59 protein-coding genes, 4 tRNA genes and 2 pseudogenes are annotated in these 55,842 nt (G+C 67.3%); 24 read left to right on the forward strand and 41 right to left on the reverse strand.

Annotated features, from left to right (window positions below; all coding sequences use genetic code 11):
* Both A5752_RS08035 and A5752_RS08040 read right to left on the reverse strand, forming a co-directional pair.
* The coding region (locus tag A5752_RS08035; RefSeq protein WP_353612296.1) for an IS30 family transposase at positions 1–860 on the reverse strand (860 nt) is incomplete at its 3' end.
* A gap of 110 nt (positions 861–970) precedes the next feature.
* Entirely contained in the window at positions 971–1,996 is a 1,026-nt protein-coding gene (locus A5752_RS08040) for an Rv2578c family radical SAM protein (protein ID WP_067084070.1), read from the reverse strand.
* 85 nt (positions 1,997–2,081) lie between these two features.
* Here A5752_RS08040 and helR point away from each other — a divergent pair, with 85 nt between their 5' ends.
* A complete protein-coding gene (gene helR / locus A5752_RS08045) occupies positions 2,082–4,256 on the forward strand; it encodes an RNA polymerase recycling motor ATPase HelR (RefSeq protein WP_197500569.1) in 2,175 nt (724 codons plus the stop codon).
* Between the two features lie 15 nt (positions 4,257–4,271).
* Here the strand turns inward: helR and A5752_RS08050 are convergent, their stop codons facing one another.
* A complete protein-coding gene (locus A5752_RS08050; RefSeq protein WP_231967462.1) occupies positions 4,272–4,691 on the reverse strand; it encodes an Rv2576c family protein in 420 nt (139 codons plus the stop codon).
* Positions 4,692–4,934: 243 nt separating this feature from the next.
* Between A5752_RS08050 and urtA the strand changes: the two genes are divergently transcribed.
* From urtA to A5752_RS27445, 7 genes are all read left to right on the forward strand, one after another.
* Complete coding sequence (urtA, locus tag A5752_RS08055) at positions 4,935–6,200, forward strand: urea ABC transporter substrate-binding protein (protein WP_067084072.1); 1,266 nt, start codon at positions 4,935–4,937, stop codon at positions 6,198–6,200.
* Positions 6,201–6,207: 7 nt separating this feature from the next.
* Positions 6,208–7,092, forward strand: coding sequence for an urea ABC transporter permease subunit UrtB (gene urtB / locus A5752_RS08060; RefSeq protein ID WP_067084073.1), 885 nt, complete (start codon positions 6,208–6,210; stop codon positions 7,090–7,092).
* Complete coding sequence (gene urtC, locus A5752_RS08065) at positions 7,089–8,207, forward strand: urea ABC transporter permease subunit UrtC (RefSeq protein ID WP_067084074.1); 1,119 nt, start codon at positions 7,089–7,091, stop codon at positions 8,205–8,207. The genes urtB and urtC overlap by 4 nt, the downstream gene beginning before the upstream one ends.
* On the forward strand, positions 8,204–9,019 hold the full coding sequence (urtD, locus tag A5752_RS08070) for an urea ABC transporter ATP-binding protein UrtD (RefSeq protein WP_067084076.1): 816 nt from the start codon (positions 8,204–8,206) through the stop codon (positions 9,017–9,019). The genes urtC and urtD overlap by 4 nt, the downstream gene beginning before the upstream one ends.
* Positions 9,020–9,712 (forward strand): urea ABC transporter ATP-binding subunit UrtE, encoded by a 693-nt coding sequence (urtE, locus tag A5752_RS08075; protein WP_067084077.1) that lies wholly within the window; start codon positions 9,020–9,022, stop codon positions 9,710–9,712.
* Between the two features lie 94 nt (positions 9,713–9,806).
* Positions 9,807–10,337 (forward strand): hypothetical protein, encoded by a 531-nt coding sequence (locus A5752_RS27715; protein WP_197500570.1) that lies wholly within the window; start codon positions 9,807–9,809, stop codon positions 10,335–10,337.
* A 199-nt stretch (positions 10,338–10,536) separates the two neighbouring features.
* Positions 10,537–10,704 (forward strand): hypothetical protein, encoded by a 168-nt coding sequence (locus A5752_RS27445; RefSeq protein ID WP_156613707.1) that lies wholly within the window; start codon positions 10,537–10,539, stop codon positions 10,702–10,704.
* 22 nt (positions 10,705–10,726) lie between these two features.
* Here the strand turns inward: A5752_RS27445 and hisS are convergent, their stop codons facing one another.
* Together hisS and A5752_RS08095 are read right to left on the reverse strand one after the other, a co-directional pair.
* Complete coding sequence (gene hisS / locus A5752_RS08090) at positions 10,727–11,992, reverse strand: histidine--tRNA ligase (protein ID WP_067084082.1); 1,266 nt, start codon at positions 11,990–11,992, stop codon at positions 10,727–10,729.
* Positions 11,993–12,001: 9 nt separating this feature from the next.
* Positions 12,002–12,688 (reverse strand): MBL fold metallo-hydrolase, encoded by a 687-nt coding sequence (locus A5752_RS08095; protein ID WP_067084185.1) that lies wholly within the window; start codon positions 12,686–12,688, stop codon positions 12,002–12,004.
* Positions 12,689–12,791: 103 nt separating this feature from the next.
* Between A5752_RS08095 and A5752_RS08100 the strand changes: the two genes are divergently transcribed.
* Complete coding sequence (locus tag A5752_RS08100) at positions 12,792–13,670, forward strand: peptidylprolyl isomerase (RefSeq protein ID WP_067084084.1); 879 nt, start codon at positions 12,792–12,794, stop codon at positions 13,668–13,670.
* 4 nt (positions 13,671–13,674) lie between these two features.
* Positions 13,675–14,667 carry a peptidylprolyl isomerase gene (locus A5752_RS08105; RefSeq protein WP_067084085.1) on the forward strand — a complete coding sequence of 331 codons (993 nt, stop codon included), beginning with the start codon at positions 13,675–13,677 and terminating at the stop codon, positions 14,665–14,667.
* Between the two features lie 4 nt (positions 14,668–14,671).
* Here A5752_RS08105 and A5752_RS08110 read toward each other — a convergent pair whose 3' ends face one another.
* From A5752_RS08110 to yajC, 8 genes and pseudogenes are all read right to left on the reverse strand, one after another.
* Complete coding sequence (locus tag A5752_RS08110; protein WP_067084086.1) at positions 14,672–14,965, reverse strand: DUF4333 domain-containing protein; 294 nt, start codon at positions 14,963–14,965, stop codon at positions 14,672–14,674.
* A gap of 63 nt (positions 14,966–15,028) precedes the next feature.
* Positions 15,029–17,380, reverse strand: coding sequence for a RelA/SpoT family protein (locus A5752_RS08115; protein ID WP_067084087.1), 2,352 nt, complete (start codon positions 17,378–17,380; stop codon positions 15,029–15,031).
* Positions 17,381–17,451: 71 nt separating this feature from the next.
* Positions 17,452–17,988 carry an adenine phosphoribosyltransferase gene (locus A5752_RS08120; RefSeq protein WP_286144642.1) on the reverse strand — a complete coding sequence of 179 codons (537 nt, stop codon included), beginning with the start codon at positions 17,986–17,988 and terminating at the stop codon, positions 17,452–17,454.
* Positions 17,985–19,676: an ABC transporter substrate-binding protein gene (locus A5752_RS08125; protein WP_082963802.1), complete on the reverse strand. Its 1,692-nt coding sequence runs from the start codon at positions 19,674–19,676 to the stop codon at positions 17,985–17,987. Before A5752_RS08125 ends, A5752_RS08120 begins: the two co-directional genes overlap by 4 nt.
* Before the next feature lie 3 nt (positions 19,677–19,679).
* Positions 19,680–20,948, reverse strand: coding sequence for a protein translocase subunit SecF (gene secF / locus A5752_RS08130; protein WP_067084089.1), 1,269 nt, complete (start codon positions 20,946–20,948; stop codon positions 19,680–19,682).
* 3 nt (positions 20,949–20,951) lie between these two features.
* Positions 20,952–22,598, reverse strand: coding sequence for a protein translocase subunit SecD (gene secD, locus A5752_RS08135; RefSeq protein WP_502686703.1), 1,647 nt, complete (start codon positions 22,596–22,598; stop codon positions 20,952–20,954).
* Positions 22,581–22,751, reverse strand: a pseudogene (locus A5752_RS28280) (hypothetical protein); the annotation flags it as partial. The pseudogene A5752_RS28280 and the gene secD, both read right to left, overlap by 18 nt.
* Before the next feature lie 84 nt (positions 22,752–22,835).
* Positions 22,836–23,171 (reverse strand): preprotein translocase subunit YajC, encoded by a 336-nt coding sequence (gene yajC, locus A5752_RS08140; RefSeq protein ID WP_067084093.1) that lies wholly within the window; start codon positions 23,169–23,171, stop codon positions 22,836–22,838.
* A 303-nt stretch (positions 23,172–23,474) separates the two neighbouring features.
* Here yajC and A5752_RS08145 point away from each other — a divergent pair, with 303 nt between their 5' ends.
* A complete protein-coding gene (locus tag A5752_RS08145; protein ID WP_067084094.1) occupies positions 23,475–24,908 on the forward strand; it encodes a gamma-aminobutyraldehyde dehydrogenase in 1,434 nt (477 codons plus the stop codon).
* A gap of 14 nt (positions 24,909–24,922) precedes the next feature.
* On the opposite strand, the gene A5752_RS08150 is transcribed toward A5752_RS08145, so the two are convergent.
* A complete protein-coding gene (locus tag A5752_RS08150; protein ID WP_067084096.1) occupies positions 24,923–25,231 on the reverse strand; it encodes a cytochrome P450 family protein in 309 nt (102 codons plus the stop codon).
* 247 nt (positions 25,232–25,478) lie between these two features.
* Positions 25,479–26,234 (reverse strand): hypothetical protein, encoded by a 756-nt coding sequence (locus A5752_RS08155; RefSeq protein ID WP_067084098.1) that lies wholly within the window; start codon positions 26,232–26,234, stop codon positions 25,479–25,481.
* A gap of 74 nt (positions 26,235–26,308) precedes the next feature.
* On the opposite strand from A5752_RS08155, the gene A5752_RS08160 reads away from it, so the two are divergent.
* Positions 26,309–26,935, forward strand: coding sequence for a maleylpyruvate isomerase N-terminal domain-containing protein (locus A5752_RS08160; RefSeq protein ID WP_067084099.1), 627 nt, complete (start codon positions 26,309–26,311; stop codon positions 26,933–26,935).
* 149 nt (positions 26,936–27,084) lie between these two features.
* Entirely contained in the window at positions 27,085–30,606 is a 3,522-nt protein-coding gene (gene car / locus A5752_RS08165; protein WP_067084102.1) for a carboxylic acid reductase, read from the forward strand.
* Positions 30,607–30,682: 76 nt separating this feature from the next.
* On the opposite strand, the gene A5752_RS08170 is transcribed toward car, so the two are convergent.
* The 6 genes from A5752_RS08170 to A5752_RS08195 all read right to left on the reverse strand — a co-directional run bounded on the left by A5752_RS08170 (position 30,683) and on the right by A5752_RS08195 (position 34,306).
* A complete protein-coding gene (locus A5752_RS08170; protein ID WP_067084104.1) occupies positions 30,683–31,063 on the reverse strand; it encodes a DUF1304 domain-containing protein in 381 nt (126 codons plus the stop codon).
* Entirely contained in the window at positions 31,063–31,701 is a 639-nt protein-coding gene (locus A5752_RS08175) for a hypothetical protein (RefSeq protein WP_067084106.1), read from the reverse strand. Before A5752_RS08175 ends, A5752_RS08170 begins: the two co-directional genes overlap by 1 nt.
* 10 nt (positions 31,702–31,711) lie before the next feature.
* Positions 31,712–32,776 carry a Holliday junction branch migration DNA helicase RuvB gene (gene ruvB / locus A5752_RS08180; protein ID WP_067084108.1) on the reverse strand — a complete coding sequence of 355 codons (1,065 nt, stop codon included), beginning with the start codon at positions 32,774–32,776 and terminating at the stop codon, positions 31,712–31,714.
* A complete protein-coding gene (gene ruvA / locus A5752_RS08185; RefSeq protein WP_067084110.1) occupies positions 32,773–33,360 on the reverse strand; it encodes a Holliday junction branch migration protein RuvA in 588 nt (195 codons plus the stop codon). The genes ruvB and ruvA overlap by 4 nt, the downstream gene beginning before the upstream one ends.
* Positions 33,357–33,923, reverse strand: a complete 567-nt coding sequence (gene ruvC / locus A5752_RS08190; protein ID WP_067084191.1) for a crossover junction endodeoxyribonuclease RuvC — start codon at positions 33,921–33,923, stop codon at positions 33,357–33,359. The genes ruvA and ruvC overlap by 4 nt, the downstream gene beginning before the upstream one ends.
* Before the next feature lie 74 nt (positions 33,924–33,997).
* Positions 33,998–34,306: a hypothetical protein gene (locus tag A5752_RS08195; protein ID WP_067084111.1), complete on the reverse strand. Its 309-nt coding sequence runs from the start codon at positions 34,304–34,306 to the stop codon at positions 33,998–34,000.
* A gap of 125 nt (positions 34,307–34,431) precedes the next feature.
* Here A5752_RS08195 and A5752_RS08200 point away from each other — a divergent pair, with 125 nt between their 5' ends.
* Positions 34,432–35,661, forward strand: coding sequence for a mechanosensitive ion channel family protein (locus A5752_RS08200; RefSeq protein ID WP_067084113.1), 1,230 nt, complete (start codon positions 34,432–34,434; stop codon positions 35,659–35,661).
* Positions 35,662–35,669: 8 nt separating this feature from the next.
* Here the strand turns inward: A5752_RS08200 and A5752_RS08205 are convergent, their stop codons facing one another.
* Complete coding sequence (locus tag A5752_RS08205) at positions 35,670–35,993, reverse strand: hypothetical protein (protein WP_067084114.1); 324 nt, start codon at positions 35,991–35,993, stop codon at positions 35,670–35,672.
* 43 nt (positions 35,994–36,036) lie between these two features.
* Between A5752_RS08205 and A5752_RS08210 the strand changes: the two genes are divergently transcribed.
* A complete protein-coding gene (locus A5752_RS08210; protein WP_067084116.1) occupies positions 36,037–36,438 on the forward strand; it encodes a YybH family protein in 402 nt (133 codons plus the stop codon).
* On the opposite strand, the gene A5752_RS08215 is transcribed toward A5752_RS08210, so the two are convergent.
* On the reverse strand, positions 36,435–37,193 hold the full coding sequence (locus A5752_RS08215) for a YebC/PmpR family DNA-binding transcriptional regulator (protein ID WP_067084119.1): 759 nt from the start codon (positions 37,191–37,193) through the stop codon (positions 36,435–36,437). The two genes, A5752_RS08210 and A5752_RS08215, sit on opposite strands and share 4 nt — an antisense overlap.
* 83 nt (positions 37,194–37,276) lie before the next feature.
* The gene (locus A5752_RS08220) at positions 37,277–37,711 is read right to left on the reverse strand and encodes a hypothetical protein (protein ID WP_067084121.1); all 435 of its coding nucleotides are present in this window, start codon (positions 37,709–37,711) and stop codon (positions 37,277–37,279) included.
* 79 nt (positions 37,712–37,790) lie between these two features.
* On the opposite strand from A5752_RS08220, the gene A5752_RS08225 reads away from it, so the two are divergent.
* A complete protein-coding gene (locus tag A5752_RS08225) occupies positions 37,791–39,002 on the forward strand; it encodes an acyl-CoA dehydrogenase family protein (RefSeq protein ID WP_067084123.1) in 1,212 nt (403 codons plus the stop codon).
* A 68-nt stretch (positions 39,003–39,070) separates the two neighbouring features.
* Here A5752_RS08225 and pdxT read toward each other — a convergent pair whose 3' ends face one another.
* The 12 genes and pseudogenes from pdxT to A5752_RS08285 form a co-directional block, all read right to left on the reverse strand.
* Positions 39,071–39,655 (reverse strand): pyridoxal 5'-phosphate synthase glutaminase subunit PdxT, encoded by a 585-nt coding sequence (pdxT, locus tag A5752_RS08230; RefSeq protein WP_067084125.1) that lies wholly within the window; start codon positions 39,653–39,655, stop codon positions 39,071–39,073.
* Positions 39,652–40,491, reverse strand: coding sequence for an acyl-CoA thioesterase II (tesB, locus tag A5752_RS08235; RefSeq protein WP_067084127.1), 840 nt, complete (start codon positions 40,489–40,491; stop codon positions 39,652–39,654). Before tesB ends, pdxT begins: the two co-directional genes overlap by 4 nt.
* Before the next feature lie 9 nt (positions 40,492–40,500).
* Entirely contained in the window at positions 40,501–41,409 is a 909-nt protein-coding gene (gene pdxS / locus A5752_RS08240; protein WP_067084130.1) for a pyridoxal 5'-phosphate synthase lyase subunit PdxS, read from the reverse strand.
* Between the two features lie 66 nt (positions 41,410–41,475).
* A pseudogene (locus A5752_RS08245) lies at positions 41,476–42,506 on the reverse strand (NUDIX hydrolase).
* Positions 42,503–43,687 carry a glycosyltransferase family 4 protein gene (locus tag A5752_RS08250; protein WP_067084132.1) on the reverse strand — a complete coding sequence of 395 codons (1,185 nt, stop codon included), beginning with the start codon at positions 43,685–43,687 and terminating at the stop codon, positions 42,503–42,505. Before A5752_RS08250 ends, A5752_RS08245 begins: the two are co-directional and overlap by 4 nt.
* Positions 43,684–44,622: a phosphatidylinositol mannoside acyltransferase gene (locus A5752_RS08255; RefSeq protein WP_067084134.1), complete on the reverse strand. Its 939-nt coding sequence runs from the start codon at positions 44,620–44,622 to the stop codon at positions 43,684–43,686. Before A5752_RS08255 ends, A5752_RS08250 begins: the two co-directional genes overlap by 4 nt.
* Entirely contained in the window at positions 44,619–45,296 is a 678-nt protein-coding gene (gene pgsA / locus A5752_RS08260; protein WP_067084193.1) for a phosphatidylinositol phosphate synthase, read from the reverse strand. The genes A5752_RS08255 and pgsA overlap by 4 nt, the downstream gene beginning before the upstream one ends.
* Positions 45,293–45,883, reverse strand: a complete 591-nt coding sequence (locus A5752_RS08265; RefSeq protein WP_067084136.1) for an ATP adenylyltransferase — start codon at positions 45,881–45,883, stop codon at positions 45,293–45,295. Before A5752_RS08265 ends, pgsA begins: the two co-directional genes overlap by 4 nt.
* Positions 45,880–47,934: a threonine--tRNA ligase gene (gene thrS, locus A5752_RS08270; protein ID WP_067084138.1), complete on the reverse strand. Its 2,055-nt coding sequence runs from the start codon at positions 47,932–47,934 to the stop codon at positions 45,880–45,882. The genes A5752_RS08265 and thrS overlap by 4 nt, the downstream gene beginning before the upstream one ends.
* 77 nt (positions 47,935–48,011) lie before the next feature.
* The gene (locus tag A5752_RS08275; RefSeq protein WP_067084140.1) at positions 48,012–48,431 is read right to left on the reverse strand and encodes a TIGR02611 family protein; all 420 of its coding nucleotides are present in this window, start codon (positions 48,429–48,431) and stop codon (positions 48,012–48,014) included.
* Positions 48,428–49,045, reverse strand: coding sequence for a PaaI family thioesterase (locus tag A5752_RS08280; protein WP_067084142.1), 618 nt, complete (start codon positions 49,043–49,045; stop codon positions 48,428–48,430). Before A5752_RS08280 ends, A5752_RS08275 begins: the two co-directional genes overlap by 4 nt.
* Positions 49,046–49,066: 21 nt before the next feature.
* The gene (locus tag A5752_RS08285) at positions 49,067–49,933 is read right to left on the reverse strand and encodes an aldo/keto reductase (RefSeq protein ID WP_067084144.1); all 867 of its coding nucleotides are present in this window, start codon (positions 49,931–49,933) and stop codon (positions 49,067–49,069) included.
* Between the two features lie 37 nt (positions 49,934–49,970).
* Here A5752_RS08285 and A5752_RS08290 point away from each other — a divergent pair, with 37 nt between their 5' ends.
* Both A5752_RS08290 and A5752_RS08295 read left to right on the forward strand, forming a co-directional pair.
* Positions 49,971–50,468, forward strand: a complete 498-nt coding sequence (locus tag A5752_RS08290) for a DUF1990 domain-containing protein (protein ID WP_067084195.1) — start codon at positions 49,971–49,973, stop codon at positions 50,466–50,468.
* A 125-nt stretch (positions 50,469–50,593) separates the two neighbouring features.
* Positions 50,594–51,295, forward strand: a complete 702-nt coding sequence (locus A5752_RS08295; protein ID WP_067084198.1) for a GAF and ANTAR domain-containing protein — start codon at positions 50,594–50,596, stop codon at positions 51,293–51,295.
* A 2-nt stretch (positions 51,296–51,297) separates the two neighbouring features.
* Here A5752_RS08295 and A5752_RS08300 read toward each other — a convergent pair whose 3' ends face one another.
* Together A5752_RS08300 and A5752_RS08305 are read right to left on the reverse strand one after the other, a co-directional pair.
* Positions 51,298–52,164, reverse strand: a complete 867-nt coding sequence (locus A5752_RS08300) for a L,D-transpeptidase (protein ID WP_067084145.1) — start codon at positions 52,162–52,164, stop codon at positions 51,298–51,300.
* Positions 52,165–52,381: 217 nt separating this feature from the next.
* On the reverse strand, positions 52,382–52,861 hold the full coding sequence (locus tag A5752_RS08305) for a hypothetical protein (protein ID WP_067084147.1): 480 nt from the start codon (positions 52,859–52,861) through the stop codon (positions 52,382–52,384).
* Positions 52,862–53,213: 352 nt separating this feature from the next.
* Here A5752_RS08305 and A5752_RS08310 point away from each other — a divergent pair, with 352 nt between their 5' ends.
* Both A5752_RS08310 and A5752_RS08315 read left to right on the forward strand, forming a co-directional pair.
* Positions 53,214–53,615 carry a phage holin family protein gene (locus A5752_RS08310; protein WP_197500572.1) on the forward strand — a complete coding sequence of 134 codons (402 nt, stop codon included), beginning with the start codon at positions 53,214–53,216 and terminating at the stop codon, positions 53,613–53,615.
* Positions 53,612–53,941 (forward strand): DUF3618 domain-containing protein, encoded by a 330-nt coding sequence (locus tag A5752_RS08315; protein ID WP_067084152.1) that lies wholly within the window; start codon positions 53,612–53,614, stop codon positions 53,939–53,941. The genes A5752_RS08310 and A5752_RS08315 overlap by 4 nt, the downstream gene beginning before the upstream one ends.
* On the opposite strand, the gene A5752_RS08320 is transcribed toward A5752_RS08315, so the two are convergent.
* Positions 53,938–54,354: a pyridoxamine 5'-phosphate oxidase family protein gene (locus tag A5752_RS08320; protein WP_067084154.1), complete on the reverse strand. Its 417-nt coding sequence runs from the start codon at positions 54,352–54,354 to the stop codon at positions 53,938–53,940. The genes A5752_RS08315 and A5752_RS08320 overlap by 4 nt on opposite strands.
* Positions 54,355–54,438: 84 nt before the next feature.
* Positions 54,439–54,510 (reverse strand) — tRNA-Val (locus A5752_RS08325).
* Between the two features lie 277 nt (positions 54,511–54,787).
* Here A5752_RS08325 and A5752_RS08330 point away from each other — a divergent pair.
* The 3 genes from A5752_RS08330 to A5752_RS08340 all read left to right on the forward strand — a co-directional run bounded on the left by A5752_RS08330 (position 54,788) and on the right by A5752_RS08340 (position 55,046).
* A tRNA-Gly gene (locus tag A5752_RS08330) sits at positions 54,788–54,860 on the forward strand.
* 27 nt (positions 54,861–54,887) lie between these two features.
* Positions 54,888–54,958: transfer RNA gene (locus A5752_RS08335), tRNA-Cys, on the forward strand.
* 13 nt (positions 54,959–54,971) lie between these two features.
* Positions 54,972–55,046: transfer RNA gene (locus A5752_RS08340), tRNA-Val, on the forward strand.
* 137 nt (positions 55,047–55,183) lie between these two features.
* On the opposite strand, the gene A5752_RS08345 is transcribed toward A5752_RS08340, so the two are convergent.
* Positions 55,184–55,453, reverse strand: coding sequence for a hypothetical protein (locus A5752_RS08345; RefSeq protein ID WP_156613709.1), 270 nt, complete (start codon positions 55,451–55,453; stop codon positions 55,184–55,186).
* Between the two features lie 92 nt (positions 55,454–55,545).
* On the opposite strand from A5752_RS08345, the gene A5752_RS27720 reads away from it, so the two are divergent.
* The gene (locus A5752_RS27720; protein WP_067084158.1) at positions 55,546–55,791 is read left to right on the forward strand and encodes a hypothetical protein; all 246 of its coding nucleotides are present in this window, start codon (positions 55,546–55,548) and stop codon (positions 55,789–55,791) included.
* The last annotated feature ends 51 nt before the right edge of the window (positions 55,792–55,842 follow it).

Consider the following 55,842-nt stretch of genomic DNA (forward strand, 5'->3'; position numbering starts at 1 on the left):
TGCAGCAGCATGACGAACCTCGTCGTGCGTTCCACAAGAGTGCCGATCGCCGAGCCCGACGCCGTGCTGCCCAGGATGAGGTCGCCCTCCCAATGCCCGGGCACGGCGCGGTCGGCGGCTTCAGGCGGTCGCTGGCTGATGTTGACCATGTCGCGCAGCCGCCCACGGCGTTCCTCGGGGCGGCGCCGCGGCTTACGCAGCGCCCGCCCAGTACGCAGGCAGGTATGCAACTCGCGACGCAGATTGCCTTTGCCCTGAACATAAATCGCTTGGTAGATCATCTCGTGGGACACCCGCATCTCGGCATCATCGGCAAAGTCCAGCCGCAACCGACGTGAGATCTGGGCGGGACTGTGCTGCTCATCCAACCGAGCCTGCACCTCATCATGCAACCGCGTGTTGGTGGCCAACTTGCCCGGCGCCGAGCGGCGTGCCCGGTCGTGGGCTCGTACATGGGCGGTATGGGCCCGATATCGCGGCACGCACTCCCAACCACCACGCCACGGCGCCCCGAACCGATGCCGCGCCCGATACCGACCACCACCGACACTGGCATTGCGCTCAATCTCACGCATCACCGTGCTGGGATGGCGGCCCAGCCGACGTGCGATGAAACGAATCGACTCCTGACGAGCCACCCCGTCTTGAATCTCCTCACGCTCTTCAAGCGTCAAACGGGGTCGCGCTCGGCTAGCGGACACATCACTGAATCGTGGCTTCACACCACCAGCGTCAGCAAACCACCCCCACGCAGTGTGCTTCGACACGCCCACCGCTTCCCCGGCGGCAAAAGGCGAAACCCCTTCGGCGATCAACGCCCAGAACCGACGACCCACAAACGGATACCGCGGAACTCTCATACAACCCCTCAACTAGAGGCTGTTGCATCAAGCACTAGAAATCGCCCGGCATTTTTGGGCAGTTTTGCGTCTGTTCGCGCTAGAAAAGTTCGCGCGCTAGAAAGCTCGCGCTAGAAAAGCGTGGGTTGTAGGGCCCCGGCCGGAGCGGGCGCATACGCGGGCTGTGGGTCCGCGGCGCGAAACGAGCGACGGTCGGGTGCCAGCCGGTGCTTGGCGACGAGCGGTGCCGCCCTGTCGTGCAACATCTTTCGATAGTCCGACGGCAGATAAGCGCCGCGGCGGTACAGCTCGCGGTACTTCGGCACCAGCTCGGGGTGCGAGCCGGCCAGCCAGTCCATGAACCAACCGCGCGTCGAACCGCGCAGGTGCAGCCCGAACACGGTGACACCGGTTGCGCCCGCCGCGGCGATCTCGGCGAGTAGACCGTCGAGATGCTCGACCGAATCCGTCAGATACGGAAGCACCGGCGCCACCATCACATGGCAGTCCAGCCCGGCCTCTCGGATGGCAGCGATCATTCCGAGGCGCGCCTGCGGTGACGGCGTACCCGGTTCGACGTCCTTGTGCAGCACGGGATCCCCGATTGCGAGCGAGACCGCCACGCTGACGTCGACTTGACGGGCCGCCTCGCTGATCAGCGGCAGATCGCGGCGCAGCAGCGTGCCCTTGGTCAGGATCGAGAACGGTGTGCCGGAGTCGGTCAGCGCCGCGATGATCCCCGGCATGAGCGCGTAGCGCCCCTCGGCCCGCTGGTACGGATCGGTGTTGGTGCCCAGCGCCACCGTCTCGCGTTGCCACGACCTCCGCGACAGTTCGCGGCGCAGCACGTCGACGACGTTGGTCTTGACCACGACCTCGCTGTCGAAGTCGCTGCCGGGGTTCAGATCGAGATACTCGTGCGTGGGTCGCGCGAAGCAGTAGCGGCAGGCGTGTGAGCATCCGCGGTAACCGTTGACCGTGAACCGGAACGGCAACATCGACGCGTTCGGCACCCTGTTGAGCGCCGACTTGCACAGCACCTCATGGAAGGTGATGCCCTCGAACTGCGGCGTCCGCACGCTGCGCACGAAACCGATACGCTGCAGTCCGGGCAGCGCGCCGTCGTCGACGCCGACACCCTGACCATCCCACCGCATACACTCGATTCGAACTCACGTTCGATACGATGTCAAGGTCGACGCGCGCGCGCGAGCCGGCGGTGACCCGAGAGAAAGGGGCGGTGTGCCGACCGAGGGCTACGACGACGAACTGGCATCCGAGCAGCGCTACATCGACGACCTGTACGCGCGCCTCGACGCCGAGCGCACCCGGGTGCGCAACCACTACGACGCGGCACTGCGCGGTGACGGCGGCTCCCTCGTCGACCGCGACGCCGAGGTCCGCGCGGTGGCCAAGCGGATGAACCGGCTCAACGTCGCCGACCACGGGCTGTGCTTCGGCCGCCTCGACAGCGTCGCCGATGAGCGCCTCTACATCGGCCGGATCGGCTTGATGGACGAAGCCCACGAATACGAACCGCTGCTGCTCGACTGGCGAGCCCCCGCGGCGCGCCCCTTCTACGTCGCGACCGCCGCCCACCCCGAGGGCATGCGACGGCGTCGCCAGTTCCACTCGATCGGTCGGCGCATCACCGATTTCACCGACGAGACCCTCGGCAGGCCCACCGAGGGCGCGCAGGGCGACGCGGCGCTGCTGGCCGCCGTCAACGCACCACGCGGCGACGGTATGCGCGACATCGTCGCGACCATCCAGGCCGAACAGGACGAGATCATCCGGCTCGATCACCCGGGTGTGTTGGTGATCGAGGGCGGCCCCGGCACAGGCAAGACCGTCGTCGCGCTGCACCGCGTCGCATACCTGCTCTACACGCAGCGGGAGCTGATGGAGCGCCACGGCGTCCTGGTGATCGGCCCGAACACCGCGTTCCTGCGGCACATCGACCGGGTGCTGCCCTCGCTGGGCGAGACGAACGTCGTCTTCATGACGACCGGCGACCTCGTTCCCGGCCTGCGCGTCACAAAGCAGGACGCTGCCGACGCCGCGCGGGTGAAGGGGTCGCTGCAGATGCTCGACGTGCTGGCCGCCGCGATCGCCGACCGGCAGCGCGTGCCCGTCGAGCCCATACCGATCAAGCTGGCCGACGTCACCGTGCGGATCGACGCGGAGACCGCCGAGTGGGCCATCCAGGAAGCGCGGGACAGCGGCTCACCGCACAACGACGCCCGCGCGGTGTTCGTCGACGTCATCACCTGGGTGCTCACCGAGCGCGCGATCGCCCGCATCGGCAAGGGCTGGCTGACCCGCGATGACAAGGCGGCGTGGGAACACCTGCGCGCCGAGTTGATCGACGAACTCGACGACCACGACGCGTTCCGGGCCGCGCTCGACGAGCTGTGGCCCGAGTTGACGCCCGAGGCGCTGCTGGCCGGGCTCTACGAATCGCCCGAACGACTTCGCGCCGCGGGTGCGGACGAGTGCCTGCTGCGCGCCGAAGGTGACGCGTGGACGGTGTCGGATGTGCCGCTGCTCGACGAACTGGTCGACATGCTCGGCGGGATCAAACCCGATCCCGCCGAAAAGGAACGGCAGGAGGAGGCCGCCTACGCGGCCGGCGTCCTGGACCTGATGGTGGCCCGCGAGGACCTGATGGACGACGAGGACCATCTGATCGCCGCCGACCTGCTCGACGCCGAGGACCTCGCCGAACGGTTCGTCGAACGCGACAACCGCGACGTCGCCGAACGCGCTGCGGCAGACCGTGATTGGACATACCGACACGTCGTCGTCGACGAGGCGCAGGAACTGTCCGAAATGGATTGGCGTGTGCTGATGCGCCGCTGCCCCAGCAAGTCCTTCACCGTGGTGGGCGATCTCGCGCAGCGGCGCTCGGCGGCGGGCGCGAGGTCATGGGGGGCGGTGCTCGATCGGTACGTGCCCGGTCGCTGGGTCTACCGACCGCTGTCGGTGAACTACCGCACGCCCGCCGAGATCATGGAGGTCGCGGCCGGCCTGCTGGCCGAGTTCGCCCCCGATGTGCGGGCGCCCGAATCGGTTCGCGCATGCGGTGTTCGGCCGTGGGCGCGGCTCGTGGGCGGCGACGAACTACCCGCCGCGATCGACGAGTTCCGGCGCGACGAGGAGAACCGCGAGGGCACCAGTGTCGTGATCGGGCCGGCAGGGATGGACGGCGTCGTAACACCGTCGGAAACCAAGGGATTGGAGTTCGACGCGGTGCTCGTCGTGGAGCCGAACCGGATCCTTGCCGACGGTCCGCGGGGCGCGGCCGATCTGTACGTCGCGCTCACCCGGGCGACACAACGGCTCGGTGTGCTGCACACCGAGCCGCTGCCACCCACGTTGAGCGGATTGTCCGAACTCCAGGCCGTGGCCGACTGACCTATCGCAGCGCCGTCACCACTGGCTCAGTTGGCACTGCACCGTGTAGGTGCCGTCCTGTTGCACCGCGACCTGGCCGTCGATCGCGATCTCGCAGTGCGGGTTCGGAGAGGCCTGCATGGCGTGGACGCCGGTGCTGGCGGTGAGGATTCCCCACTGCGGGTCCTCCATCGTCGTCTCGAACACCCACGGCACGCCCGGCTGAAGGACCACTTCCTCCTTCTTCAGGTACGCATACGCGTCGGCGTTGTAGGCCTGCTTGTTCGGAGGCTGCGCAATCAGATAGTTGAGCTGGAAGTCGGCGGGCGCCGTTGACGTCAGCGTGTACCGGACCACATGGCCTTCCGACTGGGCATCGGCGGTCGCATGGCTGACCGCGACTGACGCCGCGGCAACCATGAACGCCGCCCCGACCTTGGCTGTAGCTGTTCGCATGTTCGTCACATCGCCGGACGGTACCAAACCGTTACCGCCGACTCCCCACCCTCTGCTGACGCCTCCCGACGGCAAACGACCTGCGACGAAGTCACGGTTAATTTGTTCGTCACACGCAGACATTTCCCAGAAACTTCGCCGCTCTAACGTCCCGATTCGACAACCACGCAAGGTCGGGACACTCGCACTCGACCTGACGCTCATCGCCGATGTGCGCTGCGGATATATAGGGAAAGGCTGTTCATGCGACTTCCACGACGGTCCTCGGTGAGACGCTCCGCCCTCGTTGCCGGCGGAATAGTCGCGGCGACGAGTCTGGTGCTGGCCGGCTGCGGAAGCAAGGCCACCGAGTCGGATTCGGCAAACGCCCAATCGTGTGTCGACACGTCCGCCCCGACGATCAAAGTGGGCGCACTGAACTCGTTGTCGGGCACGATGGCCATTTCCGAAGTGACCGTGCGCCACGCCATCGACCTCGCGGTCGAGCAGATCAACGCGTCCGGTGGTGTGCTGGGCAAGCAGATCCAGCTCGTCGGCGAGGACGGCGCGTCCGAGCCGACGGTGTTCGCGGAGAAGGCCGAGAAGCTGATCAGCAGCGACTGCGTCGCGGCGGTGTTCGGCGGCTGGACGTCGTCGTCGCGCAAGGCCATGCTGCCGGTCTTCGAGAGCGCCAACTCGCTGCTGTACTACCCCGTGCAGTACGAGGGCCTGGAGTCGTCGAAGAACATCTTCTACACGGGCGCCACCACCAACCAGCAGATCGTCCCGGCGCTGGACTACCTGAAGGAGAAGGGCGTCAAGTCGCTGTATCTGGTCGGCAGTGACTACGTCTTCCCGCAGACCGCCAACCGGATCATCAAGGCGTACGCCGGCGCCAACGGCATCGAGATCAAGGGCGAGGATTACACGCCGCTGGGGTCGACGGACTTCTCGACCATCGTCAACAAGGTCCGCACCGCCGGTGCCGACGCCGTGTTCAACACGCTCAACGGCGATTCGAACGTGGCCTTCTTCCGTGAGTACAAGAACGTGGGCCTGACCCCGGAGGCCATGCCGGTGGTGTCGGTGTCGATCGCCGAGGAAGAGGTCGGCGGCATCGGTATCCAGAACATCACTGGCCAACTGGTGGCCTGGGACTACTACCAGACCATCGACAGCCCGGAGAACAAGGCGTTCGTCGAGGCCTACAAGGCCAAGTTCGGCGCCGACAAGCCGACGTCGGATCCCATGGAGGCGGCCTACGTCTCGGTCTATCTGTGGAAAAACACTGTCGAGAAGGCCAACTCGTTCGCGGTTCCCGATGTGCAGAAAGCCGCCGGCGGCGTTCAGTTCAACGCCCCGGAGGGCCTGGTGCAGATCGATGGCGACAACAACCACATCACCAAGACCGCCCGCATCGGCGAGATCCGGCCCGACGGGCTGATCTACACGATCTGGGAGTCGCCGGGACCGATCGAACCGGACCCCTACCTCAAGGGCTACCCGTGGGCGGCCGGCCTGTCCAGCTGAGTCGAAGATGGATGTCCTGATCGGGCAGCTGGCAACGGGATTGAGCCTCGGCTCGATCCTGTTGCTGGCGGCCCTGGGGTTGTCGCTGACGTTCGGGCAGATGGGCGTCATCAACATGGCGCACGGCGAGTTAATCATGGCCGGCTGCTACACCGCCTACGTGGTGCAGCAGGTGGTGTCGAGTGCCGGTGCGTCACTGCTGATTTCGCTGGTCGTCGGGTTTCTGATCGGCGGGGCGATGGGCGCGCTGCTGGAGACCACGCTCATCCGCCGGATGTACCACCGGCCGCTGGACACTCTGCTGGTGACGTTCGGCGTCGGGCTGATCCTGCAGCAGGTCGCCCGTGACATCTTCGGGGCTCCCGCGGTCAACGTGGTGGCACCGGTGTGGTTGTCCGGTGGTGTCGAGATCTTCGGGGCGGTGGTGCCCAAGACGCGCATCTTCATCCTCGTGCTGGCACTCGCGTGCGTCGCGGCGTTGGCCACCGCGCTCAAGGTGAGCCCGATGGGACGGCGGATCCGCGCCGTCGTGCAGAACCGGGACCTGGCCGAGACCAGCGGGATCTCGTCCCGCAAGACCGACATCACAACGTTTTTCATCGGCTCGGGCCTGGCGGCGGTGGCCGGTGTCGCGTTGACGTTGATCGGTTCAACCAGCCCGACGATCGGGCAGAGCTATCTGATCGACGCGTTCCTGGTGGTCGTTGTCGGCGGCCTCGGCCAAATCAAGGGCACGGTGATCGCGGCGTTCGCGCTGGGCTTCCTGAACTCGTTCATCGAATACAACACCACCGCATCGCTGGCGAAGGTCATCGTCTTCGTGATCATCGTGATCTTCCTTCAGGCTCGCCCGCAGGGCCTGTTCACTGTCCGGACAAGGAGTCTCGTGTGAGAACCTTCGTGGGCCGATGGCAGACCTGGGCCGGTTTCGCGGTCGCGGCGGTGCTGCTGTTCGGTGTCGCGCCCGCGGTCTTGTCGGACTTCCGGCTGAGCCTGCTGGGCAAGTTCCTGTGCTTCGCGATCGTCGCGGTCGGCATCGGGCTGGCGTGGGGCCGCGGCGGCATGCTCGTCCTGGGCCAGGGGGTGTTCTTCGGGCTCGGCGGCTACATGATGGGCATGCATCTCAAGATCGCCGACGCCCAGTTGCGCGGCGACGATGTGCCCGACTTCATGCAGATCGCCGGCGTTCGCGAATTACCCGGCTACTGGCAGCCGTTCGCCTCCCCCGCGTTTACTCTGCTGGCGATCGTCGTCGTGCCGACGGTGATCGCGGCGGCGCTCGGGCTCGGCGTGTTCAAGCGTCGCGTCAAGGGCGCGTACTTCGCGATCCTGTCGCAGGCCCTGGCCGCCGCGTTGGCGATCCTGCTCGTTGGGCAGACCGGCCTCGGTGGCAGCAACGGGCTCAACAGGTTTCGCACGTTCTTCGGGTTCACCCTGACCGATCCGGCCAACCGGCGGATGCTGTACTTCATCGCCGCGGGTGTGCTGCTCGCCGTCGTCGCGGTGGTGCGGCAGCTGATGCAGAGCCGCTACGGCGAACTGCTGGTCGCGGTTCGCGACGGTGAGGAACGCGTCCGTTTCCTCGGCTACGACCCGGCGAACATCAAGGTGGTCGCCTACACAGTGGCGGCGCTGTTCGCCAGCATCGCGGGCGCGTTGTTCGCACCGATCGTCGGGTTCATCGCGCCGTCGCAGGTGGGCATCCTGCCGTCGATCGCGTTCCTGATCGGTGTCGCGATCGGCGGGCGCACCACGCTGCTGGGGCCGGTGCTCGGCGCGATCGGGGTGGCATGGGCGCAAACCCTGTTCTCCGAACGGTTCCCGTCCGAGTGGACCTATGCGCAGGGCCTGCTGTTCATCGTCGTCGTCGGCTTCTTCCCGGCCGGCCTGGCCGGTCTCGGTGCGCTGTTCAAACGGCGTCACATACGCCGGCCCCGCAAACCCGTCGGACCGGCACCGGAACCGCAGGCGGACCTCGACACCGAGAAGGTGGGCGCAGCAACATGACCCAGGTGGAGCCGGTCGCCGGCGGCAACGTCGGCATGGGCACCGAGTACCTCGAAGTGCGGGGGCTCACCGTCGATTTCGACGGTTTCAAAGCGGTCAGCGATGTCGACCTGACCCTGTTTCAGGGTGACTTGCGATTCCTGATCGGGCCCAACGGCGCGGGCAAGACCACGGTGATCGACGCGATCACCGGCCTGGTGAACGCCACCGGGTCGGTCAACAAGTCCGGCGTCGAACTGCTCGGCCGCAAGGTGCACCAGATCGCCCGCCTCGGCGTCGGGCGCACATTCCAGACGGCCAGCGTGTTCGAGCAGCTGAGCGTGCTGCAGAACCTCGACATCGCCGCGGGTGCGGAACGATCGGCGTGGACGCTGCTGCGCCGGCGAAAGGGCGTGCTGCCCGCGATCGAGGAGGCGCTCGACACCATCGGGCTGGCCGATCTGGCCGACAAACCGGCCGGGGTGCTCGCCCACGGGCAGAAGCAGTGGCTGGAGATCGGCATGCTGCTGGTGCAGAACGCCGACGTGCTGCTGCTCGACGAACCCGTCGCAGGTATGAGCCACGAGGAACGCGAGGAAACGGGAAACCTGTTGCGCCGCATCGGTGCCCAGCGCACCGTCGTCGTCGTCGAACACGACATGGACTTCATGCGGGCGTTCGCCACATCGGTGACCGTGCTCGCCCGCGGCCAGGTGATCGCCGAGGGATCGGTCGCCCAGGTGCAGGCCAATCCCAAGGTGCAGGAGGTCTACCTCGGCACCGCGGCAGCAGGCACAGCCGATGTGCCCGCCGAGATGATCGAGGAGTCATAGATGCTGTCACTGGTCGACGTGCGCTGCGGCTACGGCCGTTCGGAGGTCATCCACGGGGTCAGCGTCGACGTGCCCGACGACGGGGTGGCCGCGGTGATGGGGCACAACGGTGCGGGGAAGACCACGCTGCTGCGCGCTGCGGTCGGGTTGCTCAAATGCAGTGCGGGCAAGGTGCTCTTCGACGGTGAGGACATCACCAAGCTGCGGCCGAGCGCACGCGTCGCGCGCGGGTTGGCCTATGTACCGCAGGGCCAGCAGTCGTTCGGCCAGCTGACCACGATGGAGAATCTGCAAGTCGTCGCGGACGGACGCAAGAACGGCAAGCGGCTCATCGACGAGCAGCTCGACCTGTTTCCGGCTTTGAAGGAGTTGTTGACCCGGCGCGCCGGTCTGCTGTCAGGTGGTCAACGTCAGCAGTTGGCGATCGCCCGCGCACTGATCACGACGCCGAAGTGCCTGATCCTCGACGAACCCACGGAGGGCATCCAGCCGTCGGTGGTCGCCGAGATCGAAGCGGCGATCACGTCGCTGACCGAGCGGGGCGACCTGGGGGTGCTGCTCGTCGAACAGCACATCGGTTTCGCGCTGGAGTCCTCGCAGCACTACTACGTGCTCGAAGCCGGCCGCGTGACGTCCGACGACACGGGCGGCTCGTCGTCGGAAGCTGACGTCCGCGCCGCCATGGCCATCTAGCCGTTTGCGCGAGCGTGCGTGTTTGCACACGACACGCCGCGAATTTCCGACAGTTCACGCACGCTCGCGCCCGCCGAAGTGGCACAGTGCACCCGTGGACACAGCTTCGGGAGCACAAGTACTCGCCGACACCGGCGGTCTTGTCGTCACCGACGACGGACGTCGAGTGCTGGTCGTGGACCGCGGGACGGGGCACCTGACGGTGCTGGCGTTCGTCGTTGGCGTGCTGACGATCGTCGTCGCGGGATTCGGGCTGGTCGCGCTGATCGGCGGTGTCCCATCGCGGGCGCTGGGCGCCGTCTTCCTGGCCGTCAGCGTGGCGCTGGCGGCGGCCGCGTTCTTCGTCCTCCGCAAGGTCCGGCGGTACCGCACCCGACCGCTGCACGATTGCCGGCCGGCCGCGGTGCTGGATCGCAAGCTCGGCCTGTTCAGCTACCGCGGCGGCGCCCTGGTGCAGCTCGATCAGGTGCGCTTCGCGCGCAAGTTCCAGATCGGTTCCAGCTCACCGAAACTCGTCGCCGTCACACCCGGCGGTACGAAAACGCTCAAGCGCGGTAACCCGTTCGACGGTGGGGTCGGGCATATCGACGAACTCCTGAACTCGGTCGCCCGCGGCTCTGCGTGAGCGCACCGCTCGAGCCCATACCGCTGGCGGATCAGGGCCCCCGTGGTGGTGGCCGAGCGGGGTCCCGAGCGTTTGCGTATTCGACGGTGTGGCCCTCGGCGGCGATCGGCGCGGCGCTGTTCGTCGTCGGCGGAGTGGCGTTCAGGGCTTTGCTCCGCGGCGGCGGTACCAGGTCTACCGCGACGGCGCGGGTGAGATCGTGGCCCCGCTGGACGAGGTGCGGTTCGAGCGCAGGTCGCGGTTGCTGACGTCTACGCTGGTGGTGGTCACTCCGTCGTCGACACGGATTATCATGCGCGGCAACGTGTTCAGTGGCGGTGTCGGCGCTATCGACCGGGTGCTCGGCGCTGCCGTCCACGGCGTCTGAGGACCCGCAAACAAGGCCAGGACTAGGCGCGGTTGAGGCGCGTCAGCACTTCGGTCAGGACGTCATCGACCGGGACGTCCGTCTGCTGCCCGGTCGCGAGGTTCTTCACGCCGATCGTGCCCGCTTCGATGTCACGATCGCCGGCCACCAGCGCGAGCGCCGCACCCGAACGGTCCGCGGCGCGCATCGCGCCCTTGACGCCGCGGTCGCCGTAGGCCAGGTCCACGCGCACACCCGCCGCCCGCAGCCGCGCGCCCAGCACCGACAGCGTCAACTTGGCCTGCTCCCCCAGGGGGACACCGAAGACGTCGACTCGAGCGGTCCCGCCAACGGTCTTGCCTTCGGCCTTCAACGCCAGCAGCGTCCGGTCCACGCCGAGCCCAAAACCTATGCCGGAGAGATCTTTTCCGCCGAGCTGCGCCATAAGCCCGTCGTAGCGACCACCGCCGCCGATGCCTGATTGCGCGCCGAGGCCATCGTGCACGAACTCGAACGTCGTCTTCGTGTAGTAGTCCAACCCGCGCACCATCCGCGGGTTGATGACGTAAGGCACCTCCAAAGCGTCGAGATGCGCCAGCACTGTGTCGAAGTGCTGTTTGGCGATATCCGAGAGGTGATCGAGCATCACCGGCGCGTCGGCGGTCATCTCGCGCATCTTGGGCCGCTTGTCGTCGAGCACCCGCAGCGGGTTGATCTCGGCGCGCCGCCGTGTCTCCTCGTCGAGGTCGAGCTTGAACAGGAAGTCCTGCAACAGTTCCCGGTACTGCGGACGGCAGGTCTCGTCGCCCAGCGAGGTGATTTCCAGCCGGAACCCGTCGAGCCCCAGCGACCGGAAGCCCGCATCGGCGACCGCGATCACCTCGGCGTCCAGGGCGGGGTCGTCGACGCCGATGGCCTCCACCCCCACCTGCTGCAGCTGACGGTAGCGACCGGCCTGCGGACGTTCGTAGCGGAAGAAGGGCCCGGAGTAGCACAGTTTGACCGGCAGCGGGCCGCGGTCCAGGCCGTGCTCGATGACGGCGCGCATCACCCCCGCGGTGCCCTCGGGCCGCAACGTGACCGACCGGTCACCGCGGTCGGAGAACGTGTACATCTCTTTGGACACCACGTCGGTCGACTCGCCGACGCCGCGGGCGAAGAGCGCGGTGTCCTCGAAGATCGGCAGTTCGACGTCGCCGTAGCCGGCCCGGCGCGCGGTGTCGAGCAGGCCGTCGCGCACGCCGACGAATTGCGCCGAGTCCGGCGGCAGGTAGTCCGGGACGCCCTTGGGCGCCTGAAAATCACTCACTGAAGCTCACTAGGTCAAGCCTTCGAGGAACGGGTTGGTGCGGCGTTCGACGCCGATCGTGGACTTCGGGCCGTGTCCCGGTAGTACCACGGTGTCGTCGTCGAGCACCAACAGTTTGTTGACGATCGAGCCGAGCAGGTCCCGACCGCTGCCACCCGGCAGGTCCGTACGCCCCACCGACTGCCGGAACAGGGTATCGCCGGTGAACGCGATCGAGCCGGGCCCCGACCCGATGCCCTCCTCGACGCGGAACACCACCGACCCCCGGGTGTGCCCGGGCGTGTGGTCGACGGTGACGGTGACACCACCCAGCTCCACCTTGTCGCCGTCCTTGTCGAGCTCGACGACCTGCTTGGGCTCGCGGAACAACACACCGAACGCGGAGCTGGCCAGCCCCCCGAGAAAGCCCCGACCGAAGTCCTTGATCGGGTCCGTCAGCATGAACCGGTCCTCGGGATGGATGAACGCCGGGCAGCCATACATGTCCGCCACCTTCTGCGCCGACCAGATGTGGTCGATGTGGCCGTGCGTCAACAGCACCGCCGCCGGTGTCAGACGGTGCTCGTCGAGGATCCGGCGCAACGGCCCCATCGCCCGCTGCCCGGGATCGACGACGATGGCGTCGGCCCCGGCCCGCGGGGCCAGCACGTAGCAGTTGCACGCCAGCATGCCGGCCGCAAACCCGGTGATGAACACGTCGTCCAGTTTCCCACCACCGGTTGGCGTGGGTCGCGGCGCCACACTCAGCAATGCCTGGCACACTCGTTCCCGATCGATTGACAAGAGGAGGTCATCACCGGTGCCGACCAACGAACAGCGGCGGGCGACGGCGAAGCGCAAGCTCGAGCGGCAGCTGGAACGCCGCGCGGAAAAGGCACGCAAGCGGCGTCTGTACACGATCATCGGCTCGGTCGCCGCCGCGATCGTCGTGATCGCCGCCGTGGTCGCGACCATCGTCATCACCAAGGACGACGACTCTGACGGCCAGACCGCAGCCGCCACCGAGACCTCCTCCCCCACGTCGGCCGCACCGACGGAGCCCGGAGCGCTGGCGGCGTTCGCCGCACCGGCCGGACTCGGCGAGAACTGCGAGTACCCGGCGTCGGCGGAAAAGGCCGCCAAGCAGGTCAACCCGCCGCGCGCCGGCAAGGTGCCCACCGACCCCGCCGAGGTCAGCGCCAGCATGTCCACCGACCAGGGCAACATCGGCCTGCTCCTCGACAACGGCAAGGCGCCGTGCACGGTGAACAGCTTCGCCAGCCTCGCCCAGCAGGGCTACTTCGACAACACCCCGTGCCACCGGCTGACCACCGCCGATTCGCTGAAGGTGCTGCAGTGCGGCGACCCGACCGGCAAGGGCACCGGTACCCCGGGTTACTCGTTCGCCAACGAATATCCGACCAACCAGTACCAGCCCGACGACCCGAAGCTGCAGGAACCGGTCACCTATCCGCGCGGCACGCTGGCCATGGCGAACGCCGGTCCGAACACCAACGGCAGCCAGTTCTTCCTCGTGTACCAGGACTCGAAGCTGCCGCCGAACTACACCGTGTTCGGCCGCGTCGACGACACCGGACTGGCCACGCTGGACAAGATCGCGCAGGGCGGGATCGAGGGTGGCGGCCAGGACGGCGCACCGGCCACCCCGGTCACGGTGAAGTCGATCCTGCTGGACTGACACCGTGACCGCGCCTCCGCCGTACGGCGGTCCCCCACCGCCGTACGGCTATCCGGCGCAGCACCCCTACGGCTATCCGCCGCCGAGGCAGACCAACACGCTGGCCATCGCCGCACTGGTGTGCGCGTTCGTCTTCGCGCCGCTGGGCATCGTGTTCGGTCATCTCTCGCTGTCGCAGATCAAGAAGTCCGGCGAGGAGGGCCGCGGGATCGCGATCGCGGGGCTGGTCATCGGATACCTGGTGACGGTCCTGACGGTGGTGATCGTCGTCGTCAGCGTCGTCTTCCTCGCGGCGGTGGGCCGCGACCTCGAAAGGCTCGACGGCATGGTCGACGTCACCGCCACGCCGGGATTGCCCACCGACGAGCTGCCCGAGTTCGCCCCGCCCGCCACGCTCGGTTCGAACTGCCAGTACCCGCGAACGTCAGAGCCCTCGAGCAAGCCGGCCAAGCCGCCGCGCACCGGCCGCGTGCCGATCGATCCGCAACGCGTCAGCGCCAGCCTGACCACGAACCAGGGCAACATCGGCCTGCAGCTGGACAACGCCAAATCCCCCTGCACGGTCAACAACTTCGCCAGCCTCGCCCAGCAGGGCTTCTACGACGGCACCACGTGCCACCGCCTGACCACCGACGACGCCCTCGGCGTCCTGCAGTGCGGCGACCCCAGCGGCACCGGCACCGGCGGACCCGGGTACCAGTTCCCGAACGAGTACCCGACCAACCAGTACCGGTTGAGCGACCCGGCGCTGCGCGCACCCGTCCGCTATCCGCGCGGGACGCTGGCGATGGCCAACGCGGGCGTCGGCACCAACGGCAGCCAGTTCTTCCTCGTCTACGCGGACTCCGAGCTACCGCCGACGTACACGGTGTTCGGCACGATCGACAAGACCGGCCTGGCGACGCTGGACAAGATCGCGGCCAAGGGTGTCGCCGACGGCAGCGACGACGGAAAGCCGGCGACCGACGTGCGGATCGAATCGATCCGCCTGGATTGACCCGCTACTTCGTCGGCGCGGTCTCGATGTAGAACTCGACATCGTCGCCCTCGACCTTGGTCACCCGCATGTTCGCGGTGTACTCGGCGCCCTCGGGTCCAGTGAACTTGCACTCGAACTTCACGCCTTCTTTGGCCTCGACGCCCTCGGGGCACTTCACGTCGGTGGGTTTGAAGCCGGTCTGCTCAGACACGAGGTCGACGATGGATTTCGCGGCGCCTTCCGGCTTGATCGTGGACCCGCACCCCACCAGAACGACTCCGAGGGAGACCAGAATGACGAGTACCGCGGCCCGCATCGTCGCAGTATGTCAGACCCGGCAAAAATTGACGCGGTTCAGCGGTATTTGCCCGGTGACGGCTCACGCCGCGGACGTCACCCGGTAGACGTCGTACACGCCCTCCACGTTGCGCACCACGTTGAGCACGTGGCCGAGATGCTTCGGGTCGCCCATCTCGAACGTGAACCGGCTGATCGCCACCCGGTCGTTCGACGTCGTCACCGACGCGGACAGGATGTTGACCTTCTCGTCGGCCAGCACCCGCGTGACATCCGACAGCAACCGGTGCCGATCGAGCGCCTCGACCTGGATGGCGACCAGGAACACCGACGACGGCGACGGCGCCCACTTCACGTCGATGATGCGCTCCGACTGCTGTTGCAACGACGAGGCGTTCGTGCAGTCGGTGCGGTGCACGCTGACCCCACCGCCACGCGTAACGAAACCCATGATGTTGTCGCCCGGCACCGGCGTGCAGCACTTGGCGAGCTTGGTCAGCACACCCGGAGCGCCCGGCACGGAGACTCCGACGTCGTCGCTGGTGCGTTGACGCACTGGCATCGTCGCCGGCGTGGAGCGCTCGGCGAGTTCGTCGGAGGCCTCCTCGTCCCCACCGACCTGAGCGACGAGTCGCTGCACCACGTGCCGCGCCGACACGTGCCCCTCGCCCACCGCAGTGTAGAGCGCCGAGACGTCGACGTACCGCAGTTCGCGGGCCAGCGCACCCATCGATTCGGCATTCATCAAGCGCTGCAACGGAAGTCCGCCGCGGCGGACTTCGCGCGCGATCGCGTCCTTGCCGGCCTCGAGCGCCTCCTCGCGGCGTTCCTTGGCGAACCACTGCCGGATCTTGGCCTTCGCACGCGGCGAGACCACGAAGGTCTGCCAGTCGCGCGACGGCCCGGCGTTCGGCGCCTTGGATGTGAAAACCTCGACCACTTCGCCGTTTTCGAGCTTGCGCTCCAGTGCTACGAGTCGGCCGTTCACCCGAGCGCCGATGCAGCGGTGACCGACCTCGGTGTGCACCGCGTACGCGAAGTCGACCGGGGTCGACCCGGTGGGCAGCGTGATCACGTCACCCTTGGGCGTGAACACGAAGATCTCCTGCACCGCAAGGTCGTAGCGCAGCGATTCCAGGAACTCGCCGGGGTCGGCGGCCTCCCGCTGCCAGTCGAGAAGCTGCCGCATCCAGGCCATGTCGTCGATCTCGGTCGACGAGTGCTGGTTGGGGACGTTGCGGCCCTTGGTCTCCTTATAGCGCCAGTGCGCGGCGATCCCCAGCTCGGCGGTCTTGTGCATGTCGTGGGTGCGGATCTGCACTTCCAGCGGTTTGCCCTCGGGTCCGACGACCGTCGTGTGCAGGGACTGGTACACGCCGTACCGCGGCTGAGCGATGTAGTCCTTGAACCGACCCGCCATCGGCTGCCACAGCGAGTGCACGACGCCCAAAGCCGCGTAACAGTCCCGTATTTCGTCGCACAGGATGCGCACGCCGACGAGGTCGTGGATGTCGTCGAAGTCGCGACCCTTTACGATCATCTTCTGGTAGATCGACCAGTAGTGCTTGGGCCGGCCCTCCACGATCGCGTTGATCTTCGACGCAGTGAGCGTCGAGTTGATCTCGGCGCGCACCTTGGCCAGGTAGGTGTCGCGGGACGGCGCGCGGTCGGCGACCAGCCGCACGATCTCCTCGTACTTCTTCGGGTGCAGGATCGCGAACGCGAGATCCTCGAGCTCCCATTTCACCGTCGCCATGCCCAACCGATGCGCAAGCGGGGCAATGACTTCCAGCGTCTCGCGGGCCTTGCGCTGCTGCTTCTCCGGCGGCAGGAACCGCATCGTGCGCATGTTGTGCAGCCGGTCGGCCACCTTGATCACCAGCACGCGGGCGTCGCGCGCCATCGCGATGATCATCTTGCGGATGGTCTCGCCCTCCGCGGCGGTGCCCAGCGCGACCTTGTCCAGCTTGGTCACCCCGTCGACGAGATGACCGACCTCGGTGCCGAACTCCTCGGTCAGCGCCTCGAGCGTGTACCCGGTGTCCTCGACGGTGTCGTGCAGCAGCGCTGCGATCAGCGTGGTGGTGTCCATGCCGAGCTCGGCCAGGATGTTGGCCACCGCCAACGGATGCGTGATGTAGGGGTCACCCGAGCGGCGCAGCTGATCAGCGTGCCGCTGCTCGGCCACCTCGTAAGCACGCTGCAACAGCTGCAGATTGGCCTTCGGGTAGATCTCCTTGTGGACGGCCACCAACGGCTCGAGCACCGGGTTGATCGCGCTGCGCTGCGATGTCATCCGGCGGGCCAACCGGGCCCGTACTCGGCGCGACGCGCTCGCCGACGCCTTCGGCGTCTCCAGCGGCTGTGTTTCGGGGATCTGCGCTCCCGTCGGCGGCGACTGCACGGCCTGACCCGTGCGGGGTTCCTCGGCCATGGTCACCTCCCCGGTCCGGTTTTCGCGAGCGCCCGATGCGCCGTCGCAGTACGCGCCTTCGAGGATATCCCTCAGACCCGGTGCAGCGACGTGACCGGCAGCGGTTCCAGCGCCTCACGGCCGCGCAGCGCGGTCAACTCAAGCAGGACCGCGGCGCCCGTCACCGTCGCACCCGCGTGCTGCAGCAGCTTGACGGCGGCGGCCGCGGTGCCGCCGGTGGCCAGCACATCGTCGATGATCAGGATGTCGCGGCCGCCGAGGTCGATGCCGTCGGCCGGGATCTCCAGCGTCGCGGTGCCGTATTCGAGCGCGTAGGTCTCGCTGAGCACCGGCGGCGGGAGTTTGCCGCCCTTGCGGATCGCCAATACGCCTGTGCCCAGGCGCAATGCGACCGCCGCGCCGAGCAGGAAGCCCCGCGCGTCGATCCCGGCCACCAGGTCGGCGCCACGGGCGGATTCGGCGAGGGCATCGGTGACGGCGGCCAGCGCATGCGCGTCGGCCAGCAACGGGGTGAGGTCCTTGAAGGCGACGCCGGGTTCGGGGAAATCAGGCACCTGGCGCATCATCCGCGCGATCAGCGCCGAGATCTCCTCGGTACCGGCGTTCACCGGTCGAGCACCCAACGGTCCATGTTCCACCCCGCGCCCCACCGGGTCGGATTACTGCTCACAGCGAACATCTTCTTCGATGTCAGCACCGTGCGCTGCTGCCGGTACAGCGGCAGCGTAGGCATGTCACCCCACAGCACCGGCCCGCCCTCGCCGAGCAGCCTTGCCATTTCCTTCGGGTCGTTGGTGATGGCCATGGCCGAGATGGCCCGGTCGACCTGCGGGTTGGAGTAGCGCGGCAGGTTGTTGCCGTTGCCGGTGTGGAACTGGTAGGCGTCCATCGCCGACGATCCGGTCGATCCGCTGCCCGCAGCGCCGCCCGTGCTGGCCAACAGCACGTCGATCTCGTTGTTACGCAACGACAATGGGCCCACAGTGTCGCTCGCAGCGTCCTCGACGGTGATGCCGGCGGGCGCACACGCCTTGGCGATGGTGCCCACGGTCGCCGCAAGCCGCGCGTTGGGGCTCTGGTAGCCGATGCGAACGGTCAACGGACGCGCGTTGAGCGCGGCCCCCGCGGCATCGGGGTTGGCCGCGACGAACTGCCCGGGTTCGGGCCCTCCCTCGGCGGCGCTGTACGCGTCCTCGGTCGCCGGGTTGAGCCGCGAGTTGGCGATCGGCTGCTCGGCGTTGCGGGCGATCACGTCGCGCGGTGTGCACAGGGCCAGGGCACGACGGGCCGGCGTCGCGGCCAATGGCCCCTGCGGCGCGAAGATGAGCTGTTCGATCCCGGCCGACGGGGCGTCGGTGCGCACGTAGTCGTCGGGCATGTTCAGCGTCCCCGACGAGCCGGTGGCGATGTCGACGACGTCGTAAAACCCCTGGTTGACGCGCTCCTGGATGTCGGCGCCGCGCGGCCACACGGTCACCTTGTCGGTGACGGGCTTCGCGCCCCACCATTTGTCGTTGGCGACGAGAACGACCGCACCATCCTCGGTCACCTCGTCCAGCTTGTACGGCCCCGATGAGGGGAACTTCTTCAGGTCGACGTCGGGTTTGAGGTTCCAGCCCGTGTTCCAGACCTGGGCGATGCGCTCCACTACGGGAGCGTCGTTCTCCAGAATCGCCCGGGTGACGCCGTCGTCGCCGAGACCCAGCTGGCCGGCGATGACGTGCGACGGCATGATCGACGTCGCCGAGAACAATTGGCCGAAGTCGACGAAACCGCGCTCGGGGGCGAACGAGACCCGCGCCTTCTTCTGCCCCGGTGCGCAGTCCACCGAGGCGATGTCGCCGTAACCGGCGCGGTTGGCGGCGTCGAAGGTCGGGAACCGGCCGGACTGCGACGCCCACGCCAACACGAGGTCGTCGCACGTGACCGGCTTGTCGTCGGAATAGACGGCCGCGGCGTTGATCTCGTAGTCGAGCACCAGCGGTTGCCTGCCGACGACGGAGATGGTTCCGAAGTCGTGATCGCCGACGATCTGGCCGTCGGGCCCGTGATAGTTGAAGCCCGTCAGCACCCGCGCGAACGCCTGCGGGCCGCCCGACGCGGCACCGGCGACGGTGTTGGTGTTGTAGGTGATCAGCGTTCCGTCGACGGCGTAGTCGATGCTGTCGGCGGGGCTGCGGCTACAGGCCGACGCCAACGCCGCGGCGAGCACCAGGACGGCCGCCAGAACGCCGCAACGCCGGATCGGACTCACTTCCCTCGCGGGCCGGGTGCCCGCCCGGATGCCGGCGCTCATGTCCTACCGCCGCCGGGTGTTGCGCTTGCCCGACGGGCGTCCGGTCCGGCTGCTGGTCGGCCGCACCGGCCGCGCACCCGGCGCGGGTTTGTCGGGCGGTGGTGTGGTGTCCGCGTGTGCGGCGGACTCGGCGCGCGCAGCGGCGCCGACTGTCTCCGGCTCGTCGACTTCGTCGGCCTCGGCGGCCCGGGCCGTCGCGTTCTTGCGGCGGTTCATCACCCGACGGGTGTGGTTGCGCACCAGGTCGGTCCGCTCGCGCAACGTCACCAGCAGCGGCGTCGCGAAGAAGATCGACGAATAGGTGCCGACGACGACGCCGACCAACTGCACCAGCGCCAGGTCCATCAGCGTGCCCACGCCGAGCAGCCAGACCGCCACCACCATCAGCGCGATGATCGGCAACACGGAGATGAGGCTGGTGTTGATCGAGCGCATGAAGGTCTGGTTGACCGCGAGGTTGGCCTGTTCGGCGAAGGTTCGGCGGGTGGTGTGCTCGAAGCCGTGGGTGTTCTCCTCGACCTTGTCGAACACGATGACGGTGTCGTACAGCGAGAAGCCGAGGATGGTCAGCAGACCGATCACCGTCGCCGGGGTGACCTCGAAGCCGACGAGCGAGTACACGCCTGCGGTGACCACCAGGTCGAACACCAGCGTCGCCATCGCCGCGATCGACATGTAGCGCTCGTAGCGCACCATGATGTACAGCGTCGCGAGGACCAGGAACACCACCAGCGCGATCAACGCCTTCTGCGTGATCTGGCCGCCCCACGTCTCAGACACCGCCGAATCGCTGATGGCCAGCTTGCTCGGCTGCCCGTCCGATCCCCTCGGCTTGAAGGCATCGAAGAGCGCGGTGCGCAGCTCTTCGGTCTCCTCGTTGGTCAGCGTCTCGGAGCGGATCTGCACGGTGGCCGATCCGCCGCTGCCGACGACGACCACCGACTCAGGGCTCTTACCCAGTGTCTTGCTGAACACGTCCTCGACCTGCTGAGTCGTCACGGTGCCCGACTCGGTCACGCTCGGCATCGACACCTTGGTACCGCCCTCGAAGTCGATCCCGAAGGTGAAGCCGCGCAACACCATGCTCGCCACGCACACCGCGACGATCACACCGCTGACGATGTACCAGAGCTTGCGTTTGCCGATGACCTCGAAGGCACCGGTGCCGGTGTAGAGGCGGACGAAGAAGCCGTGATGCGGCGTCGCCGATTCGATGTCGGGCGCCTCCACGGCGCCGGTCTGCTGTTCTTCCGATGACTGCTTGGCCGCCATGAGTTAGTCCCGTCCCGTCGCGTGCGCGGCCGCTCGTCGCTCCCTGGCGATCTGTTGCACCGCACCGAGTCCGTTCAGCGAAGGCTTGGCCAGTGTCGGCGACTTCGACGCCAGGTACACCAGCGGCCACGTCACGAGGAACACCACGACAACGTCGAGAATCGTCGTCAACCCGAGGGTGAACGCGAAGCCCTTGACCTGTCCGACCGCGAGGACGTACAGCACCGCCGCGGCCAGCAGCGTCACCGCGTTGCCTGACACGATCGTCTTGCGGGCCCTCGCCCAGCCTCGCGGCACCGCCGAGCGGAACGAACGCCCTTCTCGGATCTCATCTTTGATGCGTTCGAAGAACACCACGAACGAGTCGGCCGTCATACCGATACCGATGATCAGACCGGCGATGCCCGCCAGGTCGAGCGTATAGCCGATCCATCTGCCGAGTAGCACGAGGATCGCGTAGACCATGGCGCCGGACGCGACCAGCGACAGAGCGGTCAACACCCCCAGCATCCGGTAGTAGAGCAACGAGTAGATCAACACCAGCGCCAGCCCGACCGCACCGGCGATCAAGCCCGCCCGCAGCGACGAGAGACCCAGTGTGGCGGAGACGGTTTCGGCCTCCGACGACTCGAAGGACAGCGGCAGCGAACCGTACTTGAGGACGTTGGCCAGTTCGCGGGCCGTCTGCTGGGTGAACTGGCCGCTGATCTGGGTGCGTCCGCCGGGGATCGCCTCCCGAATCTCCGGTGCGCTCATCACTTTCGAGTCGAGCACGAACGCGGTCTGTGTCCCGACGTTGGCGGCGGTGAAGTCTGCCCAGGTCTTGGCGCCCTCGCCCTTGAACTGGAGGTTGACGACGTACTCGCCGCGCTGCTGGTCGAGCCCCGAGGTGGCGTCTTCGATCTGCTCACCGTTGATGATTGACTTGTCCAGCAGATACACGTTGCCGTCCCGACCGCAGGTGATCAGCGGAAGGTTCGGGTCGTCGTTGCCCGCCAGGACGTCGTCCTCATTGCACCGTGTCGCCTGGAACTGCAGGGCGAGGATCTGGATCTGCTGATCCGTGCTCTGCCGCAACTGCTTCTCGTCGGCGATGCGCTGCGCCAGCGGAACATCCTCGGGTGAGGGCGGCTTGGTCTGTGTCGGCGACGGCGCGGGGCTCCCGGGTGCCGGCGAGGGGCTGCCGGGTGCCGGCGAAGGTGGCGGAGGTGGCGGCGGGGCCGGCTGTGCCGGCGGCTCCTGCGGATACGGCCGCGGCTGCGGCGCACCCGGCGGCGCGGGCTGCGCGGGCGGCTGTTCACCACCGGGCGGCTGCTGACCGGCCGGCGGTTCGGCGCCCGGCGCACCCGGCATCCCCGGCATTCCGGGCATCGGACCACCCGGCGGCGCGTCCGGCGGACCCTCCGTCTCACCCGGCATCTCGGCGGGCATCACGTGCACGACGGGACGGATGTACAGCCGCGCGGTCTGGCCCAGGTTGCGGGCCTCGCTGCTCTCGCTGCCGGGCACCGTGATCACGAGGTTGTTGCCGTCGATGATCACCTCGGAACCGGACACGCCGAGGCCGTTGACCCGGTCGTTGATGATCTGTTGCGCCTGGTTCAGCGCCTCGCGGGTGGGCGGCGAGCCGTCGGGCGTGCGCGCGGTCAGGGTGACGCGGGTTCCGCCCTGCAGGTCAATACCGAGCTTGGGCTCGGCCTTCTTGTCTCCGGTCAGGAAGACCAGGCAGTAGGCGCCGACGAGCAGCGCCAGGAACAGTGACAGGTAGCGGGCAGGGTGCACCGGCGTCGAAGACGATGCCACGTTTTGTCAGGTCTCCTCGAGATCGGTCCGTCAGCACAGCACCGCAAAGACTACGGGCTCGAGCTGTGATTTCCGCCCGCGGACTCAGCCGTCGGTCTTGGTGTTCGGGCTTTCGGTGAGCTCGACCGCGGTCGACTCGGGCTCGTCGTCGTCGAACTCGTCGTCCTCGGTGATGCGGTCACGCACCGCGAGCTTCATCCAGGTGGTGACGACACCCGGCGCGATCTCGAGCTCCACCTCATCGTCGGTGATGCCCTTGATGGTTCCGACCAGACCGGACGTGGTGTGCACGCGGTCGTCGATCTGAAGCGAATTGTGCAGGTCGATGGTGGCCTGCATCGCCTTCTTCTGTCGGCGCGAGGCGAAGAACATGAACGCACCCAGCACGATGAGCAGGGGGAGGAAGACAACCAAATCCATGGCGATGAAATCTTTCGTTAGGTCTTGTGGTCACGGCGCAGCGCCGGTAGGGGCGCGCACCCATAAGTGACCAGTGTGCCATTGCGGCCTTGCCCGGCGACCAGCCGACCACGACGAACCCGCGAATTCACCGCCGCGCGAATCCGGCTCGTCATCCTGGTCAACGAATTCCGTTGCGTCTACCCCGCAGTGGCTGCGGATTACGCCACACCCTGGCGGGGTTATCGACCGGATCGGTGCTGTTTTGGTTAGGCTTCTTGCTCGATGAGCACCGTCGAGACCTGTGACTCACAAGGAGATCGAATGACAACGGTCCAGAACTTCATCGGCGGCGAGAGCGTCGACTCGGTCAGCGGCGCCACCATGCCACTGGTAGATCCGTCGACCGGTGAGCAGTACGGCACCGCGCCGATCTCGAACGAGGCCGACATCGACAACGCCTACGCCGCCGCGTCCAAGGCGTTCACCGACTGGAAACGCACCACTCCCTCGGTGCGGCAGAAGGCGTTGCTGGACTTCGCCGATGATGTCGAAAAGCACGCGGAAGAACTCGTGGCCGCCGAGGGGCGCAACACCGGCAAGCCCAACCACGTGACGATGGCCGAAGAGATCCCGCCGATGGTCGACCAGATCCGGTTCTTCGCCGGCGCCGCGCGGATGCTGGAGGGCAAGTCGGCCGGCGAGTACATGGAGAACCACACGTCGTGGATCCGCCGCGAACCGGTCGGTGTGGTCGGCCAGGTGGCTCCGTGGAACTACCCGATGATGATGGCGATCTGGAAGTTCGTGCCCGCGGTCGCAGCGGGCAACACCGTCGTCATCAAGCCCAGCGACACGACCCCGGTCACGACCGTGATGCTGGCCGAGATCGCGGCCCGGCACTTTCCGCCCGGAGTGCTGAATGTCGTTTGTGGAGACCGTGATACGGGTGCCGCCGTGGTGGCGCACCCTACGCCGCAGATGGTGTCGATCACCGGGTCCGTCGCCGCCGGCCGCGCAGTGGCCGTCAGCGCCGGCGGGCACCTCAAGCGCACACACCTGGAGTTGGGCGGCATGGCGCCGGTGATCGTGTTCGACGACAGCGACATCGCATCGGCGGCCGAAGGCATCGCGACGGCGGGCTATTTCAACGCCGGCCAGGACTGCACCGCGGCCACGCGCGTGCTCGCGACCGCACGGGTCGCCTCGGACCTGACCGAGGCGCTGGCCGAGCAGGCGCGCGCGGCGACGACGACGTACGGCAAGCCCGCCGACGACGAGGACGCCTGGGTGCCGCCGGTGAACAACTCCAACCAGTTGGAGCGGGTGCTCGGCTTCCTTGGTGACGTGCCGTCGCACGCGACGGTCGCGGTCGGCGGAGGACGGCAGGGAGACAAGGGTTTCTACGTCGAACCGACGGTGATCGGCGGCCTGCGCCAGGACGACCGCTTGGTTCAGCAGGAGATCTTCGGCCCGGTCATCACCGTGCAGTCCTTCTCCGACGAGGACGAGGCGATCGCGTGGGCAAACGGCACCGAGTACGGGTTGGCGTCGTCGGTGTGGACGCGTGATGTGTCACGGGCACTGCGCGTTTCAGCGGCCCTCGACTTCGGGTGCGTGTGGATCAATACGCACATCCCGCTGGTGGCCGAGATGCCGCACGGCGGGTTCAAGTCCTCGGGACACGGTAAGGACCTGTCGATGTACGGGTTCGAGGATTACACCCGCATCAAGCACGTCATGGCCTATACGGGCTGACAAATCGCAGCCGCCTAGAAGACCTTGACCCCGATCAGCGTGGCGACGAAGCGGTAGATGTCGTCGACGGTGAGTTCGACGCCACCGACCTCGACGTCGATCAGGTCGGACAGCAGGTCGTCGGTCGGCTTCCAGCAGCGCTCGGCGATCTTGACGTCGATGTACTGGAACAGCGCCTCTTCGTCGTGCGGGGTCATCGGACCGGCGGCCAGACGGGCGAACATCGGCCAGTCCTCCTGCGGGAAGCCGAACGCTTCGCACACTGCGGTGGCCGAATTTTGCCGTGCGACAACGGAATCGGTGATACCAGGCCTGTCGGGCATGGTGGGCCTCCTGACAAAGAGCTACGTCGGCTATCGGACGCCACCAAGGTGATGATCGAAAAGGCGCACGTCGAATTGGTTACCTAGCCAGGCTAGTTACTAGGTCGGCCCATGGCAGTCATGCAGGTCACAGCGACGCGGTGAAACTCGTCGCACGGACAGCGCTGTGGGATCTGCGTCACCCCAACAGGATCGGCTACCGCAAAGCGCCCCGGACGTCGAGCGTCCGGGGCGCCTTGGTGGAGAGTTACCGGTGGGCGAGTCGCCCGCCGCGATCGCCGCGTGAGCGGAACATGTCCCGCCAATTGCGCCGACGCGGTTGTGCGGCCTCGGCCGTCGGCCCGATCACCTCGGTCCGCTGCTCGGCCATCGCGGGCTGACCGGCGACCGGATCCGTGCGGCCAGCGACCGGACCGGTGACGGGCCCGGTGTGGCCCGCGACCGGAGTCGGTTCGGCCGCCGCCACCGGAGCGTGCTCGTCGGCGGTCGTGTGCGCGGTGACGGGTCGGTCGGCCCACTCGACGTCGCGCACGCTGCGCACCGAGATGCGGCCGAGCGCCGCGGCACCCAGGAACACGATCAACGCTCCGAGGCCGTAGAAGAACAACAGCTCGAGCGCGATGCGCTTGGCCTCGGTCGCGGCGACAGGCGAACCCGCGTCACCGAGGTTCAACGGACCCGCCACCGCGCGGCCGATGATGAACCACACGCCGCCCGCGACAGCGAGCCACCCGCCGAGCGAAGCGGTCGCACGGTTGCGCGACATCAGCAGCAGCAGGCCGCCCAGCACGGTCACCGCCCCGGGCAGCACTTCCAGCCAGCCGCGGCCGGTCGTCCACATCCAGGCCTGATCGGGGCTGTACGCGAAGTTGAACAGCGGGCCGATGAAGGGAGCCAGTGCGCCCCAGGCGCCCAGCAGGATCAACAGGAATCCACTCGTGGCCCCGCGACTGCGCGGCATTCGCATCCGCCCACCTCGGGGATGTACTCGCGTCTCGGTCATGATGCCTCCTTGGTCGTGCGGGGTGGTTACCCGCGCTGACGCATACGTAACCGGTCGTTGGCTAGGTTGGCGCCATGCGACTCGACGGTGACGCAGCCCGCCGCGTCCTGGCCGACGCGTGGCAGCGGTGGGCTCGACGGTGCGCAGAACTGACCGCCGACGAATGGTCCACACCCACGCGCTGCGGAGACTGGGACGTCGCGGCGCTGCTCGCCCACGTCTGCCCGGAACCGGCAATGTTTGACCGTCTCACCGGCGCTGTGATCGACGGTCCCGCCGCCGTCACCGACGCGGCGACCCTGCTGCGCCGCTTCAACGAACCCGACGGAGTCGCCAACACCAACGCTGAAAGCCTTGCCGAACAAGCGGTTTCGGAGTCCGCAGCGCTGACCCCGCGGGCGGCCGCCCGACGATTCGAAGAGAGCGCGCGGGTGCTGCGTGCCACGCCGATGCCCGCGGAGACCACGATCGCGTATCCGGTCGTCGGCAGCACGACGCTGGCCGTCGTCGCTGAGACCGCGCTCATGGAGGCAACGGTGCACCTGCTCGACCTCGCCGATGCGGTCGGCGGCGTCGAACCGTCGGCCGAGGCGTTGAACGCCACGCGGGACCTGTTGATCTGCGTACCCGATGCGACGCTGGCCGTCGAGGTGCTCGCCGGGCGCGCCGATCCCGCGAGGGTGTTCCCGGCGATCCGCTGACCCGCCGCGGCGGGGTCTTGCAGAAAGCGCTGCTCGCGCTCACAGCAAGTTCCCAGCCGCCGAGGGAATACTTTTAGTTCGACTATCGATGTTTTTGGTGGACGCAATGTCGCGCCCCCACAATCCACGTTCGTCCAAAGGATTTCTTGATGACGACTGATACCCATGAGGCGCGACTCGAGCGTCGTATTTCCGATTTGTTCGAAACCGATCCGCAGTTCGCCGCCGCACGACCTTCAGAGCAGGTCGCAGAGGCCATCGAAGCGACCGACCTCTCCATCCCCCAGCTCATCCGAACTATTTTCGACGGCTACGCCGATCGGCCGGCGCTCGGTGAACGCGCCGTCGACTTCGTCACCGATCCGGGGACCGGACGCACGACAGCCCAACTGCTCCCCCGGTTCGACACCATCACTTATCGCGAGTTGGCAGACCGCGTCCAGGCAGCGGCCGCCGCCTTGGCGGGAGCCTCGGTAGGCACGGGTGACCGTGTCGCGATCGTCGGGTTCACCAGCATCGACTACACGACCGTCGACATGGCGCTACTGCATCTCGGTGCCGTCTCCGTGCCTCTGCAGACCAGCGCGGCCATAGCGCAGCTGCAGCCGATCGCCGTCGAGACCGAACCGGTCGCCATGGCGTCGAGTGTGGATTTCCTCGACGACGCGGTCGAGGTGATGCTGACCGGCCACCTCCCGCAACACCTGATCGTGTTCGACTACCACCCCGAGGTCGACGACCATCGCGCCGCGCTCGACGCCGCGAAGACGCGCCTCGGCGAAACCGGTGTTCAGATCGAGACTTTGGACGAAGTGATCGTCCGCGGCCGGGCGCTTCCGGCCACCGCGCCCGCCGACCTCGACGACGACGAGCTCGCGCTGTTGATCTACACCTCGGGCAGCACCGGCGCGCCGAAGGGCGCGATGTACCAGCGCAAGATGGTGGCCAACTCGTGGCGCCGGTCGAGCATGGCGATGTGGGGCGGCGGACAGTCGCTTCCGTCGATCACGTTGAACTTCATGCCGATGAGCCACGTGATGGGCCGCGGCATCCTGTACGCCACTCTGGGTGCAGGCGGTACCGCGTATTTCGTTGCCAGAAGCGATCTCTCGACGTTCCTCGACGACATCGCGCTGGTGCGTCCCACGCAGCTGAGCTTCGTGCCGCGCATCTGGGACATGATGTTCCAGCAGTTCCAGAGCGAGGTCGACCGCCGTGCCGCCGACGGTGTGGATCGCTGGGCGGCCGAAACCGATGTGCTCGCCGATCTGCGACAGAACCTGTTGGGCGGCCGGTTCGTCTCGGCGATGACGGGGTCCGCGCCGATCTCGCCGGAGATGAAGACCTTCGTCGAATCGCTGCTCGACCTGCACCTGACCGACGGCTACGGATCCACCGAAGCCGGTGCGGTTTGCGTCGACGGACAGGTGTCGCGGCCGCCGGTCATCGACTACCGGTTGGCCGACGTCCCCGATCTCGGGTACTACCACACCGACCGTCCGTATCCGCGCGGCGAACTGCTCGTGAAGTCGGAGACGATGTTCCCCGGCTATTACAAGCGGCCCGAGATTACCGCGTCGGTGTTCGACGCCGACGGCTACTACAAGACCGGCGACATCGTGGCCGAGGTCGGTCCGGACCAGTTGGTCTATCTCGACCGTCGCAACAACGTGCTCAAACTGTCGCAGGGCGAGTTCGTCACGGTCGCCAAACTCGAGGCGGCGTTCGGTACCAGCCCGCTGATCCGCCAGATCTTCGTCTACGGCAACAGCGCCCGCTCCTACCTGCTCGCGGTGATCGTGCCGACCGACGACGCGCTCGCCCGCTACGACGGCGAGGCCTCGAAGACCGCGATCAGCGAATCCCTGCAGGACGTCGCGAGAACGGCCAACCTGCAGTCGTATGAGATTCCGCGCGACTTCATCGTCGAGACAACGCCGTTCACGCTCGAGAACGGGCTGCTCACGGGTATTCGCAAGCTTGCGCGTCCGAAGCTCAAGGAGCACTACGGCGAACGCTTGGAGGCGCAATACACCGAGCTGGCCGACAGCCAGGCCGCAGAACTGCGCGCTCTGCGCCAGCACGGTGCCGAGAAGCCGGTCATCGAGACGATCAGCCGGGCCGCCGGCGCCCTGCTGGGCGCGACGGCCGCCGATCTGCAGCCCGATGCGCATTTCACCGACCTGGGCGGGGATTCGTTGTCCGCGTTGACGTTCGGCAACCTGCTGAACGAGATCTACGACATCGAGGTGCCGGTCGGCGTCATCGTCAGCCCGGCGAACGATCTGGCGGCCCTCGCCGCCTACATCGAATCGGCACGCGAACCCGGTTCCAAGAGGCCGACATTCGCGTCGGTGCACGGCCGGGACGCCACCGAGGTACACGCGAGCGACTTGACGCTGGACAAGTTCCTCGACGACGCCACCCTGACGGCTGCGCCGTCGCTGCCCGGCCCGAGCAGCGAGGTGCGCACCGTGCTGTTGACCGGCGCGACGGGCTTTTTGGGCCGCTATCTGGCGCTGGAGTGGCTCGAGCGCATGGCAATGGTGGGTGGCAAGGTGATCTGCCTGGTGCGCGCGAAGGACGATGCGTCGGCGCGCGACCGGCTGGACCGGACGTTCGACTCGGGCGATCCCCGATTGCTGCGTCACTACCGGGAGTTGGCCGCCGATCATCTCGAGGTCATCGCCGGCGACAAGGGTGAGGCCGATCTCGGCCTCGACCGCCGGACGTGGCAGCGGCTCGCCGACACGGTGGACCTGATCGTCGACCCGGCCGCGTTGGTCAACCACGTACTGCCCTACAGCCAGCTGTTGGGGCCCAACGCCGTCGGCACCGCCGAACTGATCCGCATCGCGTTGACGACGAAGATCAAGCCGTTCGTGTACGTGTCGACGATCGGTGTCGGCGCGGGCATCGCCCCGGGACAATTCACCGAGGACGGCGACATCCGGGTGATCAGCGCGACGCGCCAGGTCGACGACACCTACGCCAACGGCTACGGCAACAGCAAGTGGGCCGGTGAGGTGCTGCTGCGCGAGGCGCACGACCTGTGCGGGCTGCCGGTCGCGGTCTTCCGTTGCGACATGATCCTGGCCGACACCACTTACGCCGGTCAGCTCAACGTGCCGGACATGTTCACGCGGTTGATCCTGAGCCTCGTCGCGACCGGCATCGCGCCCTTCTCGTTCTACGAGGTCGACGCGGACGGCCACCGCCAACGCGCGCACTACGACGGTCTCCCCGTCGAGTTCATCGCCGACGCCATCTCGACACTCGGCGCGCAGGTCGGCCACGACGCCGGACCGGGCTTCGAGACGTATCACGTCATGAACCCCTACGACGACGGCATCGGGCTCGACGAGTTCGTCGACTGGCTGATCGACGCCGGATATCCAGTCGAACGCGTCGGTGACTACGCCACGTGGTTACAGCGGTTCGACACCGCGATCCGCGGGTTGCCCGAACGACAGCGGCAGGCGTCGCTGCTCCCGCTGCTGCACAACTACCAGCGGCCCGAGACCCCGATCCGGGGTTCGATGGCGCCGACCGATCGGTTCCGCACGGCCGTGCAGGACGCGAAGATCGGTCCGGACAAGGACATTCCGCACGTGACGCGTGACGTCATCGTCAAGTACGTCACCGACCTGGAGCTGCTGGGGTTGCTTTAGGGCGACGTCGAACGTGCGGCCGCTGCGAGATCTCCCCGACAAGACCGCAGTGGCCGCACGTTCGGCGCACCCGGCGCTACAGCGCCACCGCCAGGATCAGCAACACGATTGCGATCAGCGGGAAGATCCCCTGTGTCACAGCGGCCCTCGCCTTGTCCGGTGAGGACAGCAACAGCACCAGCGCCGCGGCCAGCATCGAGCCGACACCGGCGAAGATCAGCGCGAGGCCGACCCAGCCGAGACCGCCGATGACGATCCCCACGATCGTGATGATGGCCAGAAACAAGTTGTAGAAACCCTGGTTGAACGCCAACTCCTTGGTGGCCAACGCCTCTTCCTCGGTGAGTCCGAACGTCGCTCTGGTGCGCGGCGACGTCCACGTCAACGACTCCATGACCCAGATGTAGATGTGCAGCAGGGCAGCGAGCCCCGCGAAGAACAATCCGGCATAACCCATCACACGCCCACGCTTTCCACTCGAACCACCGGCGGTATCGCCAACATGACCAGGCCGATCAGCGCCATCCAAACCACCACGGCGTACGCACCGGGCAGCCCGATCCAGGTGTGCAGCAGTGCAGGCACGCCGAGCACCGCAAGCGCCGCCGACCACTTCGGCAGCACACCGGTGCGCCAGACGATGTAGGCGGTGGCGAATATCAGTGCGGCCGAGCCGATGTGGCTGTAGTGATAGAGCCACACCGCCAGGCCGAGGAACGGCTGCGAGTAGGACGTCACGGTGAGATCGTCGAACCGCACGATGGCCGCCGGAATCGCGACCTCGGCGGCCAGCCCGGCCGCGGTCAGCGCGAGGAAAATCGCACCGCCCAGCGCCGCGGTGTACACCGCGCCGGTGGGCCCGGCCGCCGACCGCAATACCGATACGAGCACCCCGACGAATAGCAGGCCGAAAAACAGATGCAGCAGCGGCAGGGCGCCGTTCAGGGTGAGAAACGTTGCCGCATGGTCGAAATAAGCGTCCACTCCGCCGGCGTCTTGCGGCGTCTCGGGTGAGCCGACCAGATACGCCGGCACGATCACACCTGCGGAGGCCACGCCGAGCAAGCCGCCCAGCCTGATCGTGCCGCTGCCCATCTCGTCCTCCTCAGTCGAAAAGACCCGCCTGTCCCAGACCCGTCACTCCGCTCGGCGGGGTCAGGCCGAGATGTGTCCACGCCTGTGCGGTGGCCACACGTCCGCGTGGTGTGCGCGCGATCATCCCGGCGCGCACGAGGAACGGCTCGCACACCTCTTCCACCGTCGTCGCCTCCTCGCCGACCGCAACCGCGAGAGTGGACACGCCGACCGGTCCCCCGCCGAAACTGCGTGTCAGCGCGGACAATACGGCGCGGTCGAGCCGGTCGAGGCCGAGCTCGTCGACGTCGTAGACCTCCAGCGCCGCCTTGGCGATATCGCGGGTGATCACGCCGTCGGCACGCACCTCGGCGTAGTCGCGGACCCGGCGCAGCAGCCGGTTGGCGATGCGCGGCGTGCCCCGCGAGCGGCGCGCGATCTCGGCGCCCGCGTCGGCGCCCAACTCGATGCCGAGGATGCCCGCCGAACGCGACAGCACCCGCTCGAGTTCGGAGGGTTCGTAGAAGTCCATGTGGGCGGTGAACCCGAACCGGTCGCGCAATGGGCCGGTCAGTGCGCCCGAGCGGGTGGTGGCCCCGACGAGGGTGAACGGGGCGACGTCGAGCGGAATCGAGGTGGCGCCGGGGCCCTTGCCGACGACGACGTCGACGCGGAAGTCCTCCATCGCCAGGTACAACATCTCCTCCGCCGGGCGGGCGATGCGGTGGATTTCGTCGATGAACAGCACATCGTGCTCGACGAGGTTCGACAGCATCGCGGCGAGGTCGCCGGCACGCTCGAGCGCCGGACCGGAGGTGACCCGCAGCGAGGACCCGAGTTCGGCGGCGATGATCATCGCCAACGACGTCTTACCCAGCCCGGGCGGGCCCGAGAGCAGGATGTGGTCCGGTGTGCCGCCGCGGTTCTTGGCGCCCTCGATGACCAGTTGCAACTGCTCACGAACCCGCGGTTGGCCGATGAACTCCCCCAGCGACCGGGGCCGCAGACTCGCGTCGATGTCGCCCTCGCCGACCGTCAGCGCGGGAGAGACCTCACGCTGTTCGGCCTCGTCTTCGTCGTCGGTGAACCGGCTCATTTGTTACCCAGCATGGACAGCGCCGCCCGCAGCGCGGTCGACTGGTTGGCCTCGGGGTCGTTGGCCAGCACCTTGTCGGTGGCCTCCTCGGCCTGTTTGGCCGCGAACCCGAGCCCGATGAGCGCCTCGACGACCGGACCGCGCACCGCGTGCCCGCTCGCCGTCGCGGCGCCGGACGATGAAGCGATGCCGACCTTGTCGCGCAGGCTCAGCGCCATCAGCTCGGCGGTCTTCTTCCCCACCTTCGGGATGCGGGTCAGCGCGGTGATGTCGCCGTCGCCGATGGCCTGACGAAGGGTCGGTCCGTCGTACATCGCCAGCGCCCCGAGCGCGATGCTGGGCCCTATTCCTGACACCCCGAGCAGCGTGAGGAACAGGTCGCGGGCGTCGCCGTCGGCGAAGCCGTAGAGCGTCTGGGAGTCTTCGCGGACAATCATCGCGGTGATCAACCGGGCCTCGGCACCGCGGCGCAACGTGGCCAGCGTCGACGGCGTGGCCATCACCTTGTAGCCGACCCCGCCCGCTTCGATCACGACGTGGTCGAGTGCGATGTCGAGAACCTCACCACGAACCGATGCGATCATCGTGCCGCCTTCGCTTTCGCCTTGAGCGTCGCCTTGTACTTGCGTTGTTGTTCGGCGGCCAGCGCCTCGGCCGCCGCCATCCGGGCGATCATCGGTGCGCGCCAACAATGGCAGATCGCCAACGCCAGCGCATCGGCGGCGTCGGCCGGCGTCGGCTTGGTCTGCAGCGCAAGGATTCTGGTCACCATCGCAGTCACCTGGGCCTTGTCGGCGTTGCCGTTGCCGGTGACCGCGGCCTTCACCTCGCTGGGGGTGTGGAAATGCACGTCGATGCCGCGGCGGGCGGCCGCGAGCGCGATGACCCCGCCGGCCTGGGCCGTGCCCATCACGGTGGAGACGTTCTGCTGGGAGAACACCCGCTCGATCGCGATCACATCGGGCTTGTGGGTGTCCATCCAGTATTCGACGGCGTCACTGATCACCAGTAGACGCCGGTGCAGCGGATCGCCGGACGGAGTGCGGACCACGTCGACGTCGAGCGCGGTGACCTGGCGACCCGCGCCGCCCTCGATGAGGGACAGTCCGCAGCGCGTCAACCCGGGGTCGACTCCCATCACCCGCACGTCCGGCCCTTCTGTGAACACTTGTTCGAGAGCTTAGCCGCCCGACGGGGCAGGATCCGGCAGGACACGCCCGCTCAGATCACGAACTGACCGCCGCGCCCGCCCGCGGCGATCTGCACCGCGATCTCGTTGATGCGACCCTTCGACCTGTTCCATCCGCGCACCAGTTCGCGGCCCACCTGATGCCCGCCGCGTTCGATGGTGATCACCCAGCGCACCCCACAGAACTTGGCGAGCAGCCAGAACGGCCACAGCACAACGAACAGCGCGCCGACGAGGATCTCCAGCCAACCGAATGTGAGATCGAGCGCGTCGCCCGGAAACGGCCACCACCGCCTGGTGATCTGCCACTCGGTGCCGCCTGTGTCGCGTACCACTGCCACGCGCCAATTGTGCTTGTGGGACGGCAGAATCCGCGTCCGACGCCCCGAAGCCGATGTTTCCCACGGCGGCAACACGGCTACGCGACGGTGGACCTGATCCCGATTCGTGGAGTGACCCCATCCCCATGCCGGACGAGACCGAACTGCAGACCGCAACCAATATTGCCGTCACCATCGCGTGGGCGGCCGGGGCTATCGCCGCCGTGTACGTGTTCGGGGTGGTGGTGACCTGGTTGATGGCGCGCATCAGTCGCCGCAGCGCCCTGCTCAAGGACATCGAGGTGCTCACCCGCAAGCCGGTGCGCATGCTGTTGATGGTGATCGCGGCGTCGGTCGCGGTCCGGCGGACGTCGGGCACCGCGGACTCGTGGCGCGGCTGGGTCGACCACTGGCTGCTCATCCTGATGATCGTGTCGATCACCTGGCTGGTCACCGGGCTGGTCCGCGTCGCCGAGAGGCGCATGATCGCGCGCTACGGCGGCGGCGGTGAGGAGATCTCGGACGCCGACCGGCTGTGGCGGCGGGTGCGCACACAGGTCACGGTGCTGCGCCGGCTCGCGATCGCGATCATCGTCGTCCTCGGCGGCGCCGCGATCCTCATGACGTTCCCGTCGTTCTCCGACATCGGCACCACCGTGTTCGCCTCCGCCGGTGTGCTGTCGGTGGTCGCCGGCCTGGCCGCCCAGACGTCGCTGGGTGCGGTCTTCGCCGGAATGCAGATCGCGTTCTCCGGCGCAATCCGTGTGGGCGACATCGTCCAGCTCGAGAGCGGACAGTGGTGGGGCCGGATCGAGGAGATCACGCTGACGTACGTTGTCGTCCGCATCTGGGACGAGCGTCGGCTGGTGCTGCCGTCGAGCTACTTCACCACCGAGCCGTTCGAGAACTGGACGCGTAGTGCCACCGAGATCATGGGCACGGTCGAGTTCGACGTCGACTTCAACGTCCCGATCAACGACATGCGCACCGAGTTGGACCGGCTGCTGGCCGAAAACGAGCTCTGGGACGGGCGCCGCGGGGTCCTGCAGGTGACCGACGCGGTCGGCGGTGTGGTCCGCGTGCGCGTCGTGGTCAGCGCCCACAACGCCGGCGCGCTGTACGACCTGCAGTGCGCCGTCCGCGAGGGACTGGTCGCGTGGGTGCAGCGCACCGGCGGCGTGGTGCCGATTCAGCGCATCCAACCCGCCGAGCCGGCACCGGAACCGCAGGCGCGGCGCGAGGTCGCGAGCGAGACCAAACGCGTCGCCGCGGGCATGTTCTCGGGCAGCCCGGAGGCGGAGGAACGCGCGAAGGCGTTCGACCACACCATCGACTGCGAGGACGACGAGCTCGTGCGGAGCAACGGCCGGGGCTGAGCCGCGCGTCAGGAGGCCGCCGGCTCCTCGACGGGGTACGTACCGGCCTGCACCGACGCCGCGATCTCGTAAACGCGTTCGCCGGAGCGGCGCCAGCCGCGCACGCGTTCGCGGCCGATCCGCTCGCCGCCGCGTTCGATCACGACCGTCCACGAAACGCCCAGCCACTTCAGCAGCAGCCAAACCGGCCACATCAGCATGAACGGCAGCATGAGCAGGAAGAGGAACGCGTCGAGGGTCTCGAATCCGGTCTGCCACGGCAGGGTTCGCCACCACCAGCGCCGCACCGTCACCGTCTCCCCCTCCGGATCGGTCACCGTCACCCTGGCCATGTCGCGGTCTCCGCTCTTTCGTGGTCGTCCCGATAATGGGCCGATGACGTTCGTCGGGCCGGCCGAAGACAGACAGCTCATCCGTGAGCGCCTCGAAATCTACAGCGATGCGGTCACCCGCAAGGACCTCGACGCGTACCTGGCGTGCTGGACCGAGGATGGCCGCAGGACGGGCTCGGGCGGCGAGTGTCACGGCAAGAGCGAACTGCGCGACCACTGGCACGGCATCTTCGCGGCCATCGAGCAGATGGCGTTCTTCACCCAGATGGCGTCGGTGACCGTGCGCGGCGACCGCGCGGACGCACGCTCCTACTGCCTGGAGTTCATGCGCGCGCGCGACCAGCCGGTGCGCCAGCTGGTCGGCGAGTATGTCGACGAACTCGTACGCGTCGACGGGAACTGGCTGTTCGCCTCCCGCCACTACCGCGTGGCGCTGCCGCTCTAGTCCTCGTTGTCGAGTTCGGCCGCGACATCGTCGGAGATGTCGATGTTGGTGTAGACGTCCTGGACGTCGTCGAGGTCTTCGAGCGCGTCGACCAGCTTCATGATCTTGCGCGCGCCGTCGGCATCCAGCGGTACCGACACCGACGGCTCGAAGCCGGCCTCGGCGGACTCGTAGTCGATGCCGGCGTCCTGCAGTGCGGTGCGCACCGCGACGAGATCGGTTGGCTCGCAGAGGATCTCGAAGGAGTCGCCGAGGTCGTTGACGTCCTCGGCGCCGGCCTCGAGCACCGCCATCAGCACGTCGTCCTCGGTGAGGCCGTTCTTGTCGAGGGTGATGACGCCCTTGCGGGAAAAGAGGTAGGACACCGAACCGGGGTCGGCCATGTTGCCGCCGTTGCGGGTCATCGCGACGCGGACCTCACCGGCCGCGCGGTTGCGGTTGTCGGTCAGGCATTCGATCAGCACCGCGACACCGTTGGGGCCGTAGCCCTCGTAGGTGATGTTCTGATACTCGGCGCCGCCGGCTTCCTCACCGCTGCCGCGCTTGCGGGCCCGCTCGATGTTGTCGTTGGGCACCGACGACTTCTTGGCCTTCTGGATCGCGTCGTACAGCGTCGGGTTGCCCGCGGGGTCGCCGCCGCCGGTCCGCGCGGCGACCTCGATGTTCTTGATCAATTTGGCGAACATCTTGCCGCGGCGGGCGTCGATGACCGCTTTCTTGTGCTTGGTGGTGGCCCACTTGGAATGGCCGCTCATGCAGGTAGTACCTCTCCGTGCGCTTTCGTGCGCCACGTTCGTGCGCTGAGTCCGCCCGACGAGTCTACGTGGATGTTTGCGCCCTACCGAACCGCGTCGGGCGACGTCAGCGCGATGACGCGGTACCCGACGGCGGCCGGCCAGCCGATGTGGCCGTGCACGTGCACCTGCAGCCACGTCGGTGCGCCGGACGGGTCGTCGGTGAACGTCGCGGCCGCGTCGACGACAGCGCCCGTCTCGCCGGAGGCCGCCAGGACGACCGAGACGGACAACGTCGGAGTGCCGAGCGCGGCCCGGTCGTACGGGAGGCTGTCCGGGATGAAGAACGACGCCGAGAAGTTCGGCGACCGGATGCCCCTGGGCGCATTGGGTGCTCGGCGCAGCGCCAGGCCGGACACGATCGGTTTGCCGTCGAACCAGGCGGTTCCGGTGTACTCGGTGCGCCGTGCGTCCGCGCCGTTCGAGAGCTTGACCAGGGTATCGATGCGCGGTTGCGGTTCGACTTCGACCATCGTCATCGCGGCGTTCCGTCCTACCGACGCTGTTAGGTCTGCCACAATACTTCGCCGCTATCTTACTCCGCAGTAAGATAGCGGCATGTCCTTCTCGCTTGAGCTGTCCCCCGACCTCGTCCACGTCCGGGACTGGGTACACGACTTCGCCGCCGACGTGATCCGCCCGGCCGCCGCCGAGTGGGACGAGCGCGAAGAGACGCCCTGGCCGATCATCCAGGAGGCGGCCAAGGTCGGCATCTACTCCATGGAGTTTTTCGCCGAGCAGTCGGCCGAGCCCTCCGGCCTGGGCATGTTGACGGCGTTCGAGGAGATGTTCTGGGGTGACGCGGGCATCGCGCTGTCGATCCTGGGTACCGGCCTGGCCGCGGCGTCGCTGGCCGCCAACGGCACCCCCGAGCAGATCGGCGAATGGGTGCCACAGATGTTCGGCAGCGTGAACGAACCGAAGGTCGCGTCGTTCTGTTCATCGGAACCCGGCGCCGGTTCCGACGTCGGCGCCATCCTGACTCGCGCACGCTATGACGAGGCCAAGGACGAGTGGGTGCTCAACGGCGTCAAGACCTGGGCCACCAACGGCGGTATCGCCGAGGTGCACATCGTGGTTGCGTCGGTCTACCCCGAACTCGGCACGCGCGGGCAGGCCACGTTCATCATCCCGCCGAACACCCCCGGCTTCCGCCAGGGCCAGAAGTTCCTCAAGCACGGCATCCGCGCCTCGCACACCGCCGAGGTGGTGCTCGAGGACGTTCGCATTCCCGGCAACCTGATCGTCGGCGGGAGGGACAAGTTCGAGGAGCGCATCGCGCGGGTGCGCGAGGGCAAACGGGCCAAGAGCCAGGCCGCGCTTGCGACGTTCGAGCGGACGCGTCCCACGGTCGGCGCCATGGCGGTCGGCGTGGCGCGCGCGGCGTACGAATACGCGCTCGACTACGCCCGCCAGCGCGAGCAGTTCGGCAAGAAGATCGGCGAATTCCAGGCCATCGCGTTCAAGCTGGCCGACATGAAGGCCCGCATCGACGCCGCCCGGATGCTGGTGTGGCGGGCAGGATGGATGGCGCGCAACGGCAAGCCGTTCGACAACGCCGAGGGGTCGATGGCCAAGCTGGTCGCCAGCGAGACCGCGGTGTACGTCACCGACGAGGCGATCCAGATCCTCGGCGGCAACGGCTACACCCGCGAGTATCCCGTCGAGCGTATGCACCGCGACGCCAAGATCTTCACGATCTTCGAGGGCACCAGCGAGATTCAGCGTCTGGTGATCGGCCGCGCGGTCACCGGCCTCGAAATCCGCTAACCCCTCTGGCGATCTGTGAGTGAAAACGTTCGGTGAGCGATCGAAATCACTCACAAATCGCGCGACTGCTAGAGCATGTCGACGAACAGTTTGTGGATGCGACGGTCGCCGGTCATCTCCGGATGGAAGGCCGTCGCGAGCCGCTTACCCTGACGCACCGCGACGATGTGACCGGCGGCTTCGGCCAGCACCTCGACGTCGGGCCCGACGCGTTCGGCCCACGGAGCGCGAATGAACACGGCGTGCACCGGTCCGTCGACGCCGCCGAAGGCCACATCGTCTTCGAACGAGTTGACCTGGCGGCCAAAGGCGTTGCGCCGCACCGTCATATCGATCGCCTTCAACGGTGTCGCCTCGCGTCCGGCCGCGCCGGCATCCAGGATCTCCGAGGCCAGCAGGATCATGCCGGCACATGAGCCGTATGCCGGCATGCCGTCGGCCAGCCTAGACCGCAGCGGTTCCAGCAGGTCGAGCTCGCGCAGGAGATGGCTCATCGCGGTGGACTCCCCGCCGGGGATCACCAGCGCGTCGACGGCCTCGAGTTCGCGGACCCGCCGCACCGTCGAGGCCTCCGCCCCGGCCTCACGCAGCGCGGCCAGGTGTTCGCGCGTATCGCCCTGCAGCGCAAGGACACCGACGTGTGGAGTGCTCACGGTTTGTAATCGCGTTTGAAGCGGGTCAGACCCTCCTGCATGACCGCCGCCACCATCTCGCCGTACTGGTTGAAGATCTTGCCCTGGCACAGCGACCGGCCACCGGAGGCCGACGGCGAGGACTGGTCGTAGAGCAGCCACTCGTCAGCGCGGAACGGACGCATGAACCACATCGCATGGTCGAGGGAGGCGACCTGCAGGTGCCTGCGCTCCTTCGGGTAGTTCACCTGCGCCGACCCCAACAGGGTCAGGTCGCTCATGTAGGCCAGCGCGCAGATGTGCAGCACCGGGTCGTCTGGCAGGGGGTCGCGGTGCTTGAACCACACCTGCTGCTGAGATGCCTTGCCCGGCAGTTTGTTCAATGTCTCGCGCGGAATGATCCGCACGTCCCACTCGTCGAACTGGCGGAAGCTGGCGTCGTCGAACACCTCGCTGACCGACGCGTAGTTCGGAATCTCATCGGGCGATACGGCGACGGGCATCGCGTCCTGGTGCTCGATGCCGCTCTGGTCGGTCTGAAACGACGCCGACATCGAGAAGATCGTCTCGCCGTGCTGGATCGCATTCACCCGACGCGTCACGAACGACCCGCCGTCGCGCAGGCGCTCCACGATGTACACCGTCGGCGCTTTGGCGTCGCCGGGGCGAAGGAAGTACCCGTGCAACGAGTGCACTTCGAACTCCGGGTCGACCGTGCGCACCGCCGAAACCAGTGACTGCCCCGCCACGTGTCCGCCGAAAGTGCGCTGCAGAAAACCGGATTCGGGGCTGAACACGCTGCCCCGATAGATGTTGACCTCGAGCTGCTCCAGGTCGAGGATTTTCTCGATCGCCATCCGGTCCGCTTACCAGCCGCGTTCGGCGAGCCGGTGAGGGGCCGCGACGTCCTCCACGTTGATGCCGACCATCGGCTCACCCAGCCCGCGCGACACCTTGGCCAGCACGTCGGGATCGTCGTAGAACGTCGTGGCCTTCACGATCGCCGCCGCACGCGCCGCGGGATCGCCGGACTTGAAGATGCCCGACCCGACGAACACGCCCTCGGCGCCGAGCTGCATCATCATCGCCGCGTCGGCCGGGGTCGCGATGCCACCGGCGGTGAACAGCGTCACGGGCAACTTGCCGGACCGGGCCACCTCGACCACCAGATCGTAGGGCGCCTGCAGTTCCTTGGCGGCGACGTAGAGTTCGTCCTCCGACAGCGAGGTGAGCCGTCGGATCTCGCCGCCGATCTGGCGCATGTGGGTGGTGGCGTTGGACACGTCGCCGGTGCCGGCTTCGCCCTTCGAACGGATCATCGCCGCGCCCTCGGTGATGCGGCGCAGCGCCTCGCCGAGGTTGGTCGCACCGCACACGAACGGCACGGTGAACTTCCACTTGTCGATGTGGTGGGTGTAGTCGGCGGGGGTCAGCACCTCGGACTCGTCGATGTAGTCGACGCCGAGGCTCTGCAAGATCTGCGCCTCCACGAAGTGGCCGATGCGGACCTTCGCCATCACCGGGATCGTGACCGCCGAGATGATGCCCTCGATGAGATCGGGGTCACTCATGCGCGCGACGCCACCCTGGGCGCGGATGTCGGCGGGCACCCGTTCGAGCGCCATGACCGCCACCGCACCGGCGCCCTCGGCGATCCGGGCCTGCTCGGGGGTGACGACGTCCATGATCACGCCACCCTTGAGCATCTCGGCCATGCCGCGCTTCACCCGGGCTGTTCCGGTTTGGGTCACCGACCCGTTCGGTGCGGTATCCACTGCTATCTCCTCCGAATCGCTACTGATCCAGTCTAAACGCGGTCGCAAATGTGTTGATTCCGCACTTCAGCGGATCGATTGCAACTGCTGATGCGCACCGCCCCCGCGCGCGTCGGCGACCGCATTGGCCTGTTCCAGCAACTCGCCGAGTTGCAGCGGGTAGACGGTTTCGCCATTGGCGACCAGCTCTTGGATCATTGTCTCATCACACCAGCGATAGCCGTGAATCGTGCGCCGCTCGAGGGCGGTGTGACCGCCGACCGCGGGTTCGAACCGCGTCGTGCGATACACGAAGAACAGCTCTTCGCTGCGGATCTCCGCGCCGTCGAACTCGAACACCGCCTGACGCCGCCACAGCGGTCCGACCAGGTCGGCCGCGGCCACGCGCAGACCGGTCTCCTCGCCGATCTCCCGCGCCGCGGCGTCCGCCAGCTCCTCCCCCGGTTCCACCGCACCGCCGACGGTGAACCACCAGCGCGGCGCGTCGGCCAGTCCGGGGTCCGAGCCGCGGAACAGCAGCACGGCGCCGGCCTCGTCGAGCAGAACCACTCGCGCCGACGTGCGCCAACTCACCTGCGGCCGACCTCCGGTACCGTCTCGGGTCGCTCGACGATCTCGAAATACGTTGGCAGCGCAGCGGTTCCGCCGAGCCGCAGCATTCGCACCACCGGCCGTTCGCGCAGCGCTAGGGTGTCGCGCACGGCGTCGTTGTGAAAGCGGCGGGCCAGCACCACCCGCGCTTCGGCGTCGGACAGTTCGGTGACCAGAGGCGGCGGCAGTGTCGCCAGGTCCACCTGGGCCAGCGCGGCCGACAGGTCGTTCTCCGCGCCCTCGCGCCCCGGCCGAGGTGACCGTTCGGCGGCGTCGGCCAGTGCGGCCAGCCGGGCGGCATCCGGTCCCTCGCCGTAGGCGTCGACAGCGACCGCACGGGCGACGACCGCGCGGCGGGCCAACGCGCCGTCGAGCGCCTGCCAAGACAGGTCGTATCGCACGTGCAGGCGGTCAAGGCGGTTGGCCGTCTGCAAGGCCCACCCGCCGACCGCTAGGATGAGCACCACCAGCGCCGCCAGCGTGATCACGACGATCCAGGTGATCACCGAACGCCTCCGGTCGCCTTCCTGGTCCTCGCCGTTCTGGCCTTGCCACCGCCGTCACCGCCGGAGACCGTGACCTTGGTGCCCGAGCCCGAGACCGTCTCGTACACGCGCATGATCTGGCGGGCCACCACCGACCAGTCGTAGCGCCGCACCGCATGGGTCGCCGCCGCGACATAACGCTCACGCACCGCATCGTCGGCGAGCACCTCGATCAGCCCATCGGCCAGGGCCGCTGCGTCGTCGACGGGAACCAGGCGACCCGCCGCACCGTCGTCGAGCACCTGACGGAACGCGTCGAGGTCGCTGGCCACCACCGCGGTGCCGGCCGCCATCGCCTCGACGAGCACGATGCCGAAGCTTTCGCCGCCGGTGTGGGGTGCGCAGTACACGTCGGCGCTGCGCATCGCCGACGCCTTGTCCGCGTCGTCGACCTGTCCGAGGAAGCGCAGATGGGAGGCGAGTTCGCCGGCGTCGTCGCGCAATTCGTCCTCGTCCCCGCGGCCGACGACGAGGATCTCGACGCCGGGGAACTGCTCGACCAGCTTCGGCAGCGCGCGCAGCAGCACCGCCATGCCCTTGCGGGGCTCGTCGTAGCGGCCCAGGAACAGCACCGACTTTCCCGCTCGGGGGTAGCCGTCGAGCAGCGGCGCCGACGCGAACACCGCTACGTCGACACCGTTGGGGATCACCACTGCATCGCTGCCCAGGGCCTCCATCTGCCAGCGACGAGCCAGGTCGGACACCGCGATGCGGCCGACGATCTTCTCGTGCATCGGGCGCAGGATCGGCTCGAATACGGTGAGCGTCAACGACTTTGTGGTCGAGGTGTGAAATGTCGCGACGATCGGCCCCTCGGCGATGTTGAGCGCCAGCATCGACAGGCTCGGGGCGTTGGGCTCGTGCAGATGCAGCACGTCGAAGTCGCCTTCGGCGATCCAGCGCTTGACCAGCCGGTGCGTCGCGGGTCCGAACCGCAGCCGCGCGACGGATCCGTTGTAGGGAATCGGCACGGCCTTGCCGCCCGAGACGACGTAGTCGGGCAGCTGGGCGCCCGGTGACGACGGTGCGAGCACGCTGACGTCGTGGCCCAGGCCGTCCATCACGTCGGCTAGCTGCAGCACGTGCGACTGCACCCCACCGGGGACGTCGAACGAGTACGGGCAGACCATGCCGATTCTCACGGGCTGGCCTCCAGCGTCGCGCGCCGCTCGGCCGACAGGTCGGCCAACCACTGCGGTTGCATCATGTGCCAGTCAGCGGGATGGGCCGCGATGTTGCGGGCGAACCGGTCGGCCAACGCCTGGGTGATGGCGGTGACGTCGCCCGACGAGGTGTCGATCTCGGGATAGACCCGCATGCCCCAACCATCGCCTTCGAACCAGCAGTGCACCGGGAACAGCGCCGCCCCGGTCTCGATCGCGAGTTTGGCCGAGCCGGCGGGCATGCGCGTGGCTTCGCCGAAGAAATCCACCTCGACCCCGTTGCGGCTCAGGTCGCGCTCGGCCATGAGGCATATGGGTCGGTTGTCGCGTAACCGCTCGGCGAGGACTTCGAAGGGCGGGCGGTCACCGCCGGTCAGAGGAACGACTTCGAAGCCGAGGCCCTCCCGGTATTCGACGAAACGGTTGTACAACGACTCGGGTTTGAGCCGTTCGGCCACCGTGGTGAACGTGCCGTAGTTCTGGGCCAGCCAGACTCCGGCCATGTCCCAGTTGCCGCTGTGCGGAAGGGACAGCACTGCGCCGCGGCCGGCGTCCAGCGCAGCCCAGAGTAGGTCGATGTCGTCTACGACCAACTCCCGGCCGAGCGCCTCGTGGTCCATCGTCGGCAACCGGAATGCCTCCCGCCAATATCGGGCGTAGGAGGCCAGCGAAGCACGAATCAGCCCGTCGGGCACCTGCTCGGGCGGCACGCCGACGACCCGCGCCAGGTTCTTGCGCAGCTGTTCGGGCCCGCCACCACGGGCCGCGAAGTGTGCCCCGGCGTCGAAAGTGTTGCGGGCGAAGAACTCCGGCATTGCGCGCACCACCCGCCAGCCGGCCGCGTACCCCCAGTCCGCCAACCGGCCACCCAGCGGGTTGGCACTGGCCGTCGGTCCCGAGGGGGTGGTCGTCACGGCTCGCCCGCCTCCGGTTTGTCGCCGCCGGCGTTGGTGGTGTCGGGTTTGGCGATGCGGTCCATCGCCCCGGGCGAGGTGCGCACGCTGTGCACGCGCTGCCCGAGGGTCACCAGGCTGGTCACCGCCAGCACCCACATCGCGATGTGCAGCAGCCACACCACTCCGAACAGGCCGGACAGACCCGCGCCGACCAGCACGATGATCAGCCGTTCCGGGCGCTCGATCAGGCCGCCCTCCGCCGACAGCCCGCTGGCTTCGGCGCGGGCCTTGATGTAGGAGATCACCTGCGACGTCACCAGGCAGATCGCCGTCGCGACGACCAGCGAGGTGCTCCGCATCCCGAACGCCGCCCACCACAGCAGACCGCAGAAGATGGCGCCGTCGCTGATCCGGTCGCAGGTCGCGTCCAGCACCGCGCCGAAACGGGTGCCGCCACCGCGCTGCCGGGCCATCGCCCCGTCGAGCATGTCGGCGAGCACGAAGAGCCACACCGCGACCGAACCCCACCACAGCTGACCGATCGGGTACAGCGTCAGCGCGCTCAACACGGACCCGGCGGTGCCCAGGATCGTGATGCTGTCGGGGGTGAAGCCCGCGCGCAGCGCGCCCTTGGCGATCGGCGTGCTGATCTTCTCGTACGCCGCCCGGGTCATCAGATAGAAGTTGCTCACTGCTGTCTCGCCCATTCCTTGGCCAGCAGCTCGCGGGTCTCGCGCAGCAACTGCGGCACCGCCTTGGAGCCGCCGATGATCGTGATGAAGTTCGCGTCTCCGCTCCAGCGCGGCACCACGTGCATGTGCAGGTGGTCGGCCAGCGAACCGCCCGCCGACTGCCCGAGGTTGAGCCCGACGTTGAACCCGTGCGGGTGCGACACCGCCTTGATCACTCGAATCAGCCTCTGCGTAAACGTGATCAGTTCGAGGCTCTCCTCGGGCGTGAGGTCCTCCAGTTCGGACACCCGGCGGTAGGGCACCACCATCGAATGCCCGGGGTTGTACGGGTACAGGTTGAGCACGATGTAGACCGAATCGCCGCGGGCGACGACCAGACCCTCCTCGTCGGGCATCGTGGGGATGTCGGTGAACGGCTGGCGCGACTTGCCCGAACCCGCCGATCCGCCCCTCATCGGCGCCTCGGCGATGTAGCTCATGCGGTGCGGGGTCCACAGCCGCTGCAGATGGTCGGGCTCACCGGCACCGCGGTCGACCACCGTGTGCTCGTTGTCGACGCCGCGGTCGGCGTGCTCTTCGGCGCTCACTTGGCTGTGTCCACCTCGAGCAGTTCGGCTGTGGGAGTCGCGTTCTGCCGGCTCGCGATCCACTCGGTGATCGCTGCGACCGCCTTGTCGCGCGGTACGCCGTTGATCTGGGTGCGGTCGCCGAAGCGGAAGCTGACCGCGTCGGCCTCCACGTCGCGGTCCCCCGCCACCAACATGAACGGCACCTTCTGGTTGGTGTGGTTGACGATCTTCTTCGCCATGCGGTCGTCGCTGGCGTCCACCTCGGCGCGGACGCCCCTCATCTTCAGTTGCGTCGCAAGGCCGTTCAGGTACGGGACGTGGTCGTCGGCGACCGGAATGCCGACCACCTGCACCGGCGCCAGCCACGCCGGGAACGCGCCCGCGTAGTGCTCGGTGAGGATCCCGAAGAACCGCTCGATCGACCCGAACAGCGCGCGGTGGATCATCACGGGCCGCTGCCGCGAGCCGTCGGCGGCGGTGTACTCCAGCTCGAAACGTTCCGGGAAGTTGAAGTCCAGCTGGATGGTCGACATCTGCCAGCTACGGCCGAGCGCGTCCTTGACCTGCACCGAGATTTTCGGTCCGTAGAACGCCGCACCGCCGGGATCGGGCACGAGGTCGAGCCCGGACGCGGCGCCCACCTCGGCCAGCACATTGGTGGCCTCTTCCCACAGCTCGTCGGAACCGACGAACTTGTCGGGATCCTTGGTCGACAGCTCGAGGTAGAAGTCGGTCAGCCCGTAGTCGGCGAGCAGGTCGAGAATGAACCGCAGCAGCGAGGTCAGCTCGTCGCGCATCTGGTCGCGGGTGCAGTAGATGTGCGAGTCGTCCATCGTCAGCCCGCGCACTCGGGTCAGACCGTGCACAACGCCGGACAGCTCGTAGCGGTACACCGTGCCGAATTCGAAGAGCCGCAACGGAAGTTCGCGATACGAACGCCCACGCGACCGGAAGATCAGGCAGTGCATGGGGCAGTTCATCGGTTTGAGGTAGTAGTCCTGCCCCGGCTTGCGCACCGTGCCGTCGGGGTTGAGTTCGGCGTCGAGGTGCATCGGCGGGAACATGCCGTCGGAATACCAGTCGAGGTGTCCGGAGATCTTGAACAGCTCGGCCTTCGTGATGTGCGGAGTGTTGACGAACTGGTAGCCGGCCTCGATGTGCTTGCGCCGCGAGTAGTCCTCGAGCTCGCGCCGGATGATCCCACCCTTGGGATGGAAAACGGCCAGGCCCGAACCGATCTCGTCGGGGAAGCTGAACAGGTCGAGCTCGGCGCCGAGCTTGCGGTGGTCACGGCGCTGCGCCTCCTCGATGAACTCGAGGTGCTTGTCGAGCGCTTCCTGCGACTCCCACGCCGTGCCGTAGATGCGTTGCAGGCTGGCGTTGTCCTGGTTGCCCCGCCAGTAGGCGGCCGAGCTACGGGTCAGCTTGAACGCCGGGATGTACTTCGTCGTCGGGATGTGCGGCCCGCGGCACAGATCGCCCCATTCCCGTTCGCGGGTGCGGGGATTGAGGTTGTCGTAGGCGGTCAGCTCGTCACCGCCGACCTCCATCACATCGGGGTCACCGGACTTGTCGTCCACCAGCTCTAGCTTGTAGGGCTCGTTCGCGAGTTCTTCGCGCGCTTGGTCTTTCGACTCGAAGACGCGGCGGGAGAACAACTGACCCTCTTTGACGATCTGGCGCATGCGCTTCTCCAGCGCGGCGAGATCCTCGGGGGTGAAGGCCCGCTCGACGTCGAAGTCGTAGTAGAAGCCATCGGTGATCGGCGGACCGATGCCGAGCTTGGCCTCCGGGAAGAGGTCCTGCACGGCTTGCGCCAGCACGTGTGCGGTCGAGTGCCGGATGACGCTGCGACCGTCGTCGGTGTCCGCAGCCACGGGCGTCACCTCGACGTCGGCGTCGGGCGCCCAAGACAGGTCGCGGAGGCGGCCCTCGGCGTCGCGCACGACGACGATCGCATCGGGCGCGCCCCTGCTCGGAAGGCCCGCCTCACGCACCGCCTCCCCCGCGGTCGTCCCGGCAGCGACCCGGATCGGGGCTGCTGAGGTGCGGTTGGGGGCGGCGCTCATCGGTGACTCTCCAGTTTCATTGTCAACAGACTCGAGGACGCGACCATGCTATCGGTGCCCATCGGCGATCTCTGCCGTCAGGACCCGATGCCGAGAGGGCTTTGCAGCAGCTTGTGCTCCAGCCCGACGAGATTGGCGGCGAAGCTGACCGCGCCCAGCAGCCACAGCGTCGCGAACACCACCAGCGCGGTGAACGCCCCGCCCAGGATCTGCACGGCGGCGTGCTGACGGTGAAACCACTCCATCGCCTTGTCGTAGCGCTCCTTGGCGTACGTGAGCAGCCGTCGCGCCCACTCGAACTCCGTGGCCAGGATCCCGAGGCCGACGAAGACGATGGCCCAGCCCGGCCCCGGATACGGGATCGCGACGATGCCCAGGGCCAGGACCGCCGCACCGACGACGCCGACCGCGATGCGGTAGCCGAAGTTGACCGTTCGCCGTTCCCGCACCCGCTCGCGCCACCGCCCGAGGCGTTGTTTGACATCGGAGGTGTTCACGGCTGGCCCGGTTTCAACTTGACGAACAACGCGTGCGCCTCGGCGAGCACGGTGTCGCCGTCGAGCAACCGTCCAGCGACGAAGATCTTGCGGCCCTCGAGGCGGTCGATGCCCGCCTCCACCTGGAACTCCTTCTCGACGTGCGCGATCTTGCGGTAGTCGACGTGCAGGAACGCGGTGCGCTGAGCCCTGCTGCCGCTCAGCGTGAACGCGGTGAAGCCCAGCAGGGCGTCGAAGAGCTGCGCGACGCTGCCGCCGTGCGCCGCGCCGTTGCGGCCGAGGTGGAAGCGGCGGAATCGGGCGGTGCCCTCGATGCGCTGGTCCTCGGTGATGTGCACGTCGAGGGGTATCGCCAAGATGTTGCCGCGGCCGGGCAGGTCCATCCGGCGGCCGGACGGTGAGGACCACTCGTCGGCGTAGTAGGGGGCGAGAAGCTGCGACACCTTCTCGATCTGGTCCGCCGCCTCGCTGATCACGTCGTCGGGGGCGTCGGCGGCACGGGCGTGGTCCTGCAGCGTGCGGACGGCGTCGATGAAGCGTCCGTAGTCGGGTCCGCCGCGATCGGTGGCGACCGGCGGGTTGAAGCCACCACCGGAGTGCTGCTCAGAGCTCACCCGTCCACCGTATTGCCTCGGTCAGTCTTCGGACGCTCCGGCTTTGCTCAACGTGTCGAACTCGTCGTCGGTCAGCTCGATCTCCGCGGCGGCCACATTCTCCTCCAGGTGGGCCACCTTGGAGGTGCCCGGGATCGGCAGCATCACCGGCGAGCGCTTCAGCAGCCACGCCAGCGCCAGTTGCGATCCGGTGGCGTGGTGCTCGGCGGCGATGCGCTGCAGCGGCCCGTCCGGCGCGGCCAACGGGCCGGCGGCCAGCGGGAACCATGGAATGAAGCCGATGCCCTGGGCCTCGCACGCGTCGAGCACCGGCTCGGCCGAGCGGACGCTGACGTTGTACATGTTCTGCACCGTCACGATCGGGGCCACCTTCTGCGCGGCCTCGAGCTGCTCGACGGTGACCTCGGACAGGCCGATGTGGCGGATCTTGCCTTCCCGCTGAAGTTTGAGCAGTTCGCCGATCTGGTCCTCGGCGGGGAATTTGGTGTCGATGCGGTGCAGCTGGAACAGGTCGATGGTGTCGACGCCCAGACGGCGCAGGCTCATCTCGCACTCCTGGCGTAGATACGCGGGGTAGCCGAGCACCGGCCATTCGTCGGGTCCGGTCCGCACCAGCCCGGCCTTGGTCGCGACGACGATGCCGTCGTAGGGGTGCAACGCCTCCCGGATCAGTTCCTCGGAGACGTAGGGGCCGTAGGAGTTGGCGGTGTCGATGAAGTTGACCCCGAGTTCGACGGCGCGTCGCAGCACCCGCAGACATTCGTCGCGGTCCTGCGGCGGTCCCCAAACACCCTTGCCGGTCAACCGCATCGCGCCGAAGCCGAGGCGGTTGACGGTGAGATCGCCGATCGTGAACGTGCCGGACGCTTGTGCGACGGGGGTGGTCATGCCCCGACCGTACGCCGACGATGGCAAGGTGGCGCGAGTGAAGCTCAGCGATCTGGCGGCGCTACCGCTGACGTATCCGGAGGTGGGCGCCACCGCGGGCACGCTGCCTTACGGGTATCACCATGTCCACAAGACGGCCGTCATCGGCCGTGGCCGCGACCGCTTCGAGGACGCCGCGGACGCCGGCATGCGGTGGGGCATGTTGCGCGGCGCCGGGGTACGGGTCGAGGCGACGACGGAGGTCGCGGAGGTCGGGTCGGAGGTTCTGGTGCATCTCGGCCCGATCGCGGCGCCGTGCCGGGTGGTGTACGTCGTCGATGAGCACGACGCCCGGGGGTTCGCGTACGGCACCCTGCCCGGCCACGCGGAGTCGGGCGAGGAGCTGTTCCTGGTCCGCCACAATCCGGATTCGGGCGAGGTGACGGCGGTGGTCACCGCGTTCTCGCGGCATGCGACCTGGTGGAGCCGGCTGGGTTCGCCCGTGACGTCCCTGGTTCAGCGAGTGGTGACCGGACGGTATCTGAGGGCGCTGTAGGACGCGGTACTTGCGGTCCGGGTGAAAATGGACTGACGATGGTTTGCTTCACCGATAATTACGGCTTGGCCGCGGGGACCGATCGCGGCCGGCGCGTGATTGAGATCGACCAAGAAGGACTCCGCATGGTGATGGCGAAGGAACCCGAAGAACGCGAGGACGCGCATCTGCGCATCGCGGAGTTGGTGCGCGGGCTCTACAGCCGCCAGGACGCGGACACCGTCATCGCGGAGCTGGCCGAACACGCGGCTGTCGAGATTCCCGGTGCGCAGTACGCCGGCATCACCGTCACGCGCAAGTCGAAGAGCGTCGAAACCCCGGCCGCGACGCATCTGTATCCCATGCTGCTGGACAAGATCCAGCAGCGGCATCAGGAGGGCCCGTGCCTGACCGCGGCGTGGGAGAAGAAGGTCGTCTACGTCGCCGACCTTCAGACCGATGACCGGTTCCCGCGGTATCGCCGAGATGCCTTGGCGGAGACTCCCATTCGCTCCATCATGGCGTTCCAGTTGTTCATCGAGGGCGAGACGATGGGCGCGCTCAACGTCTATTCGGAGGAACCCGACGCCTTCAGTGACGAGTCCAGGAGCCTCGGGCTGGTTTTCGCCGCCCATTCGTCGGTGGCCTGGAACGCCGCACGCCGCGACCAACAGTTCAGGCAGGCACTGGCGAGCCGGGACACCATCGGCCAGGCCAAAGGCATGATGATGGAACGCTACGGCGTCGACGCGGTGCAGGCGTTCGACCTGCTGCGCAAGCTATCTCAGGACTCCAACGTGCCGCTACTCAAGATCGCGAACGAGATCGTCGGCCAAGCGCAGTCCTGACCTCATCGCGAGATCACTCGCGGAACCTCCGGGTTCGCCGGATCAGTCCTCGGCCGCGGCACCTCAATACTGTTCTCCTGCACGATGACCGGGTCACCGACCTTGACGTTGTCGAAGTACCACTCGGCATCTTCGGGGCTGAGGCTGATGCATCCGTGGCTGACGTTCTCGTGTCCGAGTGAGTTGATCGCCCACGGCGCCGAATGTACGAAGATGCCGCGGCTGGTCAGCCGGACGGCCCACTCAACATCCAGGAGGTAGCCGTCGTCCGCGGTGACGGGAATGCCGACACTGCTCGAATCCATCATCACGTCGCGGTCCTTGCCCAATACGGGGAAAGTCCCTACGGGCGTCGGATATTCGGGCCTGCCCATCGAGGCCGGGAAGACGCCGGGCTTGCCGAAGAAGGGGCGGTGGTGCGGCGACGGGAGCTCGTGAGGCGGAACGCCGTCGATGGTGACGGTGAAGGTGTGTTCGGCGATGTTGGCGACACCGACGACCGCGGGACCCGTCGCGATGTTGGTCTTGATACCGCCGACAGACAGCGCGATCGTGCTGTGCGCCGGCCAGAACTGGTCAGGGGCCCATTGAACGGTCTTAGCGTCAAGCCATTCGAACTTGCCCGTAATCGCGGGCGTCGAGGTGATGTCGAGCGAACGCTCGGTGAGCGCTCTGTCGACCACGGAGTCTTTGAACGTCACCACTACGGGATGCGCGACACCAACGACTTGCCCCTCCGCGGGCGCGATGGACGCGATGGCGCTTCTCACCGTCTGGGTGGCGGCCGCCGAGCCTTCTCCGGCCGGCCCGGCTACCACACTTGTAGCGATGACAACGGCGGCAAGAACACACCGAAGTACAGCACGCAATCTTGGTGCCTCCCTTGAAATTACAACGATGTCAATAATGGTAAGACAGCCCGAGCGATTTACGACCAAGAGCGCGTAGGCAATTCGATTAAGTCTCCGTCACGGATCGGCCACGATTCGCTGAGGTCACGAATCGCTTGTGGGCCAATGAATTTGGCCCGGCGACGAGTCTTGCTCGCCGCCGGGCCAAACCGGAGGGACTATCCTCGGTGCGCCGTTAGGTCACGGGTCCTGGTGGAGTCGGCTGACCCGGAACGGGCGCACCTGGCGCCGGCGGGCGAGACGGGTCGCCCTTGCCCTTACCGGCGAGCCCGCCCATCTCCGTGAGCGGAGCGCCGACCACTGCCGGGGCGCCGCCCACGATTGGAGCACCGGCAACCGGCGGTACCAGAGGCGGCGGCACGACGGGCGGCACCAGTGGCGGCGGCACCAGCGGCGGCACCAGGGGCGGTGGCACGACGGGCGGCACCAGCGGCGGCGGGCCAGGCAGTGCCATCGGCACACCGGCCATATCGGTCAGCGGCGCGCAGACGGGTGCCCCCGGTGCTCCGGCGGGCGCCTGCCCGGTCGCCGATTCGACACATTCATATCCTCCGGCCAGGGCAGTAGGACTCAGTGCGATCGCCACCCCAATGGCCGCACCTATCAGTCCAGCCCCCACAGCTGCCGCGATGTTGACTCCTTTAAAGGTCGTCATCGACGTTGATCCCTCCACTCACGCTCACACTTTCGTTCAACCGAGGCAGCAGACCTTGCATGCCGTACCGAGGTCGCGTCCATACGACCGCGTTAATATCAGCAGGCAGTTGTCGATGACACGCCACGCCGCACCGCGCCGTTTCCAAATGGTGACCGGTTCGGCATGGTAGAGCCGCTTTCGAAGTCGCCCGAGGCCGCGATCTCCTCCCCCACCTGGGGTTCTGCGCGTATCACCATCGCCGCGCAGATAACGGTCGGCAGATGCATTCAAAGGTCTCGGAGGGTTTCGGCCCTACTGACCACGGGCATCACTGTCGCTAGAGGTCAATCGAGTCAGAGGCTGGTATGTGATGACGGTGGAATCGAGGCCGACTGCAGACGCGTCGATCGGCGAGTTGATGAGCCAGTTGTCGACGCAGACGTCGCGGCTGATCCGCGATGAAATGCGGTTGGCGCAGAAGGAATTTCAGGAATCGGCCAAACACGCCGGGATCGGCGCGGGACTGTTCAGTGCCGCGGGCTTATTGGCCTTCTTCGGCGCGGCGACGTTGATCGCTGCGGGCGTGGCGGCGCTGTCCCTGGTGTTGGAGGTGTGGGCGGCGGCGCTGATCGTCGCGGCCGTGTTGTTCGTGATCGCGGGCATTGCGGCGCTGGTGGGACGCAAACAGGCTAAAGAGGTCACGCCGGCGGCTCCCAAAACCGTCGAGACGGTGAAAGCAGACATCCAAGAGCTGAAGGACACCCGGTCATGACCGCACCGAACCCACGCCCCGAACCGGGCCCGGACGCGGGCGTCGACGACATTCAGGCCGATATCGAGCAGACGCGCCATGAACTGGGCGAGACGGTCGAGGCGCTGCAGGCCAAGCTGGACGTGAAGACGCGCGCCAAAGAAAAGGTCGACGAGACCAAGGAAAACGCCAAGGACAGGGCGGCCGAAACGAGGGACCGCGTGGTCGAGAAAGCGGACACGCTGCGGCATACGGCGACCGACAACCCGAAGCAGGCGGTTCCGGTGGTGGCGATCGTCGCGGTTCTCGCGGTAGTCGGGGTCGTCGTCTGGCGACGCAGGCGCTAGCTCTGTTGGGAACCGAAGCGGAAGCGGCGGCCGGTTACGCGCCGAGGAAGCACGCGGACGTAGTGGTCCTTGGCGTGTGCCGTCCACGGCAGTAGGTGCGCGCGCTCGGCCTGCTCGAGGTCATCGTCATCGTTCACCGTGCGGGCGACGCCGCGGACGATCACGCTCCAGCCCTCGGCGGCGTTGTGATCGTCGACCTCGAAGACCACGTCGTGGTTGACCGCGGTGCTGACCAGCTTGGTCCCCTGGGCGGTGCGGAACAGCAGCGTCCGGTTCTGAACGACGAAGTTCACCGGGAAGATCTCGGGGTGCCCGTCGGCGGTCGTGACGAGTCGCCCGAGCGACGCGCTGCCCAGGAGGCTCCAGCATTCGCTTTCGGGAAGAATCTCGCCGGGACGGTCGGCCTCAGACATGACGTTTCCGGGACGGCGGATTGAGCACCACTGGCATGGGGTCGAGTCTAGGGAGCGTGCAGAGCGCGCGCGTCGTTGAAGGGGTGGTCCCGGCTGGGTTCGAACCAGCGACCTTCCGCGTGTGAGGCGGACGCTCTCCCACTGAGCTACGAGACCGGAGAGTCGACCGAACGGCCGAACGACGTCGAAGACTAGCACGATCGAGGGTCGCGCCCCGAATCCGTAGGCGGTTGTGGGGTGCCGGCGCGCGCCCGGCGATGCGGGCGTGCCGCAGCGCAAACTTCAGGCACCGCTTCGGCTCTCACGGGAGTCGTACCTGCCGTTTTGAGATGTGAACGGGCAGAGACGCACCGGCGAACGTCGGGATTTGTGCAGCTACACTTTGGTGGACTATCGTCGTCCTTCGCGACGGGCGACGAGTCGTTCGTGGCGCGCGGATGTAGCGCAGTTGGTAGCGCATCACCTTGCCAAGGTGAGGGTCGCGGGTTCGAATCCCGTCATCCGCTCGAAGGTGCAGTGGCATCAACCCCAGCGGTGGAGTGGCCGAGTGGTGAGGCAACGGCCTGCAAAGCCGTGCACACGGGTTCGATTCCCGTCTCCACCTCAATGATGGTTCGGCGCGATTAGCTCAGCGGGAGAGCGCTTCCCTGACACGGAAGAGGTCACTGGTTCAATCCCAGTATCGCGCACCACGTTCTACCTGCGTTTATCGGCGCTTCACCGTCCCGCTGGGGCTATACAGGGGTTATCCGGTACACGTGCACGGGGCACGTCGTGCAATCGTCCCGACAACGGAGGCGGCCGGGTCGCGGTCGACTGCGCCGTCAAGTCATTCCAGCAGCACAGTGATCGTCGCTCCGTGGGGCACGTACAGCTTGTTGCGCTTTTCGTCGCGAAAGACCCAGGCCGGTCCCATTCCGGTGTCCTGTGCCCTGCCGATGGCAAAGGCCCGGCCCTTGCGAAACTTCCGCACCCACTTCATGGCGGGGTTCTCCCGCCACACATGCGCCACCTTGAACCAAGGATCCGACTTCCCCAGTCGGATGCGCTGACCCGCTTTCACTTCCTCTGGACGACGTTCTACAGTCCTCTCGACCATGGGCCACAGACTACGTCGCGGGGAAGTCGCATCAAGTTCGTTGCGCGAACTCTCCGCCCCACCCTGTCGGTGCCCGCCGGTACCGTCACCCCGTGATCGTCAAGGGCGTGACACGGGTCGCGTTGACCCGGACCACAGAGCCAACCCGGAGCGATCACACGTCGTTCCCCGGCACCGAGCTATGGCGCGTCGAATGGACAGAACTGCGGAGCGGGAAACCGACCGAACTGCGGCAGTCTCACTACACCGAGGCCGCAGCGCGCCGCCACATAGGCGGCCTGCTGCAAATGCGGGCGTCGGGTCTGTCTATCGACAGCGTCTACACCGAACGCGTCTAAGGTCTGGCGCTGCTGCTGAGGGCCTGCTGAGCCACGATCAGACACCCCGGC

This window comes from Mycobacterium sp. 852002-51961_SCH5331710 (assembly GCF_001665535.1).
Classification (GTDB): domain Bacteria; phylum Actinomycetota; class Actinomycetes; order Mycobacteriales; family Mycobacteriaceae; genus Mycobacterium.

Excerpts from the sequence above, each read along its gene's own strand:
- urtA (WP_067084072.1), top strand. The coding sequence starts at position 4,935 with ATGCGACTTCCACGACGGTCCTCGGTGAGACGCTCCGCCCTCGTTGCC.
- A5752_RS08155 (WP_067084098.1), bottom strand. The coding sequence starts at position 26,234 with ATGACCGAGACGCGAGTACATCCCCGAGGTGGGCGGATGCGAATGCCG.
- A5752_RS08200 (WP_067084113.1), top strand. The coding sequence starts at position 34,432 with ATGCCGGACGAGACCGAACTGCAGACCGCAACCAATATTGCCGTCACC.
- A5752_RS08305 (WP_067084147.1), bottom strand. The coding sequence starts at position 52,861 with ATGACGACCTTTAAAGGAGTCAACATCGCGGCAGCTGTGGGGGCTGGA.
- A5752_RS08150 (WP_067084096.1), bottom strand. The coding sequence starts at position 25,231 with ATGCCCGACAGGCCTGGTATCACCGATTCCGTTGTCGCACGGCAAAAT.
- urtB (WP_067084073.1), top strand. The coding sequence starts at position 6,208 with ATGGATGTCCTGATCGGGCAGCTGGCAACGGGATTGAGCCTCGGCTCG.
- tesB (WP_067084127.1), bottom strand. The coding sequence starts at position 40,491 with ATGGCGATCGAGAAAATCCTCGACCTGGAGCAGCTCGAGGTCAACATC.
- A5752_RS08040 (WP_067084070.1), bottom strand. The coding sequence starts at position 1,996 with ATGCGGTGGGATGGTCAGGGTGTCGGCGTCGACGACGGCGCGCTGCCC.
- A5752_RS08125 (WP_082963802.1), bottom strand. The coding sequence starts at position 19,676 with ATGAGCGCCGGCATCCGGGCGGGCACCCGGCCCGCGAGGGAAGTGAGT.
- A5752_RS08345 (WP_156613709.1), bottom strand. The coding sequence starts at position 55,453 with ATGGTCGAGAGGACTGTAGAACGTCGTCCAGAGGAAGTGAAAGCGGGT.
- secF (WP_067084089.1), bottom strand. The coding sequence starts at position 20,948 with ATGGCGGCCAAGCAGTCATCGGAAGAACAGCAGACCGGCGCCGTGGAG.
- ruvA (WP_067084110.1), bottom strand. The coding sequence starts at position 33,360 with ATGATCGCATCGGTTCGTGGTGAGGTTCTCGACATCGCACTCGACCAC.
- A5752_RS08225 (WP_067084123.1), top strand. The coding sequence starts at position 37,791 with ATGTCCTTCTCGCTTGAGCTGTCCCCCGACCTCGTCCACGTCCGGGAC.
- A5752_RS08205 (WP_067084114.1), bottom strand. The coding sequence starts at position 35,993 with ATGGCCAGGGTGACGGTGACCGATCCGGAGGGGGAGACGGTGACGGTG.
- A5752_RS08215 (WP_067084119.1), bottom strand. The coding sequence starts at position 37,193 with ATGAGCGGCCATTCCAAGTGGGCCACCACCAAGCACAAGAAAGCGGTC.
- A5752_RS08320 (WP_067084154.1), bottom strand. The coding sequence starts at position 54,354 with ATGTCTGAGGCCGACCGTCCCGGCGAGATTCTTCCCGAAAGCGAATGC.
- urtD (WP_067084076.1), top strand. The coding sequence starts at position 8,204 with ATGACCCAGGTGGAGCCGGTCGCCGGCGGCAACGTCGGCATGGGCACC.
- A5752_RS08210 (WP_067084116.1), top strand. The coding sequence starts at position 36,037 with ATGACGTTCGTCGGGCCGGCCGAAGACAGACAGCTCATCCGTGAGCGC.
- urtE (WP_067084077.1), top strand. The coding sequence starts at position 9,020 with ATGCTGTCACTGGTCGACGTGCGCTGCGGCTACGGCCGTTCGGAGGTC.
- A5752_RS08310 (WP_197500572.1), top strand. The coding sequence starts at position 53,214 with ATGACGGTGGAATCGAGGCCGACTGCAGACGCGTCGATCGGCGAGTTG.
- A5752_RS08315 (WP_067084152.1), top strand. The coding sequence starts at position 53,612 with ATGACCGCACCGAACCCACGCCCCGAACCGGGCCCGGACGCGGGCGTC.
- A5752_RS08170 (WP_067084104.1), bottom strand. The coding sequence starts at position 31,063 with ATGGGTTATGCCGGATTGTTCTTCGCGGGGCTCGCTGCCCTGCTGCAC.
- A5752_RS08175 (WP_067084106.1), bottom strand. The coding sequence starts at position 31,701 with ATGGGCAGCGGCACGATCAGGCTGGGCGGCTTGCTCGGCGTGGCCTCC.
- A5752_RS08220 (WP_067084121.1), bottom strand. The coding sequence starts at position 37,711 with ATGACGATGGTCGAAGTCGAACCGCAACCGCGCATCGATACCCTGGTC.
- car (WP_067084102.1), top strand. The coding sequence starts at position 27,085 with ATGACGACTGATACCCATGAGGCGCGACTCGAGCGTCGTATTTCCGAT.
- A5752_RS08285 (WP_067084144.1), bottom strand. The coding sequence starts at position 49,933 with ATGACCACCCCCGTCGCACAAGCGTCCGGCACGTTCACGATCGGCGAT.
- yajC (WP_067084093.1), bottom strand. The coding sequence starts at position 23,171 with ATGGATTTGGTTGTCTTCCTCCCCCTGCTCATCGTGCTGGGTGCGTTC.
- ruvB (WP_067084108.1), bottom strand. The coding sequence starts at position 32,776 with ATGAGCCGGTTCACCGACGACGAAGACGAGGCCGAACAGCGTGAGGTC.
- A5752_RS08110 (WP_067084086.1), bottom strand. The coding sequence starts at position 14,965 with ATGCGGGCCGCGGTACTCGTCATTCTGGTCTCCCTCGGAGTCGTTCTG.
- A5752_RS08115 (WP_067084087.1), bottom strand. The coding sequence starts at position 17,380 with ATGGCCGAGGAACCCCGCACGGGTCAGGCCGTGCAGTCGCCGCCGACG.
- A5752_RS08145 (WP_067084094.1), top strand. The coding sequence starts at position 23,475 with ATGACAACGGTCCAGAACTTCATCGGCGGCGAGAGCGTCGACTCGGTC.
- A5752_RS08295 (WP_067084198.1), top strand. The coding sequence starts at position 50,594 with ATGGTGATGGCGAAGGAACCCGAAGAACGCGAGGACGCGCATCTGCGC.
- A5752_RS08160 (WP_067084099.1), top strand. The coding sequence starts at position 26,309 with ATGCGACTCGACGGTGACGCAGCCCGCCGCGTCCTGGCCGACGCGTGG.
- A5752_RS08050 (WP_231967462.1), bottom strand. The coding sequence starts at position 4,691 with ATGCGAACAGCTACAGCCAAGGTCGGGGCGGCGTTCATGGTTGCCGCG.
- thrS (WP_067084138.1), bottom strand. The coding sequence starts at position 47,934 with ATGAGCGCCGCCCCCAACCGCACCTCAGCAGCCCCGATCCGGGTCGCT.